The organism is Glutamicibacter sp. MOO4 (assembly GCF_056934395.1).
The window spans coordinates 3388118-3442694 of the sequence record NZ_CM167800.1; the positions used below are offsets into that span (position 1 = coordinate 3388118).

A 54577-nucleotide genomic window follows, 5' to 3' on the forward strand; every position below is an offset into this window, starting at 1 on the left:
CTGCCGCTGGAACGCTTTTCAAAGGTTTTAGAGATCAACGTGAACGGCACCTTCAACGTCATCCGCTTGGCTGCTGAAGCGATGGCGCATAGCGAAGCACTGACTGACGCTCAAGGAACCACCGAACGTGGAGTCATCGTTAATACCGCTTCAGTGGCAGCCTTTGATGGCCAGATTGGCCAGCCTGCCTACGCCGCTTCTAAGGGAGCGGTGGCCGCGATGACCTTGCCGCTAGCCCGTGAACTGGCCAGTCACCAGATTCGGGTTATGACCATTGCTCCGGGGATCTTCCACACGCCCATGATGGATTCTCTGCCGCAGGCTGCTCAAGACTCCTTGGGAGCTCAGGTGCCCCACCCTTCGCGATTGGGACGCCCAGAAGAATACGCCGCATTGGCGGAACACATCGTGGCTAATCCAATGCTTAACGGCGAAACCATCCGTCTTGATGGTGCTATCCGGATGGCTCCGCGCTAAAGCGCGATGTGGCGCGGCAGGTCCCATAAACCGTGGGCCTGCCACACTGCGTCCGGTGCTCCGCGTGGCTCATCCGAAACGATCGATTTTCGCGTCCGTATAAGGCACCTTCACCGGGCAGTTTTGCGGGCGGGGTATACGGGAATTCTAAGTTCTTGAGACTTCGGTGTTTTGAAATCGTCAGGAATCAGATCGGAGTCTGTCCCGTATGCCGACCGGCTTACGGGACGTTGACCCACCGCCGTCTCACGGACCCGGGTCCTACTGTTGAGAACAGATCAATGACGCCGCTATGGGGCGAGATTTTCTGCGGGCGGATCCCCTAGGCAATGAGCATTGGTGCGAAGGAGTTGTGATTGGATGGTGGGATGAATTCGACCTACCGTTTCTCTTCCGACGACGCCGATATCGATCGGGAAAAAGTGCATCACTGGCTCAGCGAGGAGAGCTACTGGGCAAAGGGAAGATCCCGCTCAACACAGGATCAGGCGATGAACGGATCCCGAAACTTTGGCGTCTACGAGACAAACTCGGGCAGGCAAGTCGCCTACGCGCGTGTAGTCACGGATGGGGTCACGTTTGCCTGGCTTTGCGATGTATTCGTGGCCCCTGAAGTCCGCGGGCAGGGAATCGGCGTTGCCCTTCTAGAAGGCGTTATTGAGGTATTCGAGCCACTGAACTTGAAACGAATGCTTCTATCAACGGGGGATGCCCACGGCCTCTACTCTAAGTTTGGGTTCGAGCCTCTTGATATCCCCTCGAAGTGGATGCAGAGACTAGCGGAACAAGTAGCCCGGTAAGGGTTCGGCCTACGGGCAGTCCCGGATGGTCACTTGACGATAACGACGTGGTTTAGTGGATTCATGCCGACGAATATCGAAATCAAAGCCCGCGTGGCCAGCCTCGAGACCCTGATTCCGGTTGTCGCGTCTTTGGCAGACGCAGGGCCAGAGCATGTTGCCCAGGACGATACCTTTTTCGTTTGCCCCAATGGCAGGCTCAAGCTCCGGGTCCTTGACGACCGACACGGTGTACTGATCTTCTACCGCAGGGCAGATCGGCTCGGTCCCAAAACATCCTTTTACATCCATTCGGAGACAGCCGACCCCGAGGGGTTGCGATCGGTCTTGGCCCTCGCCTACGGCGAGGCCGGACGGGTTCGGAAGCACCGAATGGTGTTTCAGATCGGTCAGGCCAGGGTGCACCTCGATCGCGTTGAAGGACTGGGCGAGTTCGTGGAACTGGAAGTGACCGTGGGCGACAAAATGGACTCTGAGGCAGCAATTTCGGAAGCACACCGGCTCGTTGAAGCATTCGGAATTGAGGAAAGCGCGCTCGTGACGGGTGCGTACCTGGACCTGCACGAAACCAAAATCAACTAGGCGCTGTAAGCGGCTCCTGAGAAAAACTCACGATCTGGGGAAATCCGTCCCAGTAGGGGTTCCGCCTACGGGCGTCGTCTCTCCGAGTAGGTTCCTAGGCGTCGAAGAATGGAAGTGCTTTTGCCAGACCGGTCACGACCAAATATGCGGGATCGGTCGGTACCCAATCTGAAAAATCGAGGCGCAGACGGTCGGAGACTACGGCTCGCCCGGCAAGAACATCCCGCGAGATACCATCGTGAAGATATCCGAGCTTACGCGAGACGCCTTGCGAACCAACGTTGTCATGGAATACCTCGGTCAGCGCCGCAACTGCTCCCAGTCCCTCAAAAGCAAGACTCAGCAAGGCTGTCCGGGCCTCAGTACCAATGCCTTGTCGGTGAAATTCAAGGCCAAGCCACGACTCGGTTTTTACTTCACGCAATACAGAAAAATTGCGTGCCTTTAGCGTGACCATGCCTACCGGCTGGTCTCCACGAAATACGCCCATTTCCAATGCCCAATCTTCCGCACACCACATGCCCCGGCGGCTCCAGTGCTGTTGCAACACGTGGAGTGCCCGCTCACGAGGAGGAAGATCTGTCCAAGGTGTCAAGAAGGGGTGCTCACCAGGTTCGTGCACGCCGCTGGCCGCAACCTGGGCGAGTACGGACAGCTCGTCATCGTTTGGAACGCGGAGTTCCAAATGTTTGGTTGAAAGCGTCAATTGGGCGAGAGGCCAGTAATCGTTGAGCATTTCGCAAGTATGGCACGGCAGGGTTCGCCGAATCACGTTGATGCGCGCGAGAACCCGCAAGCAGACTGCCGCCGCCGTCCCGTAGACCGTTCCTCTTGCGGGCTGACTACAATGTGCAGGAGTATTGAGGACTTCGGAAAGTGGCACCTTGTTAGTTTCTTGTTTCCTGGTCAAGCACGACCGTTTTCGACCACAAACAATTGTTCAGACCGCGCTGCACACAATTGTTGAGAACCAAGTTGTGATTCGATGCCAACTACCGCTTGCTCACCAGCGCTAGAGTCTACGTAGGGGCGTTCTATTTGCCCCTCATGAGTCTGCAGCAAGGTATTTGCTTACAATGTCGCCACGTGAGAGGAATTCAACTGATGAACGATTGGGTCATATTTCATCACGAGGACGATGCCAAAACATCGGTTGAATATGACTGGGCGTGGATTGACACGTTGATTGCTAGATTGGTCGAGCTGCAAGCAGTCGAGAAGAAGTCCTCACATACCGATGCTTTGGCTGGCTGCATTGAAGAGCTTGAACATGCTATTTCTTCAGCCCTGTCGCATGGAGTTTCCGTTCGTGCGATAGGTGTTCGTACAAATTTGAGTCAAAGCGACGTTGCCCGAATACGGGACACCGGACGTCTATACGAAAGATAGGAATGAAAATTCTTTTAGGCCTAATCCTGTTTCGCTTCCAGTAAGTCGGCTAGATGACCGGCGCTTCGGCCAACTGCTGAGCAGAGCTGAAACTACGGTCAATTCCGGTCAGTGGATCAGTAAAGGAAATGGTGTGCGCCAACAGCTGTAGCGGGCGCTGGTAATCATCCGGAGCCAAGTCCCACAAACGCGGATAAAAAGCATCATTGATAATTCCCAGACCCAATGAAGCTAGATGCACGCGCAACTGGTGGGTTTTGCCCGAATGCGGTTTGAGATCCATCAACGCAACTTCCACTCCTGCATGGTGACCTGCACTGCGGCCTACGGCTTCAACATCAATGAAGGTCTTTGCATTGGGTTCACCATCTTTGACGACGGATCGCAACTGTCCCTTGACCTTGGACATGCGGTTTTCGTAAACCATGGGCATCTGGCCAAGCAAGTTGTGCAGTTGCGCTTCGTCTTTGACCAGTGAATGTTCGCCGTTTGGCTGAAGCACTCGGCCGGTTTCCAGACCCGCTCCGGGCTGCAGTGCGACGACCGCTTTATAGCGTTTGCTGATTTCACGGCGTTCAAAAAGCATCTGATAGTCGCCGCGGGTTGCTGGGTTCACGGCAAAAAGAATGACGCCCGCGGTGGCACGGTCCAACCGGTGCATCGGAACAAGATCATCAATGCCGGTTTGGTTGCGCAAACGAACCAGAGCCGATTCTTGGATGAATCGTCCACCGGGAGTGGTAGGCAAAAAATGTGGCTTATCGACAACCAGCAAGTGTTCATCTTGGTGCAGGATCTTGGCTTCAAAAGGAATTGGCGTTTCTACCGGCAATGAGCGGTAGTACCAGATGAACTCGTGTTCATCCATGGTTGTTTGGCGGTCTAGAGGCACGCCGCCGAGTCCAACAATTTCTTGGTTATCAAAGCGTCGCAAGATGCCTTCAGGATCCACATGGCCAAAGCGTTCCAGCAGATAATCGGCCACGGTGGCCCACGCTCCGTCTTGCGGAAGCCGCAAACGGGTTGCATTAACGCCGTTACGAACGGGGAGCGGGGATTCCATAGCCATAAAGGCTATTCTTTCATCTCTTCAGTAGGGCTTCAGACCGCCGGTTGGCAATGTGGGCACCAGTAGCAATCTCGCTCGGAACCTTCTGAAGTTGATGGGATCTTGAGTAACGCGATAGGGGTGCCGCAGCGAAGGCATGGTTTTCCTGCACGGCCATAAACCCAGAGCGGTTCTCGGGTCCGTTCGGTGCCGGTGGTCACGCGACGAGTCCGGTCCTTATTTACCGTCAGCAGACGGTGGGCCATATGAACTACTGCCGGAAGGTCAGCAATCTGGCCGACTTGGGTCAGTGGGTGTAGACGTTTAAGAAACAAGATTTCGCAACGGTACACATTTCCCACACCGGCCATCAGCCGTTGATCCAGCAATGCTTGGCCAATACCTTGCTGTGGATGACTTTGCAGGTTTTCAACCGCCACCTGAGCGTCCCAATCCGCACCCAACAAATCGGGTCCCAAATGACCGATGAGTTCAGCCTCTTGTTCGGTAGGTACCAAGCGCACCTGAGCAATATCAAAGCCCACGGCCGTCACCGTAGATGTTTTGAGCACTACGCGTGCAGTGTGCGCTGGTTTCTTCCAACGCTCATTCGAGGCATACAGATCCCAGCGCCCTTCCATCAGAAGATGCGAGTGCAGGGTCAGTGGCTTGGCAGAGAATTCAGAAGACCCAGCGACTGGAGGATGCAGTCGCATCAACAGGTGTTTACCCGCTGGAACTACCTCATGCACAACATAGTCTTTGAGATCTCTTGTCGCCAAGGCCGGAACTCTAAAATCAGAAGACAGTAAGCTCTGCCCTGCCAGGGCTTGGTGGAGCCGTGCAGTGGCACGATAGACGGAATCACCTTCAGGCATGAGAGCTCTTCTTTCTGTTCAGGAATCAGCGCCGGAATCGAATGCCTTGCGGCGTCGAATAGAAACCTGCAGCCAATAGGGCGGCTCCCACCGGATGGTCGAGTATAGGTTGACCGTCCACGGTAGCGATGGCAATTTTCTCCACCTTGGCCGTGCGTAGGGCAGCCACCAGATGCATGGCAATGATGTTCCATGACTCTTCTGGAAGCTGGGCAAAAGTTAGCACCGTGCGGCCGCCGCGTTCCAGGTACAAACACAATTGACCATCCAACATCCCAACGATGGCACCGGCTTTGCGTCCAGGGCGGTGCCCGGTCTGCGTGGCTGGCCAGCCCAGCGCCGCACCATAAGGATTGGCCGGGTCTGTCGAAGCGAGCACCATGGCTACAGGCTGACGGCGAGGATCCTCGGAGAGCTGGTATCCACGCAAACGGTCAATGGTGGTTGAAGTGGAGAACTGGGCAGCACCCAGCTTTTCCACGAAGTAACCACGACGGGCATGCCCTGCTTCTTCCAACTTGGACAACACCCGGTACAGCTGACCGAAGCCGCCAGGTACTGCTTCGGCGGCGACCGAGCCGCGGGTAAGTACGCCATAGCGTTCCAGCATGATCTCTGCTGTCGCATGCGCTGAAATGGTGGGATCCGCTACCGGCTGGGGGAGCAAAGACCAACGCGCTGAACCGCGTGGACTACGCATCGGGGAGCCACCGTGATCCTGCGCAAGACGGTTCAGACCCGAGAGCCTGTTGAGCCGTGCGGCACGGGCGCGCGGTGCCGGTTTGGCGATCTTGTGTGCAGTACTTCCGCCGGCCAAGTAACCGCGAATCGGAGCCAAGGTGTCGGGTGAAATATATCCGGCCCAGAAAAGCCTCCAGCATGACTCAGCAATGTCTTGGGCACTGACCGGAGGCTTATCCGGATGGTGGATGCGGGCGGCGAGTTCCTCAGCAAAATAGGCGCCGGTTGATTCAAAGGCTTCAAGCACGCGCAGATCTATGGCCTGAAGGCTACTGACATCAGGCGTTGGCAAGGAGAGCGCTGCGTGTTCGGCAGTATGCAACGACAACCAGCCGTCTTTGCCACCGGCTGCACCTGCGCCACACACCAGAATATCTCCCGCGCTGCACAGTTCATCTAGCCACGAGCTTTGATAGCCGTTGAGTCGGGCAGGAAGAATGAAGGACTCCAGCGCGGAGGCGGGCACTTCAGCTCCAGCAAGTTGAGCGATGATTTCATAAAGGCCATCGGGGCCACTAAGAGTTGATCCAACCTGCTGCCAGGCGGGAAGGAACCGGGCATAGGTGTTTTGATCAACCGGCTCCACCTCAGCGCGCAGGGCAGCCAAAGACCTGGTGCGAATGGTGCGCAGCACTTGGACATCGCAGTATTCATCACCGCTGATGCCCTCGGGCACAATCTCCACCGGGCGGAAGGCGCCGACCGATAGTCTGCCGGCAGCCACCAGCTGGTCGAGTATTGGTCGCAACACCGCAACACCCAGTGAGAGTTCTGCAGCAATTTCGGTGAGCGTAAAAGGAACATGGGTGCGCGCGTAGCGTGAGATCAGATCTTGGATGGGGTCGGCCACCGGCTCCAAGAACGCCGCCGGAATCCCGGTGGGCAGCGGGGTGCCCAAGGCATCACGTAACTTGCCGGCATCTTCGATCGCGGCGTAGGCCAAGGACCCACTTTGACGCAGGGTGAAAGCACGGCGAGTGGCAACTAGGGCTTCGGCATGTTCCCTTGCGGTAGCCGGATCTATTGGTGCACTGTCCTCATTTGGATCTCGCAGTCGGGCGGCTAAGGCCTCGCTAGTCAGCGGTCCCAAGAGACGCAGCAGGTCGGCTGCGCCTTCCATTCCGGCTAAACGCCGGTTATCTGCTCGATACTGCAACTGTTCCTGCAAGCCGGTGATAACTCGAGGATCAAGGATTTCACGCACATCATTGCGGCCCAGCAATTCACCGAGCAACACCGGATCCAGACTCAGGGCTGCTGCACGGCGTTCAGCCAGTGGCGCATCAGATTCATAGAGGAATTGTGCAACATAACCAAAGAGCAAGGACTGGGCGAAGGGCGAAGGCAATTCGGTGGTGACTTCTACCAGCCTGATGGCGCGTGAAGAGACCTTGGAGAGAATCGAGGACAACGCCGGCAGATCATAAACATCATTCAGGCACTCGCGTACCGTTTCCAAGATGATTGGGAAGTCCGGGTAATTCCGGGCGACATCCAATAGTTGGCTGGCCCGCTGACGCTGCTGCCACAACGGGGTGCGCTTGCTCGGATTGATCCGCGGCAGCAGCAAAGCCCTGGCGGCACACTCACGGAAGCGCGAAGCAAACAACGCCGAATTTGCCACCTGCGAGGTGACCACGTCAATGATTTCATCTGCTTCAAAGGCAAAAAGATCTGCGCCCGGCGCCTGATCATCCATGGCCGGAATGCGCAGCACGATTCCATCGTCGGCAGCCATAGCCGAAGCATCCAGACCCCAACGTTCGCGCACCCGTGCACCGACCGCCAACGCCCACGGGGCGTGGACCGCTAGGCCAAAGGGAGAATGCAGGATGACCCGCCAGTCGCCAAGCTCATCATGGAACCGCTCGATCACAAAGTTCTGATGGTTGGGCACCTGACCGGTCGCCCGGCGCTGCTCACCCAAATAGTTCAGAAGATTATTGGCTGCGTAGTCATCCAACCCACCGGTACGCAAAACACCTGACGCTTCGCTTCGTTCGCTGGCCAGCAAACTCGTGGTGAATTCACCTAGCGCCGCACCAAGTTCCACCGGACGGCCCAGACCGTCACCGTGCCAGAAAGGCAGTTTGCCGGGTTGGCCAAAGGCTGGGGTGACCAGCACTCGGTCATGGGTAATGTCTTCAATGCGCCAGCTGGTCGCACCGAGCGCAAAGACGTCACCCACCCGCGACTCGTAGACCATTTCTTCATCCAGCTCACCCACACGCTTGGGAGCCTTGTCATCTTCGGCCCCGGCTAGGAAGACACCAAAAAGTCCACGGTCTGGGATGGTGCCACCGGAAATCACGGCCAAGCGTTGCGCTCCAGGGCGCGCTACCAATGTGCCGGCATCTCGGTCCCAAATCAGCCGTGGCTTCAGGGTGGCAAATTCATCTGAGGGGTATTTGCCCGAGAGCATGTCCAAGGTGGCCAGATAGGCGCTGCGTGGGAGCTGTTGGTAGGGAGCGGAGCGGCGTACGGTCTCGAACCACTTCTCAACTTCCAAGTCGTCCATGGCCACTGCGGCCAGAGTCTGCTGGGCCAACACATCCAGCGGGTTGGCCGGGATAACCATTTTTTCGATTGCTCCCTGGCACATGCGTGTGACCACCAGTGCGGTGGAGAGTAGGTCCGCGCGGTGCTTAGGGAAAAAGATGCCTTGAGAGACAGAACCGACTTGGTGTCCGGCACGGCCCACACGTTGCAGACCAGAGGAGACGGAGTTGGGGGACTCGACCTGGATGACCAGATCCACCAGGCCCATGTCGATACCGAGTTCCAGCGAGCTGGTGGCCACCACCGCGCGCAGCTTGCCCAGCTTCAGATCCTCTTCAATCTGGGCGCGCGCATCCTTGGACACCGAGCCGTGATGGGCGCGGGCCAGCAAGGGTGCTTCGGGATGGGCGGCAGCGGTAGAACCGGCTTGAGCCATCAAAACTGCTGGGGACGAGGTGGACGTATCCTCTGCGCTGAATCCCTCACGCTCAGCGTAGATGTCGTTGAGTCGTCCGGTCAGGCGCTCGGCCAACCGGCGGGAGTTGGCGAAGATAATCGTGGAGTGGTTTTCCAGCACCAGATCCACCAACTGATTTTCCACGTGTGGCCAGATGCTTGCCGATGCTGTGGGGGACGAGCTAGGCCCTAAATCGTGAGCGCCGGCAGCCGAAGGCAAATCGGTCATGTCTTCCACCGGGACGCGTACGGCCAGTTTCCACTTTTTGGTGGATGGTGGGCGCACAATATTCACCGGTGCGGAGCCTGCCAAGAACCGGGCAACCTCTTCGGGTGGTTCCACTGTGGCCGAGAGTCCGATGCGTTGCGCCGGAGTCGGCAGTAACGCATCAAGGCGTTCCAAAGACAGCGACAAGTGGGTCCCACGCTTGGTATTGGCGATGGCGTGGACTTCATCGATGATGACGGTGTGTACCTCAGCCAAGGTTTTACGCGCTTGGCTGGTGAGCATCAGGTAGAGCGACTCGGGGGTGGTGATCAGGATTTCGGGTGGATCCTTGAGCAGCTTGCGCCGGTCATTGGCCGGGGTATCGCCCGAGCGTACGCCCACCGAAACCGAAGGCTGGGTTAGACCCATCTCGTGTGCGGTGGCGCGGATGCCAGCTAGTGGGGAGCGCAGGTTGCGCTCAACGTCTACGCCGAGGGCTTTCAACGGCGAAATGTAGAGGACCTTGGTGCCGTTGCCTGCAGGGTGATCAGCATCGGATTCCAGTCCCGGTAGCGCGGGACTATCCAGTTCTGCGTGGTGCAGTCGGTCTAATGCCCAGAGGAACGCGGCCAGGGTTTTACCTGAACCTGTTGGTGCAATGACCAGGGTGTGTTTCCCATCGGAGATGGATTCCCAAGCACCACTTTGCGCGACCGTGGGCGCAGTGAAGACGTCGGTGAACCACTTGCGGGTGGCCGCACCAAACCGGGAAAGCACATCACTCATGGAATCGATACTACGTTCTACCCACGACAGTTCGAGAACGGCATCTTTGAATCACTGTGCTGTCTTGGCGTCTCGGGTCCTCGCCGTTGGTTACGGTGCATCGTTCAGAGGCATTGGTGGACCCGAGCCATAACATTGGATAGTGCGCTAAGCATTGGTACGGAAGTTCAAACCTGCTCCGGTTCATGACCAGATGATCTCGTCCAAGCTCATCCGTTCTCGGCTGGTTCCCGAAGAGGCTAGTTCACCAGCAGCGTGGGTGGCAGTGCCGAATGCGGTTATCGAAGTAACCTCCCAGTGGTGCGGAATAACGAAGTCAGAAGTGACGCCATCTCGGTCGAATGCCCTGAACTGGTGCGCTGCTAGTCCCATAGCTAGGCCCTGGAATGTCATATGCGCGACGGCTTGCCCGAGATCGTAGCGAGCGAACTCTGAATACTCCCAATCCGCTGTGCCTTCAACGAGGGTGTGAGCAAGATTCACCACCAATAGCGAAGCGGCTGGCGCCCAGAGCGATGAGCTTCGAGCTAGACGCCGCACGATTCTCTGATGATTCGCATCGCCTCGTCGTGCAACGATAAATTTCCATGGCTGCGAGTTGCCCGCCGACGGTGCGTGCCTAGCTGCATCTAGTAGCGCGTGGACCTCTGCAGTTGTGAGCGTGAGGGTGGAGTTGAATCGAACCGGACTGTACCGTCCAGCCAGCGCAGGATGAATTATTGTAGGTTCATCTGGGACGTGGCATTGAGTCATGCCTTTTATTCTCTAACAGTGCTGTGCAAGCACCCTAAAACCATTGCGTCATTTACCCACAGTAATTTCTTGAAGCGCAGCGGCGTGGCCAACATATGCTCGACGCCCTGACGTAGTTAGTGAAACTCGCATGTGGCTGCGGCCCAGTTTGGTGAAGCGTTCAACTTGAACGTAACCTGCATCGCTGAGCTGTTTGAGGTGTTTGCTGAGTACCGAGTCTGTAACGCCGAGGATCTGTTTGAGGTGCGTGAATACTGCCCAGTCGACCGGGGCCAGGCTCGCGCAGATCCGTAAACGAAGCGGCGCGTGGATCAGCTCATCAAACCGAGCGCTGCTAGTGGACTTGGTCATTGCCGTCCTCGATACGCGCCTTGTTGTAGGCCGATTGCATCTTGGTCACCAAAAACATGCCGCTGACGAAAGTGACAAGAATTTTCGCGAGAACTTCTGAGAGATGTGTGGCTTCCCAGAACCTGAGGCAATTGATCAGCAGGATGCAGAGAAAGAAATACCCTGCGTAAGCGCCTGTCAGAAGGCTGGGACTGTTGAGCAACGATCGTGGTTTGGCCCGACGGCGTTGAGCCAAGACATACCAAAGGATCAACGGAAGATAGAGCATCGCTAACCAATAGGCTTGTGGCGGAAAAGCCTGGAACAACGTGAAGATGACAGCCGAGACCGCGACGACGGTGGTGAGTAATCCACGGGGATTACCAGAAGCTCTAACCATCTGTTGTGAATCTTGCTCGACCGATTGAAGAAGCTTGACCGCGCGATCCTGTTCCATTTGATCCTTTGACGAAGGCATGGCACTCCCTTTCCGTTACGGAAAGTCTTATCTTTCCATATTGGAAAGTCAACGTGTTGACTTACACGTGGTGGTATTTTCCACCGGCCAAGATGTCCTGCGCGCGGTAGAGTTGCTCGGTCAGAATCAGGCGCACCAGCTGGTGAGGGAAAACCAGCTTGGATAGGGACCAGGTGAAGTCGGCGCGGGCGTGCACCGTTGGATCCACTCCGTAGGCTCCACCGATGATGATCACGACGTTGCGCGAAGAATCGATAGGGGAGCGCAGCGTGTTTGCCAGTGCTGGAGAGTTGACATTCTTGCCGCGCTCGTCGAGTAGCACCACAAAGTCGCGGTCATCAATTTTTGCCAAGATGCGTGCGGACTCTTCGGTGCGCGCCGCATCGTTTTCGCGAGACGAGTGGTTGAGCAACTGCCAAGTGAGGTTAAAAGGTTTTTTTAGTCGTTTTTCGTAGCGGGAAATTCCTTCGTCTACCCACGACTCATGTTTCTTGCCAACTGCCAGCACCTTGATTGTCATGCTTCTATTGTTCCGCATTCGTCGGTTGAATGCTTTGTTAGGGTGCACCGATACGATAGAGGGTATGAGAACACCCAGACCACTTCCGCAAGGCCAGCGACCCAGCGGCATGCAGGTGCTCTGGATGATTTTTGGCATCGTCGTTGCCATCTTCTACTTCACCCGACGTGTGCTGGTGTCCCTGCACGCCGGCGGGTGGGCCACAGACCTAGACGCGCCGACTTACCAATGGATATTGGATAATCAGTCGCCCGTCCTTTTTGCGATCTCTGATTTTTTGTATTTCTGGGGATCAACGCCGGGCATGAGCATCATCATGGTGCTCATTACCGGGCTGCTGAGCTGGAAAACACGAAGTTTCTGGCCGTTTATTTCCGTGGCGGTGACCGCAGCGGTATCCGTCGGGCTGACCATCTTGCTCAAGGCGAGCCTGCAAGTACATCGCCCGGAAGGTATTCCTAACGGGCCGACGCCGCCACTGTCCTATTCATTCCCCAGCGGCCATACTCTTAATGCCGCCGCGCTGATTGGCATCTCTAGCTACTTAGCAATCATTTACGGGCTGCGCCGCTATGCCTATCTCATCTGCATCGTGGCCACATTGTTTGTTCTGGCCATGGGAGCATCACGTATCTACATCGGACACCATTGGGTCTCCGATGTACTGGTGGGCTTGCTCATTGGAATCGCGTGGGCCGCGGTTGTAGCGATCCTGCATTACTTCTTTGTGCCGTGGCGCAATCTGCCTAGCTCAGCACGCGGATCGGTGAACCGTTAGCCCAAGCGCGGATATCTTCAACTGCGTCACGGTAGAACATTGAGAATTGTTCGATAGTTACGTAGCCAATATGCGGGGTCGCAATCACACCGCGTGTGCTCAACAACCGATCCTTGGCTGGCAAAGGCTCGGTGTCGAAAACATCGAGCGCTGCCAAATAGAGAAGTTCGTTTTCAAGAGCCGAAATGAGCGCATCGGTCTGCACAATTCGGCTTCGTGAAGTATTGACCAAAATAGATTCCGGACGCATCCACGCCAATTGTTTTGCCCCGATGACGCCAGTGCTGCGTTCGGAGAGCTTGAGATGAACGGTCACGATGTCGCTGGTGGCAAAGAGCTCTGCCTCAGAGACTAACTCCACGCCCACCTCTGTGGCCCGGGCTTTGGTGAGATTCTGGCTGTAGGCAACAACCCTCATGCCGAAGGCCAAGCCGACCTTTGCCACCTTGGATCCCAAGTTGCCCAGTCCGTACACGCCGAGGGTTTTTCCCGCCAGCCCCATGCCGAAACTTGTCTGCCATGGTGTGGCTTCAGCGCGGGGAGATTCTGAAGAAAACAGCTCCACGTCCAGTCGGCGGGTTGCGGCCAAGATCAGTGCCCAGGTATGTTCCACGGCATCGGTAGGGACATAGCCAGTATGCGAAACCACGACGCCGTGCGCGGCAGCGGCTTCCAGATCGATGGCCCCGTTGCGCCGGCCGGTGGTGACCAACAATTTCAACTGCGGGAGCAGTGCAAACCTTGATGCCGGGAAGGGGGTGCGCTCACGCATGGCCACGATGACATCAAAGTTCTTAAGTGCCTCACAGACGACGGCGTCATCGTGCGAGATGTGTTCGGTAAATACTGTCAGCTCAGCGTTGAGCTCGGTCGTCAGTGCCTCAAAATTTGCGAGGTCAGTAGCGACGTTCTGATAGTCATCCAAAATGGCAATGCGCATGAGCTCATCCTATGCGCGAGGTGGTCTTGCCGTCTTGTTTCTGCCGCACAGTGAACTTGCTACTTTGTAATAAACATCTGGTGTTCGTGGCCTCAAATGCACCACAAATCTGTGAGTTCATGAGAGCAGATCTGGCGCGTATTTCTGTGGCGGTCAGGATTCAATTCACAACACTCAGGTCTATGCTGTAACGAAGTTGGTGACATAAAATTGAAGGTAAGTTTCAAAGGGAACAAGCTTGAGAAACTATGCACCGATGAAATCCAGATGCATAAAAGACGACCCGACCTTAAGAAGAAACTGCGATTGCGCTTCAAAGCATTGGAAGCTTCAGACACACTGGCCAACCTTGTGCAGCGGGATCCAGGTGGGAGATGGCACCCACTTCAAGGCGAACGCGCGGGCACTTGGGCGTCAGAGCTCAGCGGAAATTGGAGACTAATCATCCAACCAATTCCCAATGAGCCTAATGCCCGCGAAGTCACAGTTTTAGAAATAACCGACTACCACTGAGAGGAGTCGACATGACCACCACCAATTACGCCGTTGCACCAGGTGAATATCTGGAGGAATGGATTGATGATCAGGGCTTCTCGCAGCAGAAAGTCGCAGATTTGCTGGGCTGTAGCCGCAAGCAGGTCAATGAGATCATCAATGGACATGCTCCCATCACCAGCGAAACGGCACTGCGTCTGGAACGTGTAGTGGGGATCGCGGCGACGACGTGGTTAAAGTACGAAGTGATGTATCGAAGCGATCTTGCCCGAATCGTTGATGAAGAAAATCTGGCACACTTTGCCGAGCAAATTGCACCCACCGCGGCGAGCTATCTGCGCAGCATCGGTGCCACAACAGCAAGCATGAAAAATCCGGGCAAACTTGTCTCAGATTTTCTTTCGTTTCATCGTTGTGGGACGTGGAAGGCCTATGACCAACAACATGCGAAGTCGCTGATCGGTGAATACGGTTTGGCGACGCTCAAGGATTCTGCGGCTCAGCTCGATCAGACTTCGTTGACTACCTGGTTGCGTGCCGCAGAACTGACGCAGGACTACGAGCGCGGGCGCAACTACAAGTATGAAGCGCGCAAATTGCGGGCCGTTATTCCTGAACTTCGAAAGCGTGCCGCCCAGCCAAATCCGGAAATGCTGAACGATATCGCGCGGATGCTCTCAGAAGTTGGCGTGGTTTTTATGGTCGTTGAGCCGCCCAAAAAGTTTCCGCTGTTGGGAGTAACTCGTTGGATCGACAAGCGGGTGCCGGTCATTCAGCAGACCGGGCGCTGGAGTAAAGACGGCTTTGTCATTTGGACGCTTTTCCACGAGATCGCTCATATCCTCAATGACCCGCGCGGCCAGATGCATCTTGAGTGCAGCACCGAGAAAAAACGAAGTAGTGCTGCCGAAAAATCGGCCAATGGTTTTGCGAAGCACGTTCTTCTTGGCACAGGAGGCCTGACACCGTTCCATGGCCTGACCCACGACAGACAAATAGCTGAGAAGGCACAGGAAATTGGAATTGCGCCCGGAGTCGCGGTTCATCAGATGCACCGACACCGAATGCTCGACTACAACCTCGGTAACTCGCTGTTCGTGAATCTAGAAGGAACCTTCAGCGCACAATAAATGGTGGCTGTCGGGCCTTAAGGTCACCTAGTTCCTATTAAGCCCGTGTTTCCTAGAATCTAGGGCTACTTTGAAATGACTCTCCGACATGTCGATGGCTCGTGTGGGTGTAGACGGATCAAATACTCGGAGCAATGAAAAACGAAAAAAGTCTGGGTCGAGGCCACGGAGCTCTACGTTGCCACCATGTCCATTAGCCGCATAGGCACTCCATCGTTGACGAATGTTGTCCACGCCATCTGCCTTACCCACGTAGTGTCGGCCATCCCTAGTATCAGTGATGAGATAAATTCCAATCACCGATGAGAGGGCTGTTCTCCACGATGAATACCGATGTTCGCGCATGATTGCTTGAAGCTGCGGGTAATCAAGCACAAGGCTGTCAAAGCCCGGAAAAGGTATAGGCCGAGAATCGGCGATCTCTACGACAGGATAATGGCTTGCTGTTGGACCGTTGAGGCGCCAAGTACGCGGAGAACGCCATCCGATGACAAGCCTATTCGTAAGATCGGAAAGATCGTCGGTCACTTCTAGATTGAACCGTCGAGAGGAACCATCGTTCGAAACTTCGCCATGATTTCGAACTACAGCCCAAAACCTTGCTCGGTCTCCGCCCTCCTTGACGAATACCACCCAGATGGAGGGAGGTATAGCGGGAAAAATTCGAGGGTTCGCAGACTGTTGCGCAGTGTACTCTAGGATCTCTTGATCAGTAGAATCCGCATGAATACCCTGCATTTCAGAGTCTTCGCGTTTCCCGACGAAGGCGTGCCGGATAACTTGAATTTGAGCGGGGTCAATCTCCGCACTGCGAAAAATGGAATCCAGGGTAAGAGCCATAGCCGATACTTTATCCAATGTGCATCATCCGCCCGGCATAGGAGGACTTGAACAAGGCTTGCACAGAAATAATAAGTAGGGCGCAGCCCTCATGTTGCTCTTGCGCATAAAAATGGTGGCTGGCGCCCATAGCGCAAGCCACCATTCACAAACTGAAAACTAGTCGGTGACTTCGAATTCGAGCTTGTCGGTGAAGGAACGACCATGAACGTCGGTGGCCGTTACCTGAGCGGTGTGTGATCCGGTTTTCAGATCATCGGGTAGTTCAAGACGCCACAGGTGGCTGGTCTTCTCAGGCAGTCCACCACCGTGGACAAACTGCTCGGCGATAGCCACTGGGTCAGAATACTTGGCTCCAGTGAGCGCGGTTTCGCCGGTGAGCGATTGAGTACGAGTCGACTTGACCGGGTCTTCGCCATCGATGGAAACCTTCACCGTGGAACCGGTGCTGCCCATCCAGACGTTGGTGGTCAGCCAAGTGTCATTAGCCAAACCAGCACGGCTGACCGTCAGTGGGTTCTTCAAAGCCGGTATTGTGCCGTACTTCTTGTCCACATTCTCCTCGTACCAGTCACGGTACGCAGGAGTGTTCAGGCCTACGGCCATCTGGTTGCTGTCATCGCCACCAGTAGGGGTGAAGCGCTCGGTGATCTTGGTGTTCTTGATGTCCAGGGTCAATACGCCTGGCGGGGTACCATCCTGCTGTAGGGAAGTCGGGTAACCGGTTTCGGTGACTCGTCCGCCGTACCATTGGCCGGCAACAGCAGGAACGGTGAGGTGGGTAAATGGCAAGCCATCTTGACCGACTTCATCAATCCAACCCTTCATCAAATCCCCTTCGCGAAGGTTTTCCGACATGTGGGTGTGACCACCCAAGGAGACCACTTCGCGACCCTTGAGGATCTTGTAGATTTCCTTGACCTCCTTGGTGGTGTGCTCATCATTGAAGAAGAATTCCAACAATGGGCTGTGACCGGCCAGGACGATGGCCTTATTCTTTGGCACCTTTGCGATGTCTGCGCGCAACCATTCAAGTTGCTGCTCACCTAGCTGGTAGGTGTAGTCGCTTCGCTTAGCGGGAAGTTTGGTTGGGTACTCGATGGTGTTCAGCGCAACCACGTGGGTCTTGCCGGTGTCATAGGAGTAGTACTCAGGGCCGAACTGAGCGCGGTAGGTATCAAACTCGTGCACGCCGTCCACGGAATCAAAGTCGATGTCGTGGTTGCCTGGAAGGAAACGGGCCGGGCCGTTGAGCATGGAAGTCAGCTCGCGGGTCTGGGCGAACAGGGAAAGATCGTTGCCAACGAGGTCACCGATGAACAGCACGCCACAGCCGGTGTAGTCGGTACGGGCAGCAAGGTCAGCAAAGGCGCCCTTGCGAGCGTACTCAACTTCCTTCTGGTTGTAGGTCTGCACGTCGGCGCCAATGGCGCAGCTCTGCTCAGGTGATTGAGTTGCGGTGCTGCGGGTCAGTGGGAAGTTCACGGCCTCTGGCAGTCCGCCGGTGGGAGCGATGCCACCGTACTTCAGCTTGGGGGAGCCTTCTGGCAAGTGAATGTAGGAGAACTGTGCGACGTTATCTTCATCGACAGGAACCTGGAAGCCACGAGGCTGGGTGACGAAGGCTGTCATGTTTTCAAAAGCCGGCAGTTCGTAGCGACCCTGACCGTCGGTGGTGACAACGTCGCGACCGTTGGACACGGTGACTTTGGGCAGGCCTGGCTCGTTGGCGTCCTGTTTGGAGTTCTTGTTGCTGTCCTCGAAAACGACGCCTTCGAGACTCTTATCTTTGGCTGCTGACTTTTCGTCTTCTGCGCGGACTACCTGAACTGAACCTCGGTAGGCTGAGGACTTCCAGTCTGCGGTTGCTTTAGCTGCCGGTTCTGGGTCGGGTGCTGAATTGGCGGCGGTGAGACCTGCCGATGCTGCGAGGACAACGAGTGCGCCTGCAGTAGCTCGTAGTGGGGTAATTTGATTGGTTTTGCCGGGTCGAGCGAAAAATTTCACGTACGTTCCTCCGGGGTGGTGACAATCTGCCGGCCCCTTGGCCGACCTTTGTCAACGCTGTCAATCTAAGGTGAATAACAGCCCCCGCTCAGGTAATGACGAATAATCGATCCCGTTAATACTTATGCGCTGTCTTGGGCGTATTTAGCTCTCCATGACCAGAGTAAGCAGTAGTGGCCACACGAATTTTCGGAAATTCTAGCGTCGGGAACTGACGTCCTGGTGAAGATGCCAAACGTTTAGCCACTGCGAAGTTCGGGGGAGATAGACGTGGAGTCTGGGTGTTAACGCTCCGTCACGCCGGAGGAGGCAGGAGCCAAAATCTGATCCAATAAATGCATGAGCACTCAAGCAAAAAATGAATTGGCGGGCGCAACGGAAATTGTGTTGCAACTGCGCTGGTCTGATCAGGATGCATTGGGACATGTAAACAACGCCCGCATTGTCACGCTGATGGAAGAGGCCCGCATCCGCTGGACCCGAGAAGACGGGAAGACCGGCCGGTTCGAATTTGGAACGGTTGTGGCCTCCATTCAGATCGACTACAAACGGCCACTGTATTACCAGCCTGAAATGGTCATCCGCATGGGGATCAGTCGGGTGGGCAACAAGTCCTTCACCGTGCGAGGAATCGGTTATCAGGACGACCAGCCGGTCTTTGATTCAACAACCGTTATGGTTCCGCTCGCCGCTGACGGAGTGTCCTCACGGGTTCTCACTGATCAGGAACGTAGCTGGCTGGAGGCGTCGTTAATACCGGCCGCTGCCGCACGAACACGGAACTGAACGAATCTCCTAGCTCAAGTTGGCGAGCTGGCCGTCATGCGAGCAGTAAGAGCAGTCCTTACTGCGCTGCGTATTCGTCCAGAACCTTCTTGCCGATCTTGAAGGCAACATTGGCGGCAGGCACAGAGCAGTAGATGGCGCACTGAAGGAAGACTTCCTTGATTTCCTCGGGCGTCATTCCATTGCGCAGTGCCGCGTGCACATGCATTTCTAGTTCCTCCCAGTAGCCACCGGCAATCATTGCGGTCAGGGTGATGGCGCTACGGGTGGTGCGCGGCAAACCGTCGCGCGTCCAGATGGTTCCCCACGCATAGCGGGTAATCATTTCCTGAAATTCGTCGGTGAATTCGTTCGAATTATTGGTGGAGCGGTCAACGTGCTCGTTACCGAGTACTTCGCGGCGCACGCTCATGCCTGCATCGTAAGTGTCGCCGGGCAGGCGCTGTGAGTCGGTCATCGTAGTCCTGTCCTTTCTTAGTTGGAGAGGAAAAAATCGGCCAGCAATGTTGCTGTTTCTTCTGGTGCTTCGGCAGGAGCCAAATGGCCTGCGGATTCCACAATGGCAGAGTGGCCCTTAGGTGCAGACTCGGCGATGAACTGCGCGTCGGCCGGTGGGCACACCTGATCTTGTGCGCCGTTGATAGCCAGGATCGGATCCGTGGTGGCCTGCAACTGTTCGCGCACATCAAAGTCGGCCAAGGCGCCACAAACGTGGGCATAGGCGAAGCGGTCCGCGTCCTGCAGGCTGTGCAGCAGGCTGGCTGAAATTTCTGGTTGCTTGTCGATGAACCCGGGCGCGAACCAGCGTTGGGCAGAACCTGCGAGCATGGTCGGGGTACCGGCTTTTGCCACGAGTTCTGCGCGCTCGGTCCAGCCTTCAGGCGTACCAATTTTGGCAGCCGAGCAGATCGAGGCCAAAGCATTGAAGAAGCCAGGATGATCCACGGCTAACTGCAACGCGGTGGCACCGCCAACCGAAACTCCGGCGTAAAACAGTTTGGTGTTCTCGGCGATAACCCCATCAGTTCGTAACGCTTCAACCATGGTGGTGACGCCGGTGGCCAGCTCGGCCAACGTGAACTCTTGCGTTGATGGCTTGCTGACGCCGTGCCCGGGAAGATCCCACGCGATGACCTGGAAATGTTCTTTAAGATAGGGCAAGGCCGGACCCCACAACGGCAGGGCCGCGGTGCCCAGCGAAGGGCCAGTAATGAGGGTAGGTAGCTGAGCATCGGTATGAAGTAGCGACGGAGTTAGTTCTGGGACTGCCATAGTTCCTTCCGTGCCGAGTAGTCGGCTAATACAGTTTCGGTGAAACGATCCGCGGCACCAAGGTAACCGGCAGGATCAAAAAGTTCGTTCAACTTGGTATCGCTGAAGTCTTCCGCGGGAATTTCTGAACGCAAAAGTTCGTGCAAAGGCCGTTCTTCACGCAGGCTGCGACGCACCAAGTCCTGGATGGCAGGCTTGCCTCCGTCAACCATTTGAGACAACACGGTAGCCAAGCGTTCGGACAGCACCGCATCTCCACCCAGCGCGAGGTTGCGATTGATGGCTGGAAGATTCACGCTCAAGCCATTGGCCAGGAATGATGCATGGAATGCTGCTCCCGCGGCCAGCCGGGTCAGTTCGCGTAGCGCGCTCCATTCAGCATGCCAACCACCGTCAGGGCGTTCATCCACCGCGGTACCAGCAGCGGTGAAAAGCGTTGAGAGTAATCCAGGGGAGCTGAAAGCAGCATTGCGCAGCAACACCGAACGCACCGGGTTTTGTTTCTGCGGCATGGCCGAGGAACCACCCTTGCCTGCTTCACGTGGTTCGGATAGCTCGCCGATTTCCGGGCGCGAAGAGGTGAGTACATCGGCGCCAAAGGTACCCAGTGCCGCGATGGTCGCACCCAGAGCAGAGCCGATCTGAAGGATGGGCATGCGGTTGGTGTGCCATGGTGCGCCGGGATCCTTCAGCCCTAAACGGTCTGCGAGCTGAGAACTAAGCTGCCCGGTGCTCACCGAGGCATCGCCATGGACTTCAAGGAATTGTTCCAAGGAAGCTAGGGTCCCTACCGCGCCGCCCCACTGCAGTCGTAGCTGCTGCGAAGCATCATCAAGCTGCTTCTCGGCATCCAGCACGGCCGAGAGCCAGCTGGCTGCTTTCCAACCGAAAGTTGTTGGCAGTGCATGCTGGGTCAGAGACCGGGCAATGCACACCGTTTCTCGGTGGGCCCGGGCGAGGCCTACTAGTCCGTCGGCAGTACTGCGCAAGTCGCTCAGGGTCTGGCCGATAGTTTTGGACAGGACCAGCATCAGTGCGGTGTCGATAATGTCTTGGCTGGTGGCCCCGCGGTGTAATGCGGTGCTCGCGGACTTGGGTGCACCATCAACAGCGAGCTGTTCTCGCATCATGCCCAATAGTGGGATCAGCGCATTGGCACCATCGGGAGTTTTTGAAGCTAAGACCGTGAGGTCATAGCGCTGAATGCCAGCCACCGTGTTAACCGCCCGCGAATCGTCGGTACTGCACAAGCCGGCATCGGACTGAACTTGCACCCAAGCAGCCTCAACATCAAGCATGGCTTGGATAAAAGCCACGTCGTTGGACAGCGAAGCTGCCGCGGTACCGGCCCAGGTTGGAGCTAGCACGCCGTAGTCTGCGCCATCCATCAAGTCCCTCGATTCTTCACTGTTTTAGTTTGTCTCTCGCTCTAGAACTGTAGTCCTAGACGCCTAGCTTTCGCGCGGGTAGGAAAGGAACACGGTTTCATCCTCACCCTGCAAACGAACATCAAAGCGCAGTGATCCATCCTCTTCGCGGGTAGCAATCAACGTCTTGCGCTCTGCCTCAGGTAACGAAGCCAGCAGTGGATCATTGGCCAGCGCCTCGGTATCCTCGGGCAGGTAGATCCGAGTGAATAGCCGGTTGAGTAAACCGCGGGCGAAGACCGTAAGCATGATGAACGGTGCCTTGCCCTCTTCGGTGGCGCCCGGGTTCAGCGTGGTGAAGTTGTAGCCACCGACGTTATCTACCGCTACTCGGCCCCAACCGGTGAAGGTGTAACCATCACGAACCAGCGAGCCTTCGCGCGAGACCACCTGGCCCTGCTCATCGGCCTGCCAAATTTCTAGCAGCGCGTCGGGAATGACCTCTCCCTTGCCGTCATAGACCACGCCGTGTAGTCGCACCGAGTTGGGGTGCGCCTGGTTGACCAGCTCATTGTCCTTCTCATAGGGCAGCGCGTAACCGTAGAACGGGCCGATGGTCTGTCCTGGAGTGGGGGTGAGCTTCAATTCTGGAGCTTGCGACATTAGTGATCCGCCTCTTCTTCTTCCATCCAGGTGCGGTTGGACCCGGTCAGTACGATGTCCCAGTTGTAGCCGGTGGCCCATTCGTGGCTGGTGACCGAATGATCATAGGTAGCGACCAGCCGGTCGCGTGCGTCTTGATCAGTGATCGACTGATAGATCGGATCCAGTGCAAACAGCGGATCACCCGGGAAGTACATCTGGGTAATCATCCGCTGGGTGAAGTCGGTACCGAACAGCGAGAAGTGGATATGCGCCGGACGCCACGCGTTGTGGTGGTTCTTCCACGGGTACGGTGCCGGCTTGATGGTGGTGAAGGAGTACTCGCCGTTGGCTCCTGAGATGGCGCGGCCGACCCCGGTGAAGTTCGGATCAATCGGAGCTGGATGCTGATCGCGCTTGTGCACATAACGACCGGCGGCGTTGGCCTGCCAGATTTCCACCAGCTGACCGACCACCGGGCGGCCGTCGCCATCAAGTACTCGGCCAGAAACCACGATGCGCTCGCCGATCGGTTCACCGTTGTGTTGGATGGTTAAGTCTGATTCCAGGGCGTGGACGTCACGCTGGCCGAAGGCCGGGGAGTACAGTTCGATGGTTTCCGGATCTGCGTGGTGCAGATTTTTGGTGGGGTGACGCAATAGTGAGGAGCGGTAGGAGGCAAAGTCCACTCGGGGCTGGGTTTCTGCCTTTTTGCCGGCCAGCAGTTGCTGGCGGTAGTCCTCATGCGTGCTGGAGATTTCGGCGCTGATCTCTTCCTGCGTGGCCGTGGTGGCTGCTGGATCCAGTGTCTTGCTGTTGGCGCTCATGGTGGCTCCTTTCTGAAAATTTGTGTGGGTGCGGTGTTATGCGTGGGGCCAGCCGGTGTAGGACTCGGCGAGATACTGCTGGCCGAAGCGTGAGGAGGTGACGGTTTCCAATTCACCGAGGGCACGCTTGGCCATGAACGGGTCGCCGCCCACCGGGGTGTGCAGCATGGAAGTCATCCAGTAGGAGAAGTTCTGTGCTTTCCAGACTCGTTTGAGTGCCAAGTTCGAGTACCCGTCCAACAGCTTGTCGCTGCCGGTGGAGAAGAATGAATCCAGCGCTTCGAAGAGTACTTTGACGTCGGCGAAGGCCAAGTTCAGGCCCTTGGCCCCGGTGGGTGGGACGGTGTGTCCGGCATCGCCGATCAGGAACATCCGTCAATGCGAGAGTGGTTCGCGGACAAAGGAGCGGAAGCCCAAAACGGTCTTATCAAAGATGGGTCCGGTTTGTAGCTGGAAGTTATCCGGTCCGTCCACGCGCTTTTGCAGCTCGGCCCAGATGCGGTCATCGCTCCACGCGTTGACGTCCTCGTTGGGATCACATTGGAAGTACATGCGCTGTACAGTTTCGCTGCGCTGGGAGATCAGCGCAAAGCCGTGCGGCGAGTTTGCGTAGATCAGTTCCGCTGCGGACTTTGGGGCCTCGGTGAGGATTCCAAACCAAGCGAAGGGGTAGGAGACTTTAAAATCCTTGGCGAGCTTTTGTGGCATCTGGCGTCGGGCGAAAGAGCGGGAGCCGTCGGCCCCAACGATTACATCGGCGTGCACCTCGAAGAGCTCACCTTGCGCATCGGTGAAGCGGAACTTCGGGGTGGAGGTCTCCATGTCCAGGATCTCGGTGACTTCGCACGAGTACCGCACATCTCCTCGATCGCGCTTACGAGCTGCGGCCAAATCCACGAACACCTCGTTCTGCGCGTACAAGGTCACGGTGGCATCAACTAGGTCACGGAAGTCTAGGGGATGGGATTCGCCGTTGAAGCGTAGGTCGATTCCTGCGTGCTCGTCACCTTCGGTGAGTACTCGACCATTGACCCCGGACTCGGTGAGCATGGTGACTGCTTGGGCTTCGAGGATGCCAGCACGGTGGGTGTTGCGGATCGTCTCGTGATCGCGCATTTCCACCACGACGTTCTCGATGCCCGAGGTAGCCAGCAGGTGCGAGAGCATCAGCCCGGCGGGACCGCCGCCGATGATGCCAACCTTGGTCTTCAGGATGCGTGGCGCCTTTGCCATGGTTCCTACCTGTCAGTGCCGGGAAATGGGTCTTGCACAATGATGCTTGCGTCACAGGTGTGAATTCAGTTCGCTTCTCATTGAATGAGAAAAGTGCATCAGGTACTTCAACTGACCCAGTCCTCGTCCTAGGCGGTTCCACCTAGCTGCAGTGCTCTAGAAATTCCTCGCGCCGCCGTGCGTAGTGCCAGCCCGGCCGATTGCACCGCACGAGTCTGGCGGGGGAGCACCACGGAAATGACCGCGACTTGGTAGCCAGCATCATCAAGAATTGGCGCGGCAACGCCGGTAGTTTCCGGATCGATGAAGCCATCAAATGAGGCATAGCCGGTACGGCGAATCTCAGCCATCTTCGCCCGGAAATCTGGATGGGAAGCGGTCATGACGGCATCGTGACGGGACAGATAATCACCGATGATTTCCGGGCGGGAGAACGCGAGAAGAGCCATTCCCATGGAAGTGCGTTGAACCGGCATGCGGCCGGCCACGTTTGCCTGATTAACTACCGAGCCGGGCCGCGAAAGACGCTCAATGATCAGCACTTCGTCCTGGTGCAACACCGAGAGTTGAGTGTTCTGCCCAAGAAGCTGGTTGATGTCTTCCATGAAGGGAAGAGCCGCCGTACGCAGGTCTTGAGTGGTGGCGCTACGGTTGGCCAGCTCCCATAATCGCAAGCCCAAGCGAACCTGCCCGGACGCATCGCGGCTGAGCAGATCATGGGCCACCATTGAGTCCAGCAGTCGATACATGCTCGCTTGGGGGATATCTGCCCGGCGCGCCAAAACGCTCACGCTGAGCGATTGGTTGTTCGCGTCAAAGGAATCCAAGATCCGCACCAAGCGGTCCAACATTGAATCCCCACTAGGAGAATTGGCCATGGAACAACTCTAACTACGCTGTGGCTTTGGAATTTGAGCAATGACCAACACGGCGAGCAGTGCGGCGCCACCGTAAAGGAAAAATGCTCCCGGGTATGCGGTGCCAGCAGCCACCATCAGGCCGGTGATGTATGGGCCAATGATGGCGCCAAAACGGCCGATGCCCGAGGCTAGTCCAATGCCTGTGGCCACCAGGTTGCGCGGGTATACGTGCCCTGCGTAGGCATACATCAGGCACTGGGCGGAGAAAACAAAAACGCCGGTGACAAAGAGGACTGCGGTCAAAAGAACTTGGCTTCCAAAAGGTACTGCCAACAGAAGCAACAGTGCTGCCGAGGCGGCAAACCAGATCAGCGAGACAAGTTTGATGCCCTTGCTATCAGCTGCGTAGGCGCTAATAAACAGCCCTGCGATGGCGCCCAAATTCAATACAAAGAGCATGGTCAGCGAATCGGCCACCGGGTAACCAGCAGCTCCCATGATCTTAGGAAGCCAAGCGTTGAGACCGTAGACCAATACCAGACCCATAAATGCGGCAATCCAAAGGCCGATTGAGGTGCGCAGGTATTTCGGTTTGAGTACATCGGAAATTGAGGTGCGCTCACTACTGGCGATCACTTCGCTTTCGGGAAGCTTGAACCACAGCAGCGCCAGCAGGGCCAGGCCCAGTCCGCCGCCGAGGAAATACAGTACCGACCAGTGCACCCCGGCGGCCTTGCCTGCCAGCGATGCCAGCACTGCACCCAGGTGGTAGCCAACCATCGGCAGATTATTGGCCAGTGCGCGCCGCCCTACCGGGGCATTTTCCTGCATCAACGCCAAGGCCACAGGCATGCAACCACCAAGTCCTAGGCCTGCAATAAAGCGGAAGGTGCCCATCAAGAAGGCGCTAGGCAGGAACGGGAAGAGCAAGGTGAAGATCGAAAAGACGAGGACTGCAATCAGCAGTGGGCGACGTCGTCCAAAGCGGTCGGCCAGCCGTCCCATTGTTGCGGCTCCGACACCGACGCCAATCAGTGAGAAGGTGTTGACCCAGTTCATTTGGCTCACGCTGAACCCGCCGACATTTGGGTCGGTCAACACTGGAATGGTAGCGCCTAGGGCAACAATGTCGTAGCCCTCGAAGACCACGATGAAGAAGCAGAGTGCGGCGATCCAGCCGCCGAGTTTGAGTTTTTGAGTGTCACCTTGTGTTGAAGACATGAGTCGCCCCTTTGAGATCTCTGTTGGCATCGCCAGTGATGCGTGTCACGGCGATGTGATCGTAGCACCACTTTCGTAGAGCGCACCAATGTTCAAGAAGTGAACAAATCAAAAGGTTCCCTTGATTAGATTCTCGGCGGCTAGTAAAGTTCATCTCACGAACTTAAGTTCACACAGTGAACATCTTTCAGCAATGGAGCAGTGAGACTATGCAGCAGGCCTACCTGTACGACGCAATTCGCACCCCTTTTGGCAAGATTGGTGGCGCGCTATCTAGCCACCGCCCGGATGATCTGGCCGCGCATGTGGTGCGCGAACTTGTTGCACGTTCGCCAAAGCTTGATGTGAACACCATCGATGAATCCATCTTTGGTAATGCCAACGGAGCCGGCGAAGAAAACCGAAACGTAGCCCGCATGGCAACGTTGCTCGCCGGTCTGCCAACCTCACTGCCCGGCACCACCATGAACCGCTTGTGTGGTTCCTCGTTGGATGCCTCGATTGCCGCTTCACGTCAAGTCGCCACCTCGGACGCGGACCTTATCTTGGTTGGCGGAGTTGAGTCGATGAGCCGTGCCCCGTGGGTACTGCCAAAAACCGAGCGTCCCTTCCCGATGAACAACTTAGAGCTGGTCAACACCACCCTTGGCTGGCGTCTGGTTAACCCAGCCATGCCGGGCGAATGGACCGTCTCACTCGGTGAGGCCACCGAACAGCTGCGCGAAAAGCACAACATTTCGCGTGAAGATCAGGATGAATTTTCCGCTCTTTCGCACCAGCAGGCTGCGGCCGCTTGGGACGCCGGAAAGTATGACAATCTAGTTGTTTCCGTACCGCCAGCCAATAAGCGTGGCACCGAAGTAACCCGCGATGAAACCATCCGCGCTGACTCCACCGCCCAGAGCCTTTCGCAGCTTCGCACAGTATTTCGTACCGGAGAGAACGCCACGGTCACCGCAGGCAACGCCTCACCGATGAACGATGGCGCTTCGGCGGCCTTTATCGGTTCCGAAAAGGGTGGTGCGTTGTTGGGCCAAGATCCCATCGCGCGCATCGTCTCCAATGGCGCTACCGCTTTGGAGCCGCAATTCTTCGGCTTTGCCCCGGTGGAAGCGGCCAACAAGGCGCTGAATAAAGCAGGCCTGAAGTGGTCTGATATTGCAGCGGTGGAACTGAACGAAGCCTTCGCCGCACAGTCCCTTGCTTGCATCCGTGCCTGGGATATCGACCCTACAATTCTCAACGCTTGGGGAGGGGCTATCGCTATCGGTCACCCACTGGGCGCTTCGGGACTGCGGATCCTGGGCACACTGGCCCGACGCCTGCAGGAATCCGGCGAACGTTATGGACTGGCTGCCATCTGCATCGGCGTAGGCCAAGGTCTTGCCGTGGTCATCGAAAACGTCAACGCCACCAAATAGCTTCGAGAGGAAATCATCATGGCACCACGTATTGCCAGCACCGCGGCGGACGCCGTCGCAGAAATCAGTGACGGCTCCACCATCTTGATTGGCGGATTCGGCAATGCCGGACAGCCCATGGAGCTCATTGATGCGCTCATGGATTGTGGCGCCACCGATCTGACGGTGGTCAACAATAATGCCGGCCAAGCCGATGCTGGTCTGGCCCTGTTGATCAAGGAACGCCGCGTCAAAAAGATCATCTGCTCCTTCCCTCGCCAGTCCGACTCGTGGCATTTTGACCAGGCTTACCGCGCCGGGGAGATTGAACTGGAACTTGTTCCGCAGGGCAATTTGGCCGAACGCATTCGCGCCGCGGGAGCCGGCATCGGCGGCTTCTTCACCCCTACCGGCTATGGCACGTTGCTCGCTGAAGGCAAGGAAAGTCGGATTATCGACGGCAAAGGTTATGTCTTAGAAACGCCCATCCATGCCGACTTCGCCCTGATCAAGGCGCTGAAGTCCGACACCTTCGGCAATCTGGTGTACCGCAAAACCGCGCGAAACTTTGGGCCGATTATGGCCACCGCGGCCAAGGCCGCGATTGTGCAGGTTGATGAAGTGGTGGAGATTGGAAGCATCGATCCGGAGCACGTGATCACCCCGGGGATCTATGTTGACACCGTGGTAGCTCTTGGAGGAGAAAAAGAATGACGAATGTGCGCACCACCGAAGCAAAGTTGACCCGCGATGAAATGGCGCAGCTGGTAGCCCGCGACATTCCTGCCGGAGCCTTTGTGAATTTGGGTATTGGCCAACCGACCAACGTTTCCAACTTCCTTACGGTGCAGCAGGGCGTCACCCTGCACACCGAAAATGGCATGCTCGGCATGGGCCCAGAAGCCACCGGTGAAGACATTGATGAGGATTTGATCAATGCCGGCAAGATCCCGGTCACCGAACTAGCTGGTGCAGCCTACTTCCACCATGCTGACTCTTTCGCGATGATGCGTGGAGGGCACCTGGATGTTTGTGTACTTGGCGCCTTCCAGATCTCGCAGGCTGGCGACTTGGCCAACTGGCACACCGGCGCCGAAGGCGCGATTCCCGCAGTTGGCGGCGCCATGGACCTGGCCATCGGAGCCAAAGCGACGTGGGTGATGATGAGCCTGTTCACCAAGGCAGGTGAATCAAAGCTGGTGGAAACCCTGAGCTACCCGGTCACCGGGCTGGGTTGTGTTTCGCGGATCTACACCGAGGTTGCGATCTTCGAACTGCGCGATGGCAAGGTCTTTGTGCGCTCGACTCACGGCATCAGCTTCGATGAATTGCAGGCCAAGGTCCCAGTTGAGCTGACCTGGGCCTAGAGACACAGTAGATTAGTGGGGTGCCTTCCATCTGGTGGAGGGCACCCCATCAGAGTTTTTACGCATGCAAGGAGTATGGTGAGCGAGCAGGCAACACCTTCAACGTCGGTCCAGTCCCTGGCCCGCGGTTTGGCCGTCATCAGCTGCTTTGACGCGGAGCATATGTCGATGACTCTCTCCGAGGTCGCCGCACGCACCGAACTTTCACGGGCTACCGCCCGACGCTTTTTGCTCACCTTGCAAGAGCTGGGCTTTGTGCGTTCAGACGGCAAGCATTTTGAACTGACCTCCAAGGTTCTGCAGCTGGGTTATGCCTATCTGTCCAGCGCCACCCTGCCGCAGCTGATCGAACCAGTGCTTGAAGATCTCTCCGCGCAAGTGCATGAATCAGCCTCTGCCTCGGTACTTGATGGCACCGACATTGTTTATGTTGCCCGCGTGCACACCCGCTCGATTATGCGTGTTGGCATTTCTGTCGGTACCCGATTCCCTGCGGTCAACACCTCCATGGGTCGAGTGCTGTTGGCCTTTGGACCCGATGAGCTTCGCGAAGAAGTTTTGGCGCAGGGCTTTGAATCTCGCACTGGCATGGGCCTGAAAACGCCGGCAGCCCTGCGCAAGGAACTAGAAAAGATCCGTACGCAGGGCTACGCGGTAGTTGATCAGGAACTGGAGATTGGATTGCGCTCGGTAGCGGTACCAATCTTCAATGCAGACTCCACCGTGGCGGCGGCGATGAACGTGTCTATGAGCGTGCATCCGGCCAGCGAGCAGAGCGCTCAAGCAGCAGCCCAAGCGATCTTGCCTCGATTACTTCAGGCTGCCCAGCAGGTGCGCGAAGCCTTAGCCACTAGCCGATAGTTAGATGGTGCACGACGGTCGGTAGGCCGGATTGGCTGGCCCATCGGTGCTCAGTGCGTTGGGCACCAATCGATGCATTACCGGGTCATGGTTGATCGTCAGGTGACCGGAGAGATCTAATGGACACTTTTCTTGTATGAGAACATTGGTGACCTTCTGATCTGGACCGTCGAGGAACTGCGAACCGTACGGCGTGACAATTTCGTCGTACTTGGTGGTGATCACCGTGTAGTCCGGACCATTGACGGTGTCACCGATGGAGTTGAGCTCGGGCAAGAACTCACTTCCGGCCACCTGATCAATACACGCGTCGCAGGCGACAGCTCCAACAACACCGATCAGCTTCATACCGGTGCTCGACGGCGCGATGACTCCTTGGGTGCCATGGTTTGAAGGTGAAACGGCAACAAGGTCGTTGACGTACTTGGCTCCGCCCATGTACCAGCGAGGCATCATTCCGCCTTGGCTGTGCCCCACGATATCTACTTTCTGGGTTCCGGCGGCCGCACGCACCCGATCCACAAAATCACTGAGCTGTGCTGCGGATTCGCGGATATCACCGGTGCCCGATAGCCCACCTTCAAGCCCATAGTTCAAGGCGTAAACGCAGTACCCCTGGCGTTTGAGGGTTGGTGAAAGGGTGAGCCAGTTGTCGGCCATGGTTTCAAAAGTTCCGTGAACTAGAACCACTGGGGTGGGATGTTTTGCGCTTGGCACGCAGCTCCAGTTGTTGGCCCCGATGGGGCTGACATTCAGTGAAGCGGTGCTGGTGCTCTGAGCTTGAGCGGTATTTCCTGAACTTGGTGCGATGGCTGGTGCTGCGAGTGTAGCCGCGGCAAAGCATAGCGCAGCCAGGCCGGAGAGAATGCGTCGTTGAATGATGTCCTTCGGTGGCAGTGATGGAATACCACCCGTTACTTCCGAGTAGCATGTGACCATGATCACAATACTTTTACCGATTGTCTAGGGTTAGTGGTCGCTTACTTGGTTGATGACGTTGCATGTCGACGCGGGATAAGAGTGGACTCGTGTGCGCTGACAAGCTCGTTTGATTCAGTAGTGGATCTACCTTTAAAAAAGTAGTTGTAGCTTCAACTAAATACGTTATGCTGTTTTTGGAAGACTTTTCAAAGATCAGATGAGGTACCGCGAGCATGGCTCAACAGCTAAATGACGTACGCTCCACGCAATGGAGCGAGAGCCCTGAATCGGGTGCGGTGCTGCTCTTTTTGCACGGGTTCGGCTCTAATGAGCATGATCTGAGCACCCTCGCGGAACCACTTGGGCTGTCTCTGCCGTGGGCTTCGCTGCGTGCGCCTCTGGAATTGGGGTATGGCGGGGCTGCGTGGTTCGAGATCGTTACCCCTGGGGTTCCTGATGCGGCGCCGGTCGAAGCTGCGACCGAGCTGATCTGGGCATGGGTTGAGGAAAATCTTGCCCCTGAAATCAAGATCATCCCCATCGGATTCTCGCAGGGCGGGTTGATGGCAAGTCAGCTATTGCGAACCCGCCCTGAACGCGTGGTGGCTACAACAATCCTTGGTGGTTTTGTACTCGGCGCTACCCAACCCGGAGACGCGTCCCTTGCTAGGCAGCGTCCGGCCGTTTTCTGGGGCCGAGGCCAGCAGGATCAAGTCATTGCCCCGGTAGCTATCCAGCGGACCAGTGAATTCTTGCCTCAATATTCCACATTGACCGAACGTATCTATCCGGGTCTAGCCCATGGAATTAATGCGGACGAACTGTTGGATGTTCGCTCGCACGTGGCCAGCCAACTGGACGCTGCAGAATAAAAAAATCGCCACTAGCTCACCTTTCGGTGAGGCTAGTGGCGACTCGGAATTAGTAGGCGAACTAGGCGGCCACGGTCCGTTCTACTTCTTCAATCTTTGCGTTCTCGTTAGCTAGACGCGTCTTATGCGCGCTCCAGATGTGAGTCGCGACCATCAAGGCTGCGCCGGGAATTAGCCAAATGATCAAGCGCAGGATATCCATGCCGATTCCTTGTCCTGGGAAGTAGACCATGGTCTGAACGGCATGTAGCCACCCGGCGCCATTCCAGAAGGTGTTCAGTGCGCCGAAGAATCCTGGCTGCATGGCTGGCTGGAAGATGCCACCGGAGCTGGTGAAGTTCAAGGCCACAAAGCACATGGTCAAGATCGGTGTGGTCCAGTGGCGAAGCATTGGGTGTAATCCCATGCCGAGCATGATGATCGAGACGGCGTAGACCCACGATGTTAGCCAAATGGCGGCGTAGTGATTATTGATGACGTGGTAGATCGGACCGGAAACAACCACGGCGATGGTCGAGATAACTGCTGCTGCTAGTGCTGCCAAAGCAAAGCGAACTGATAGTTTGACCTTGCCCATGAACCCGGCCAGTGGCACGGCGCTGGCGTAACCACCAATGCTCAGTGCGACGAGTAAGAAGAATAGACCCTGTCCACTAGTGTCGTTTTCTCCGGTAGGAACCACATCGGCAACGTGGAATGGCTGCCCCTGCTTATAGGCCACGTTCATGAAGACTTTTTGTGCGACGTTCACCGACGTTTCTGAAGCGGCGCTCGAAACGTAAAGCGTGGCCGAATCCTTGGTTGATTCGTAAGCGGCTACGATTTCACGATTCTCCACCAACTGCTGTGCGGACTGGTTGTCCTGGACGGTGCGCACATTCAGTGCTCCATCCGATTCATCTTGCAAAGTCTGCGCAAAAACCTTGGTGGCTGCAGAATCTCCAACCACTGCCACCTGCACATTGTGCGGGGTGGGCTGATGGAAAGCTCCGAGGTAGAACAAACCCATGATGGCGCACAAGAAGAACGGAATCAGCATGGTTCGCGCCAGCTTTCCCCATCCCTTCGGTGCAGGCTTAGGGGGCGTAAGTTTGTGCGGCGTGGAGTCGGAATGCTTGGCAGCGGGGGTACTGGGGGCGGTGGTGTCGGTGGCAGTCATATGTTTTAAGGATACCGCTTGTGTTGCATTGTGCAACATAAAATCTTGAGTTCTCCGCCACGTACTAGACTCGGGGTTATGGGCAGGAAAGAACGGGAAACAGACATCGAGTCCGTCTACCATCACATGCAGATGATCACTCGACGAGCAAACTCACGCTCACGGCAACTTGCTGAGCCCTTGAGCACGGTGGAGCATTCGTTGTTACGGTTCATCGCCGATACGCCGGGGTCTCGGGCCACCGATATCGCCGAAGCGTTCTCACTGAATCGTTCAACGGTCTCGCGCCAAGTCGGTACGCTGCTCGATTTGGGCTACGCGGCTTACGACGATTCAGAAGCCGGACGAGGCCGCATTCTGGAGCTCACCAAATTAGGTCAAGAACGACTAGATGCTTCGGCTGCCGTACATCGAGCCGCGGTCATTGAGCGGTTGGAAGGCTGGAGCGCGGAACAAATTAGCGACTTCGCCGCAGCGCTTGAGCGCTACAACGAGGCAGATTCACAGTAGTCTAAGCAACCTTCACAAACCGTGGCCCACTGTAGCCGTCGCGGTCCACGGTCTCTTCGAACATTTCCAGCGGACGGGCCCAGAAGCTGTAGTCATCGTAGAGCTTGCGGTAGAAGACCAGTGGTTCCTCGGTTTCGCTGTGTTTGCCCACGGCCAGCACCTCGTAGCGTTGTCCTTTAAAGTGTTGGTAGATTCCAGCTTCGACGCTCATATTTCAGTCTTTCTGATCAAAGTAAGTAGTGTTTTTAGCGCGGTCCGTGGCCGGTGCCGCCACTGCGCTGAGTGAGCAAATGTTCCAGGACGGTATCCAGCACGGCCAATCCGTCTTTGACCCCGCCGGTGGAACCGGGCAGGGTGATCACAAAAGTCTTGCCGGCAAAGCCGGCCACCCCACGAGTGATAATCGACAGCGGAGTTGAAGCCTCACCACGACGTCGGATGGCCTCAATAATCCCCGGAAGTCGCACATCCAAAAGTGGTTCGACCATCTCGGGGGACCGATCATCGGGGGAGACCCCGGTGCCACCGGTAACGATCACTACCGAGGTGCCGGCGGCGAGCTGTTCTTGAACGGCATCGTGCACCGGTTGCCCATCGGCTACGACCAAGGGGTCTACCACTTGGAACTCGCGCTCACGCAGCCACCGGCGGATCAGCGGGCCGGTTTTATCCACGGCAGTTCCCGCAGCAGCGCTGGTCGAGGCAACCACCACCGCGGCCTGACGGTTAGTCTTCACGAACCCAGTCGCCACTTTTGCCACCGGACTTTGCCAAGACCTTCACGGAGCGAACCTCGGCGTGCTTATCTACGGCCTTGACCATGTCGTATAGGGTCAATGCGGCTACGCTGGCCGCCGTCAACGCTTCCATCTCCACCCCGGTGACGCCCTTGGTGGTTACCTGCGCGATAACACGCACCGCGGCATCCTGGGCCTCGAAGTCAATGGACACCTTGGAAATCGGCAACGGGTGGCACAGCGGAATCAGTTCCCAGGTGCGCTTGGCCGCCATGATGCCCGCAACCCGAGCAGTGCCTAAGGCCTCACCCTTAGGAAGATTGCCGGTCATCAGCATCGGAACCACGTCTTCGCGGGTGACAAAGATGGCCTCTGCGGTAGCAACACGCTTGGTGACAGCCTTGTCGCTGACATCAACCATGTGGGCGCTGCCGTCTTCACGCAGGTGAGTAAGTTTTTCAGACATTCATGCTCCAAGTTTCAATTTGCTGCCCAGCAGTCAGTTGGCTGACGCCGACCGGGATATGTACCAGCGCATCGGCGCGGGCCAGGTCGTGGACCAGATGCGAGCCCGGATCCAGGATTTCCACTTGGCCCTCGCGGATCACCGCCCGGCGTACCTGATGTTTATGCTCGGGTGAGCTGACATTGGCGGCCAGCGGGTAATGCTGCGATACCGGCTCGGGCAAAACGTTGAACTTGCGCAACAACGGAGCCAAGAACAATTCAACCGATAACAGCGCACTAACCGGGTTACCGGGGAAGCACAGCACCGCTGCCTGAGGCAGTTGGGCGAAACCTTGCGGGCCACCAGGCTGGATGGCCACATGGTGGAAGGAACCACCCAATGGCGAAAGAGCTTGGCGGACCACCTCATAGGCTCCGGCACTGATGCCGCCCACCGTCAGAATTAGATCTACCTGTTCTTGCAGCGCATCAATAGCCAGTGCAAAGCCTTGAGGATCATCAGGTAGTTGCAGTGTGCGGACCTGCACCTGATAGCGGCGCAACCAAGCAACGAGCATGGGGGAGTTGGAGTCCGGGATCTGACCTTCGGAGCGCTGATCATCGCTGAGTTCGTCCCCCGTGGTGCACACCGCCACCTTTAGGTCACGGCGTACACAAACTTCCCGCAGTCCACTGGAAACCAGCGCGGCAATCATGGTGGGGGTCAGCCGGGTTCCGGCTTTGGCTACCAACGCGCCGGCTTCCAGATCAACACCGACAGGGCGGATGAAGCGCCCCGGTTCACTGGGTGCGGTGAAAGTGGCCTGCCCGCTCGGGGCCCCTTGATTCGCTCGAACCAACTCAGGGAATGTTCCTGTGACGCTCTCTTCTACCGGGATCACGGTATCGGCGCCGAGCGGGATCATCGCACCGGTCATCACCGGGCTGACGGTACCTTCGGCCAAAGTGATTTGCTGATCGCCAGCGGCAGCGGTGAATCCGAGCGGCAAAGTCACCGGGGATGAAGATGTTGCAGTGGCCAGGTCCGCGCTACGTGCAGCGTATCCATCCATCTGCGAATTGGTGAACGCAGGGATAGGTAACTGGGCGTACAGATCCTCGCTAAGGATCCGATCAGCAGCCTCGGGGCTATCAGTGGGCAGCACTTCGCTATCTAAGGAAGCAAAGACCGGGGACAGCACGGCAACAAGTTCGGCTTGATGGTTTTCTAAGGTGCAGGTCATCGGTTATCCGCCAGCAAATGGTGGCAGAACATCCACCGTAAGATTTTCGGCTGAACCAAGCTCGCCGGCATCGCGGCGCACCACTCCATTGATCAGGAAACTTCCGGCACGCAAAACCTGTGCCATTTCTGTCCCGTAGGAATTGATCAGTTCGCTACGCAGCGTCGCGAGCGTTTCGGGGCGTTCCCAGCTCTCCTGCTCGCAGCCCGCTACTGCCGCCGCGGCAGCGAAGTAGCGTATCGTAATCTTCGACATGACTTCATGCTATCGCGCCACAGCGATAAGGAGCACGATGAAAAGTGAACGCGACTTTCCCGCGCTTGTAGCCCCCGGGCCAGCACTGCGCGAAGAACAGGCTGCACGAGCCGCGCGCCAACTAACCCTGCCCGGATTTGATGACACCGCGCAGCGCAGACTGGCTGCCGCCCGGGTGCTGGTCATCGGCGCCGGAGGACTAGGCAGCGCCAGCGTCCCTTATCTAGTCGGAGCAGGCGTAGGCACCATCGGCATCGTTGATGATGACGTCGTGGAGCTATCTAACCTGCATCGCCAAGTCACCCACACCACCGCCAATATCGGGCTGGCCAAAACCACTTCACTGGCTCAAGCTGCCACAGCGCTGGACCCAAATGTGGAAATCATCGAGCATAATCTGCGCTTGGATTCATCCAATGCGTTAGAGATCTTTGCGAATTATGACTTGGTTATCGACGGAAGTGACAACTTCCCGACCCGCTACCTGACCAATGACGCGGCCCAACTCACCGGGATTCCATTGATCTGGGGCTCCATCCTGCAACACCACGGACAAGTCTCCGTGGCTTGGCACGAACACGGCCCCGGCTACCGTGACCTGTTCCCGGTGCCACCGGCCCCGGGCACCGTGCCCGACTGCGCCGCCGGGGGAGTGCTACCGGGATTGTGCGGAACCGTCGGCTCGCTGTTAGCCACCGAAGCGATGAAGTTGATCGCCGGAATCGGCACCCCGCTGGTGGGCAAGGTGCTGATCTATGATGCGCTGGCCGCCAACACCCGAACCCTCGAATTCTCCCGGGACCCGCAAGGCACTGAAGTCACCGAGCTGATCGACTACGTGCTCTTCTGCTCTGGTTCACTACCCGAAGCCCAGAGCATCAGCGCCCAAGCGCTCGCCGAATTGCTAGCCGGAACGGACGCTCCGGTGTTGTTGGACGTACGCAATGATGACGAACGCGCGCAGCAGCACATTGCCGGTTCCTTGCATCTACCCCTGCCGGAATTGGAAGCCGCGATTGAATCGGGCGCAGCTCTAGATCAGATCCCAGAGCAGGTGACGGTCTACTGCGCTCGTGGTCCGCGTTCGCAACGCGCAGCATCCTTGCTCGCCGGTCAAGGCATCACAACGAATTACCTTGAAGGCGGGCTTCCCGCACTGGCTGAGGTGGCCCCGCAGCTGCTGGCCGAACCCGCACCTACCGAAGGAGCCCGCTCGTGAGCTACGCGCTGATCACCGAAGAACCCATCGACGAGGCCGCAGTCCGCGATGCCGTGCAGTCCGATACCGCCGGAGCGGTAGTGCTCTTCCACGGAATCATTCGCAACCACGACGGCGGCCAATCAGTGAACTCTTTGGACTACTCGCACCATCCGCAGGCACAGGACTTCCTTGAGAAGATCATCGCCGAGGAAGAAGAACGCACCGGTCTGAAGCTCTCGGCAGTGCACCGCGTAGGTCCGCTGAAGATTGGTGATGCAGCGTTGGTCGCTGCCTCGGCGGCCGCGCACCGCAAGGAAGCATTCGATGCGATTGAGAACCTCGTGGAACGCATCAAGGCCGAGGTCCCAATCTGGAAGAAGCAGCACTTCACTTCCGGCAGTTCAGAATGGGTTGGGCTGTAGACGAAGTATTGCTTGAATCCTTGGAACAGCAGTCTTGGAGACTCTTTCAGTCCGTTAACAAGACGCGCCTCAGGCACAATCCGCTAATCTTTCAGCATGACCTTGCACCCCGAAACCATCGCGACTATTCGAGACTCTTGGGCATCGATACTCGGCATTTCGGCCGAAGCACTGGAGCGGGGCGAGAATCGCGTTTATCGCGAAAAGAACGATAGCGCCGTACTCATGTTCGTTTCGTTGTTCGGCACAGGGATCTTGGTTGGCCCTTCATGGGCGATTGAAGCCGGACGAAATTTACCCGATTCAGATCTGGTCAATCACGCGAAACTTCTAGAACTCAGTGCTCCCTATGGAGGAAAACCTCTAGGGGAAGCGAAGTTGTACTACAGCGATACGGCCCCAATATTGCCTACCCCCAATGCAAAGGTGAGCCGTCTGCGAGAGCACGCCATTGATCTCGAAAAAGCCTGCCCATCCAAAGACATCGCAGAAGTCGGCTTGAGCGAGATGGAAAATACCTTCATCATGATTAGCGAATCTGAGAATGAGTCGGCGCCTATGGCAGGTGCTGGCTACGACGTGTGGGAAGAAAAACTGGCCCACCTCGGCGCGCTCGTCGCACCTGCCAATCGGCAAAGTGGACTCGGTTCTCAGACAGTTGCCATCGCTCAACAGCATGCACTCGACGCTGGCCTGATTCCTCAGTGGCGTGTGCACGTCGACAACGCAGCGTCCATCCGAACAGCTATGCGCGCCGGATTTGAGTATGCAGGGACCCAAACCACTGTAATTCTCAAGAGCTAGCGCGCAGCGCACATGGTTAGCTGGCGGTGCGCTTAAAGGCAATAGCTGCCAGTGCTGCGGCCTGATCTCCGAGTAACTGGTCATCAAAAATGACGCGCGGCGAGTGATTCCACTCCGTTTCCTTGGCCGTCATTTCAGACGGTGAGGTGAGCAGTCCGATAAACGTGCCTGGAACTTCATCGAGCACAAAAGCGAAATCCTCAGAACCCATCATTGGTGAAGGCATCACCGCTACGCGCTGTTCGCCGTAGATTTCGCGCATCGTTTCCAGCGCAGCGTCGGTCTCAGCCGGGTCGTTCACAGTCACCGGGTACAACGTTTCAAAGCTCACATCCGCGGTGAGCTCATGGGCTGCTGCCACGCCTTGGATGACTCGTGGCAACCCTTCTTCTAGGACTGCAAGGGATTCGTGGGACATGGTGCGGATGGTGGCCGCCAACTCGACACTTTCCGGGATGACATTGATTGCGCCGTCGCCGGTGTTCATGCGGGTAATCGAGAGGACCACCGGGTCGAAAGCGTTAAACCGTCGAGTGACAAAACTCTGCAAGGCCAGGACAAGCTCTGCTGCAGCGGGAACTGGATCCAGGGTCTGATGTGGTTGTGAGCCGTGCCCGCCGCGTCCGAGCAATTTCACTGTCAGTTGGTTTGAGCCAGCAGCTACCGGACCGCCGCGAGTTGCGAAGAGCCCGCGTGGACCGGGGCCCACATGGATGGCGTAGGCGGCAACCGGAGGTTCTCCGGCTACCGAGAGTAGTCCCTCTTCGAGCATGATCTTGGCGCCACCGTGGCCTTCTTCTCCTGGCTGGAACATGAAGATGACTGAGCCATGAAGTTCACTTTTCCGGGCCGACAATAATTTGGCTGCACCAACAAGTCCCGCGGTATGCAGATCGTGGCCGCAGGCGTGCATGTTGCCATTGGTGGATGCAAAGTCCAGATTGGACTCTTCGACGATCGGCAATGCGTCCATGTCGCCACGAAGCAGAACGCTCGGACCGGGCAGCTCTCCTCGAAGCACGGCGGTGACCGAGCTGGTGCGTGTGCCGGTGGTGATTTCCAGCGGTAGCCCTTCGAGGGCGTCGAGTACCTTTTGCTGGGTTCGAGGCAGAGTCAGTCCCAGCTCGGGGTCCGCATGCAATGCGCGGCGCAGTTCGACAAGTTCAGGAAGGATCGTTTGCGCGTCAGAGGTAAAGTCGGCAGGGGTCATGAGGCAGCCTTTCATGGGAAGTGTTCGGCGCGATTGCAAAGGCCATCGGAAGGGCTTCGTGATGATACATATGGCCGTGCTGATGGTTAAATCTTTAAGTATTCTCTAGTGAGAGCTTTAATCTGAATGATTTGAATGTGATCAGCACGCCAGCGACTATACTCCCCGGGATTGCCTCGCGAGCACTTCTCAAGGCTGTTTTTGTTGCATCTCACAACTTTCGCAATCAGGAGCTGAGATTCTCCGTCCACGAATCGAGGAGCGTGCGCAGTTCTGCTGGCTGGATGTCGCTGACTTTGGCCTGGCTCATGGCGAGTCCAAATGCGGCCCAGTTCAGATTCATATTCTCGGTTCGCACCAAACAGTTGTTGGCATCGATTGCTTCAATCTGGAACCAGCGGCCGATCAGTGGCTCCAACTTTTTAGCGCTGGCATGGATGCGTGCGCTGACATCTTGCGGTCCAGTCCCGCGCAAGCCTGCACGGACAAACCCCGCCGCATCACCACCTGGCGCCGCGCGGGGCGCAAAGCGCAAGGCTCTGGGTGAAGCGTTCTGTGCGCGGTCTACGCGGAAACTGCGCCGATCATCGCGGTCCAGATCAAAGGCCACCAGATAGTAGCGGTTGCCCACGTTCACCAGTTGGGCCGGCTCTACCCTGCGTGAACTCTTTGCTCCTTTGGCATCTTTGTAATCAAAAGCGATTCGTTCATGGTCGCGGCAAGCCTGGGCAAAAGCCACCAGTACTTCAGGATTTACCGGATCCGGTGCGGAGTACTGCGAATTCAGTGGCACGGTGCTCGCAGTCAGTGCCTGCGCGCGCTTGCGTAACCTGGCTGGAAGCACGGGCACAATTTTTCCCATCGCCCGCAAGGCCGCCTCGGCCAGTGTGGAAGATCCGCCGTGCACGCTGGACTGCAGGGAGACCACCAGTGCTACTGCTTCCTCATCATCGAGTACTAGGGGAGGCATGGCGGTGCCGGAAGCCAACTGATAGCCACCGCCCACGCCACGATCGGCCTGCACCGGATACCCCAGATCGCGCAGTCGGTCGATGTCTCGGCGAACGGTGCGCAGGCTGACGTCTAGGCGTTCGGCTAGCTCGTCTCCGGACCAATAACGATGGGTCTGCAGCAGTGAGAGCAAACGAAAAAATCTGGTGCTGGTACTCATGGAATAAGCCTGCCTTGATTTAGGACAGAACTGGCACTTTTCACTTCTACTGTGGTTATTACCAGCTGGAAATACCGGCTGCAGCTTATGCCAGGAGGCAATCATGAGCACCATGGCCATTACCAACACCACCCTGAATGGCGAACGCGCCGACCTATTCCAGGCACTGGCTAACGCACGGCATTTCCTGCGTTTCACTGTGCAGGGTTTGAGCGACGAGCAGGCTGCACAGCGCACTACCGTCAGTGAATTGACCCTTGGTGGTTTGATCAAACATGTCAGTGCCGTGGAAGGGCAGTGGCAAGAATTCATGGTCAAAGGCCGGGCTGCGATGGCTTGGGATGGCGCAGACTTCAGCGATATGCCTCCCGAAGCGCTTGAAATGTTCCTCAACGAATTCCGTATGCAACCCGGCGAAACCTTGGAAGCGCTTCTGGAGAACTATGCGCAGATTGCTTCTCGGACCGACGCGCTGCTTGCCCAGATAGATCTAGACACCGTGCACGAGTTGCCTGCCGCTCCGTGGTTTGTTGACTCCCAGTGGTCGGTTCGCCGAACGCTGTTGCACATCATCGCCGAAACTACCCAGCATTCGGGACATGCGGACATCATTCGTGAATCGCTGGACGGGCAGAAATCGATGGGCTAGCCCCCTATGTAGGACATCTCGATGCGCTTGCGGTTTCCCGGGGTCAGTGCAGCACGCAACTCAGAATAATTATCATCGCGCTTACGCCAGTGGCCGGTCAGTGCTTTAGCCAAGTCCTCGTCGCTGATCCCTTCCCTCATCAGCTTGCGCAGGTCATAGCCGGAACCAGCAAATAAGCAGGTGTAGAGCTGTCCCTCGGCGGAAACTCGTGAGCGTGAGCAGTTGCCACAGAACGCATTGGTCACACTGGAGATCACGCCTATTTCACCGGCACCATCGGCGTAGCGCCAGCGGTTGGCGGTTTCTCCCGGTTCGGTTTTGGTCACCGGTTCCAGCGCCCAGCGCTCGTTGATCATTGAGACCACCTCAGCTGAGGGAAGAACCTCATCAACCTTCCAGCCGTTGGTGGTGCCCACATCCATATACTCAATGAAGCGCAGGATGGCCCCGGTGCCACGGAAATGCTCAGCTAGGGTCAGGATTTCATCGTCGTTGACCCCGCGTTTGACGACCGTATTAATTTTCACCGGACCTAAACCAACCTGGCGGGCCACCTCGATTGCTTCCAGCACACGGGCGACAGGGAAGTTCACGTCGTTGATGGCTTTAAATTTGGCATCATCAAGTGAATCCAGCGAGATGGTCACACGGTTCAGTCCGGCATCTTTCAGCGACTGCGCCATCTTGGGCAGCGCCGAACCATTAGTGGTCATCGCCAAATCCACTGGTGCACCTTCAGGGGTGCGTAACTTTGCGAGCATCGAGACCAGCTCGGTGATGCCACGGCGCAACAAGGGTTCGCCACCGGTCAGCCGAAGCTTGGTGACGCCAAGGGTTACGCTCACGCGTGCCAAGCGTTCAATCTCTTCAAAGCTGAGTAATTCCGACCGCTCGCGGAAGGCGAAGTCGCGACCGAAAATTTCCTTGGGCATGCAGTACACACAACGGAAATTGCAGCGGTCGGTCACCGAGATCCGCAAATCATGCAGGGGCCGCCCACGGGCGTCGGTGATATCCCCTGCCGGTAAAACTGTCATAACTACCAGCGTAACTGCCGCGGACTAACGGTGGAAGATCGGCGGGTAAAACAGCAAATCAACACGTAAAATAACGTATTTGAACGGACCGCGGTTGTAGCATGGGCACAAAGCTTAAGTACTGGAGAATTCATGCGTGTAACCTGGCCGCTGGCTGCCCGATGTGTGCTGGCAGGCACCGCTGCCGCCCTGCTCCTCTCCGGTTGCAGCAGTGATAAACCAGCTGATCAGCAAAGCATCACCATCTCTGCAGCAGCATCACTGCACGGTGCCTTCGATGAAATCGCCGAAGAATTTCGCAGCGAACATCCCGAAGTAAAGATCAACGGCATCAACTATGACGGCTCCTCAACTTTGGCCACACAAATTGTTGAAGGTGCGGACGTAGACGTGTTTGCTTCGGCTGACGAACGTAATATGGACGAGGTAACCGAAGCAGGATTTGGCCACGAACCAGTGATTTTTGCCAGCAATACCCTGGTGATCGCGGTGCCAAAAGATAACCCCGCCAACATCAAGTCGCTGTCCGATTTGGCCGGAGCCAGCACCGTACTGTGCGCCTCGCAGGTGCCGTGCGGTAACGCCTCACAGCAGTTGCTGACAAAGGCCGGGGTGAAGGTTAAGCCGGTCAGCGAAGAACAAAATGTCACCGCGGTGGTGCAGAAGGTAGCTGCCGGCGAAGCTGACGCAGGGCTGGTGTACGCCACCGACGTGGAGGATGAACCCGATCTGGCCGCTATCGTGCCCGAACGGGCCGATGAAGTGGTCAACAGTTACCCGATCGCCACCCTGGACGATAATCCGGCCGCCCAAGAGTTCCTCGACTTTGTCACCGGCGAGCGCGGCCAGCAGATCCTGACCGACTACGGATTTGGTAGTGGGGCTGCGCAGGGCAATGGCTAGCGACACTGGGCTGCGCGTCCCGGCTTTCACCCTCGCCCCGGCGGTGCTGGGGGTAGCCCTACTGATCTTGCCGCTGTTGGCCTTGCTGGGTCGGGCCAGCTGGTCCACCCTGCTTGCCGATGCCACCAGCGAACAAGCCCTGTCGGCCCTCTGGCTTTCGGTGCGCACCGGGGTGGCGGCCACCGCGTTGTGCGTTGTGCTCGGGGTGCCGCTGGCCCTAGTGATCGCCCGCAGCAGCCCGAAGATCGCGCAACTACTACGTGCACTAATCGCCGTACCCTTGGTGCTGCCACCGATGGTCGGTGGGGTGGCGCTGCTTTTCCTTTTTGGTCGCACCAGCCCGATCGGGCAACTGATCGATTCACTCTGGGGGATCACCCTGCCCTTTTCCACCGCTGCCGTGGTGATCGCGCAAAGCTTTGTGGCGCTGCCCTTCCTGGTGCTCTCGGTGGAGGGGTCGCTGCGCTCGGTGGGCACCGGGTACGAACAGGCCGCTGCAACTCTGGGCGCCGGGCGCTGGATGGTGCTCACCCGTATCACCCTGCCGTTGGCCGCCCCCGGGCTGGTGGCCGGGGTGATCTTGTGCTTCGCGCGGGCCATCGGCGAATTTGGGGCCACCGCGCTGTTTGCCGGCAATGCTCCCGGGGTCACCCAGACCATGCCGCTGGCGATCTACACCGCGTTTAATGGGGCCGGCGCCGGACGGGATACCGCCGTGGCGCTGTCCCTGTTGTTGCTGGGAACCGCGGTGCTGGTGCTGTTGTGTGTTCGCGCTTGGCGTCCGGGGGCCATCAAATGAGACTGCTTGTTGATCTGCAGGTGCCACGCGCCGGCTTTGACGTTCAGGCAAAATTCCAGGTGCGTTCGGGCAGTACGCTGGCGATCATGGGGCCCAGCGGGGCTGGCAAGTCCACCATCGTGAACGCCATCGCCGGAACCGAGAAAATTGCGGGCGGGCGGATCGAACTTGATGGCACCATTTTGGCCGATGCGCGCCGGCACCTAGCCCCGCACCTGCGCGGGGTGGGGCTGCTGGGTCAAGCCCCGCACCTGTTCCCGCATCTGGACGCGGTCAAAAATATTGCCTTTGGGGCCCACGCCTCGGGGTTGGGTAAAACTGCGGCGCTGGCTAGCGCCCACGAATGGCTGGCTCGGCTGGGACTAGAAGAACTAGCTGCTGCGCGCCCGACTGCCCTCTCCGGCGGGCAACGCCAACGCATCGCCCTGGCCCGAGCGTTGGCCGCCCGGCCCAAGCTGTTACTGATCGATGAACCCTTTGCCTCACTGGATGTTGAGGCCGCCATGGATATGCGCGCACTGGTGCGCGAAGAGCTCACGCGCACAAATACCAGCGCCATTGTCATCTCGCATTCGGCCGCCGACACCTTGGCGCTGGCCGATCAACTTCTGGTTATGGAACGCGGCCAGATCATTGACTCGGGAAGTGTGTCTGAAGTTTTTGCCAACCCGGTCAACCGGTTTATGCGCGCGGTGGTGGCCACCCTTCCCGCCAACCCACCAGGAGAACAGCGATGAAACGCCAGCCCGAAGAAGCTATCAGCGTGGCCGAACACAGCGCCCGGCTGTTAAGCCTGGTTCAGCCATTGGCACCACAAACCCTGCCGGTGGGCCCGGTACTGCACGGCGCGGTTCTGGCCAGCGACGTATTGGCCAGCCACCCGCTGCCCCTGTGGGATAACTCGGCGATGGATGGCTTTGCGGTGCGTAGCGCCGACACCGCGATTCTTACTTCAGGCAGCCCGGCCACCCTACAAGTCATCGGCGAAGTTCCCGCCGGAAGCAGCTGGGACCCGCAGCTGTTGCCCGGTCAGTGTGTGAAGATCATGACCGGCGCTCCCTTGCCCACGGCTGCCGACGCGGTGGCGCGCATCGAGGACACCAGTGCCGCGGTGGCCGGCTGGGATGTGTCCAGCGTGCGGATCAACGTGCCGGTGCCTAAAGGCAAAGATGTGCGTCAACGAGGTGAAGACCGCAGCACCGGCGAGCTGATCGCCCGCGCCGGAGATGAGCTCGGCGCAGCCCGACTTTCGGCCTTGGCCGCCGCAGGGGCGAGCGAACTGTTGGTGCGCACCATGCCCAAGGTGGCCGTGTTGGTCACCGGCGCCGAGCTACGCCCGCCGGGCCAAACACTGTCCCGCGGACAGATCCCGGAAACCAATTCGCTGCTGATTGCCGGGTTGCTCGCCGAGTCTGGCATTACTGCGGCCACGATCGTGCACTGTGTTGATGACCCGCAGACCGTGCGCGCGAAGCTTAATGAGCTGGCGCCCACCCACGACGCGATCCTGAGCACCGGAGGGGTCGGCCCCGGCGACTATGACGTGATGCGCAAGGTGTTGGCCGACGAGCCCGGCGTGTACGCCACCCGCGTGCGCGTACGCCCAGGCCAGCCGCAGTGTGCCGGACGTTTGGCTAAAGGCGCGATGATGTTCGCGCTGCCCGGCAACCCGGTGAGCGCAGCGGTCAGCTTCGAACTTTTTGTCCGCCCTGCCCTGCGTGCCATGCAAGGCCACAGCGTATTGCAGCGTCCCCGGCTCAAGGCAGTCGCCGCACTTGGGTGGAGGGCCGCCGGCAACCGCTTGCAGGTTTTGCCCATCGTCTTTGAGCATGGCGAGCAGCTGCGCTGCGCCCCGGCGGTTGCGGCCGGTCGCATCTCCCACTCGGTCGGTGGGTTCGGCTCCGCCCAGGGATACGCGCTGATTCCGGCCGGCGTTGAAGAGATCCACCCGGGCGATACCGTTGATGTACTGCGGACCGGGCTATGACGGACGACTTTGACGTGCTTGTGCTGGCCGGCGGGCGCGGCACCCGGCTGGGCGGAGCGAATAAGCCCGAACTGCTTGTTCACTCCCAGCGCTTGGTGGATCGGGTCATTCTTGCCGCCCGTCGTGCCACAGTCGGCCGCGTGGTGGTGATCGGCGATCAGGTCACCGGCGCCTTAGCCGACGTGGTGTTGCGCGAAGACCCGCCCTTTGCTGGCCCCTTAGCGGCCATCGCCGCCGGAATCCCTGAGGTGAGTAGCGGGTGGTGCATGATCCTGGCCTGCGACCTGCAGCATCCCGATGCGGTCATTTCTGCCCTGAGCGACCACGTGGATCAGTGCGCCGCCGATGGGCTGGTGCTTCGTGATGCTCAAGGCTACGTGCAGTGGCTCGCCGGGTACTATCGCACCGCCGCCGTCGCTGAAGCTTGCGAAAAACTGGCCGGGCAGTTGGTTAATGCCCCGGTGCGCAAAGCGCTCGGCGCACTAGATTTGGCTGAACTACCGGTGGATGATGAAACCACCGATGACATCGATACCCCGCAGGCGCTGGAACGCGCCCGCCGCAACACAAAGGAATGACATGGCTGTACACCTGCCTCCCGAAGCGCTCAACGAATGGTTAGAAGCTGCGACCAAAGAGTTGGGACTCGACGCCACCGGCGTTGACATTGCCACGGTCTTGGATGTTGCCAAGCACGTTGCCCACGAGGTTGCCCGCCCGGCGGCTCCGTTGAGTACCTTCTTGCTCGGTGTTGCCTTGGGCAGCAGTAAGGGCGATCTTTCCGGCCTTGCCCAGCAGTTGGTTTCTCGTGCCCACCAATGGTCCGACGAGCATCCGGAAGATGACGCCTAATACGAACCAGTGTTCGAATTTTTCGCTTCAAAGTTCTGATTTCTTGTTGTGGAAAAGCCTGTAATCCCGGTTATTTTCGGCATATAATGAATATATGTTCGAAGACAAAGAAGTGTTCAGCACTAATGTCGAAGACGGAATTCCTGAGGGATCCAGCTTCGGTAGAACACCATGTCTCACGCCAGAAGAGCTGTCGTTAGTCAACATGGCTCTGCGCAACGATGACCCAACTTTTTCGGTGATCGCTCTTGAGAAAGTTGAATCTCAAATTTCATTCCTCGGTTCGGTTCAGGCTCGTCTTGCAGCCCATATGGATGAAGGCAACGAGACATCGCCGGGCAAACCGGCCACGGCAAAACAGCGCGGAACAGCAAGCCAGATAGCCTTGGCACGCAAGCGCTCACCTCATGCCTCCCTGGCTTACGTTCGTCGCATGCGCTTTTTGATCTCGGACATGCCCTACCTGTTTTCCCGGTATCAGCTTGGAGACTTTGGCGAGAAGCTGATCATGTCAATCTTGAGCCCGCTAGAAGACGTCAGCCGGTCAGAGCGACAGGAGTTTGACCGGTTTTTTGCCGACAATCCTTCAATGTTTGATTCAGCTTCTACTCATGAGGCCCATGACATTGCGCAAAAGACCGTGGATCAGATCCGCGGGGAAGAGCGCGATGAAGAAATTGAACGCAAGGCGAAGCATCGTGGTGTTGCCTTCTTCAAAGGCAAAGACTGCATCAACATGAACGTGAAGTTGCCCATCGAGGTCGGTGTAGCAATTGAAGATGCCCTTGAGCATGAAGCCCAGAAGGCTAAAAAAGGCGGAGATCCGCGCACCATCAAACAGCTGAAGGTCGACATTCTGGTATCCAAGCTCGCCGGCCATCCCGCCGACATGCCTCTGCCCATCAAGCTCCACGTCAATCTTGTGATGACGGATATGGCTTTGCTGATGGACGGAAAAGATCCGGCGTCAGTTTCTGGATACGGCAGTGTTCCGGCCAAATATGCGGCCCGACTCTTTGATAGCTATAACGAGTTGGATGACCACACTCCAACTTCGGAACTTGATCAGCTACGCAGGCGGATCAGGGCATTTCCATCCATCCGGCGGCTCTACGTTTTGCCTAAAGGTCAAGATTTGGTCGCCATGGACTCCAAGGAACGCCTCTTCAAGGGTTCACTGCGTAAGCTGCTGGAACTCAGAGATCCTTACTGTCGGACTCCCTATTGCAACAACAAGCCTAGACAAGCAGATCACGTTGAGCAGCATTGCAAAGGTGGAAAAACCTGCTCCATCAACGGTTGCATGAAGTGCGGTTACTGCAATCTAGCCAAGGAAGCTCCCGGATGGACCGAAAAAGTCATTCAGGAAACTCCACACAAGATCAAGATCAGTCCACCAGGAGCAGTCGAGTACGAATCTACTGCACCTCCACTGATCGGGTTGGCCAGACTGGAAAGCAAACTCACCGAAGTGATTGAAACTCGGAAAGTTGAAACGATTCCGAGTGATAGTCGTCAATTCATCATCCGGTTCCCGGATGCCTCCTAAGATCTTCACGCACTAGGCGTTCATTGGTGATGCCCTGCCCACGGTAGACTCGACAACTATGGCTATCGGCGCGACTATGCACACTTTTGACGTTCAACTTGCTGATGTAGATCGCGGGGTATACGAGGATCTTTCACTGCGCGTCGCGCAGCACCCCTCTGAGACCGATGCTTACATGATCACCCGAGTACTCACCTATTGCTTGGAGTACGAAGAAGGAATCACTTTCTCTGCTGGTGGCGTTTCAACTGGTGAAGAACCCGCAATTCTTGTCAAAGACCTCACGGGACTCATCACCGCCTGGATCGAGGTTGGCGCGCCAGATGCGCAGCGCTTGCACCTTGGAAGCAAGCGAGCAGACCGCACCGCAATTTACACTCACCGAGATCCAGCAAAGTTACTGGCATCTTGGCGAGGCAAGACGATCCACCAATCTTCTGAGATTCGGTTCCGATCTTTTGACCCCCAATTTGTTGATGAGGCAGTACGTTGCCTGACCCGTCGCAACACCATGTCGGTATCGGTCACTGAAGGCCAGATCTATTTCGAACTGAACGGAACAAATCTGGAAACCCAGATCAGCGAGCACATCATCGAGTAGTAAAGATTAATCTCCGATTCAACTGCTCTTGAATTGGAGGCCATCAGAGCGCGGAAGTATGGCCGGTGTTCATCAATGACACCGAAGGAAGTCCATCATGAAACTGCGCAGCATTACTTTGGGAACTGCAACGCTTTGCTTGGTTGCCTCACTGTCCGCACCAGCAATGGCCGCTGAAATCAAGTCTTCAGATTCTTCGCCGCTGGTAATCGGCCACCGCGGTGCTGCCGGTGTGGCACCGGAAAACACCTTGGAAGCCCTGAAAGCAGGAAGTCAGTCCGGAGCTGAATTTGTCGAAATTGATGTTCAGCTTTCCAAAGATGGGGTGCCGTTCATCTTCCACGACGGAACCCCAGCCCGCACCACAAATGTCGAAGAGGTTTTCCCGGATCGCGCCAACGATCCCATCACCTCGTTCACCTGGGACGAGCTCCAGCAGCTGGATGCCGGATCCTACTTCTCGGGCAAGTTTGTCGGGGCCAAGATTCCACACTTCGATGATGTTCCTAGCGTGCTGACCGGCGGCACCGGCGTCTTCATCGAGATCAAAGATCCTGCCTCATCGCCAGGCGTAGAGCAGGTTGTTGCCGATGCGCTGGCAAAAGACACCGAATGGAAGGCGCTGCTAGCTGCCAACAAGATCGAGGTACTGGGTTTTGACGCGGCATCCAACGAGCGTTTTGCGCAGCTGGCTCCGCAGGTGCCATTGCAGCAACTGACGGGAACTGTTCCTTCGGCACAAGAACTTGAGCACTACGCAACTTACGCTGATGCCTTCGGCACCAGCTACCGCACTCTGGACGCCGCTGGCGCGCAACGAGTTAAGGACGCAGGTCTGGACTTGGGTGTGTACACCGTTGACTCTGAGGAAGTTGTCGATGACGCTTTGGAACTGGGCGTTGAGCGAATTACCGGTGACTTCCCGGCACAGATCGATCGTCACCTGAATGGCAAGAAAGTTTTCCCAGCCAATAACGGTGTGCTGATTTCTGATGCGTTGAACGATGCTCCAGGAAGTGACGTGACTCCTGAAAACGGCGAGTACGTTGTAGTGGAAAATACCGGTCAGCGGACCGTCGATGTCAGTGGCTACCTGATCCGCGATGCGGCTAACAACAAGCTGCAGATTGGCGATGGCTACGTATTGGAGCCAGGGCAGAAGCTGCGCGTGTACTCCGGTCCAGGTACCAACAGTGACGAAGCGTTCTACGTTGATGGTCCCGGTGTGCTGAACAATGGGGGAGACTCGTTGGCTCTGTGGGATGCCAAGGGCAAGCTCACTGATTTGTTCTCCAACTAGCTTGCAATAGCTTTTTGGGCAAAGCAAAACCCCGTAGATTCAATGAATCTACGGGGTTTTCTTGGCGGTGACGGTGGGATTTGAACCCACGGTACGGGGTTACCGTACACAACATTTCGAGTGTTGCACCTTCGGCCGCTCGGACACGTCACCAGACCTGATAACTCTATACCGAACCAAAGGTGAATACAAAAACGGAGGCCAGATATTCGCGCTGAAGTGGCTCGAAACACACCTGGCTGATGTTTTAGCTTCGTTTGCTCCGGAAGAATTCGCGCAGAAGCTCTGCACATTCTTGTTCTTTGACTCGTGAATAGACTTCGACCCAGTGGTTCAGTCGTGGTTCGCGAACGATGTCGAAGACCGAACCGCAGGCGCCGGCCTTTTCATCCCAAGCGCCAAAAACAAGTTTGGGGATTCGAGCCAGGACAATTGCTCCGGCACACATGGCACAAGGTTCTAGGGTGACCACCAAGATGCAGTCGGTTAGTCGCCAACCATCGTCGTCGCCGCGTTCTTCCAAGGCCCGGACCGCTTCACGAATGGCCACCACTTCGGCATGCGCCGTGGGGTCTTTGACCGCTTCGCGTTGGTTGCGTCCGGTGGCCAGAACTTGACCTTCGGGGGAGAGGATCACTGCGCCGATGGGGACATCGTCTGTGGCTAGCGCGGCGCGTGCCTCACCCAGAGCAAGGTCCATCCAAGCATCGTATTCGTGCACCATAGTGCTTTTACTTTACGTGCTAGCGCGTGATTCCTGTTTCTTTGGGCACATCATTATCCTTTAAGTGCGGAAAATCGGGGATTTCTATCGATTCAACTATGACGGTGCTGATAGATTTCTACTTATGCGCGTACAGGTAGTCGACCACCCGCTGGTGGCACACAAGGTTTCAGTTCTTCGAGATAAGAACACCCCATCTCCGATCTTCCGTCAGCTCACTGACGAACTGGTCACCCTGCTGGCCTACGAGGCAACCCGCGAGGTGACGACCGAAAGCATTCAGGTTGAAACCCCAGTTGCTACCACTATCGGTACTGCAATTGCCAAGCCGACCCCATTGGTTGTTCCGATCTTGCGCGCCGGTCTGGGCATGCTCGAAGGCATGACTCGTCTGGTGCCAACCGCAGAGGTTGGCTTCTTAGGCATGGCTCGCAACGAGGAAACCCTGGACATCATCACCTACGCTGGCCGCGTTCCAAACAACCTGACTGGCCGTCAGGTATTTGTTCTGGATCCAATGTTGGCTACCGGCGGCACCCTGGCTGAAGCGATCAAGTTCATCTTCGATCGTGGCGCCGAATCGGTGACTTGCATCTGCCTGATCGCTGCCCCTGAGGGCGTGGCCCGTTTGGAAGAAATCCACGGTGGCGACAACCGCGTGCACATTGTGCTTGCTTCGTTGGACGAGAAGCTGAACGAAAAGTCCTACATCATTCCTGGCCTTGGTGATGCCGGTGACCGCCTGTACGGTGTCACCCCACCGATCGTCTAAGTAGTTTTCAGCAGTAGCCCACAGGCCACGGTCACTAGACCGTGGCCTGTGGTGTTTGCTCGTCCGACTCGTCGACGTCGGCTAGCGGCAGTCGTACTTCGAACACGGTATTGCCCGGTTCAGAGGTGACCGAGATGCTGCCACCGTGCGCCTCGACGATGCTCTTGGCAATCGGCAAACCTAGACCGGTGGTGCCGTCCGAACCCGAGCGTGCGGTGTCTGCCCGGGTGAAACGTTCAAAGACCCGAGGCAAGAACTCCGGTGCAATACCTTCACCGGTGTCATGCACCTCAAGCACTGCCTCGTCGGTCTCGTCATCCTGATCTACCGTCACCGTTACGGTATTGCCTGCCGAGGTGTGTTTACGTGCATTGGCCAAGAGGTTGGTGATCACGCGGCGTAATGACGTGGAGTCGGCAAAGACGATGGTCTGCTCGGCCAGGGATTCGAATTCCCACTGGTGATCGCTGGCGGTCAGTTTAAAATCTTCGGTGATGTCTGCGGTCAGCGTGCTCAAATCTAGGTTGCTGCGCTTAAACGAATTTTCTTCGTCCAAACGAGCCAACAGCAAGAGATTCTCCACCAGCGATCCCATTCGGCTGCTTTGCTGCAACACCCGGTCAACGGAGCGTTGTCCGTCGGGGGAGAAATGCTCGGTGGCGGATAGCAGCTCGGTGTAACCGCGAATTGAGGACAGCGGGGTACGTAACTCGTGCGAGGCATCGGCAACAAACTGTCGCATCTGGGCCTGAGACTTTTCGCGTGCGGTCAGGGCCGTGGAAACGTTGCTGATCATCGCGTTCAGTGCGTTGCCAACGTTGCCCACCTCGGTTCCTGGCACAGCATCCTCAACCGGTACACGTTGGGTCAAGGCCACCTTGCCCGAATCTAGATCCTCGGCGGCCACCGACTCGGCGACTGAAGCAACACGTTTAAGCGAGGCCAGTGAGCGGGAGATAAGCCACGAGCCAGCCAGTCCGGCACCAGCAATCAAGATCAGTGCAATAAACAGGGTCAGCCAAGCCATGCCACGCAGCGCCATATCCGTGCTGTGCAACGGCAGACCGACGATCAGGATCCCATTGGACCCGGAGTCTTTGACCGCGACCAGGTAGTAGTCGCCAACGGTTAGGTGGGCACGTACGGGATGGAATTTTCCGTCTCCGTGGGTATCGCTGAGTTCTAGGTCCACCATCGGAATCGCGTCTTCTTGGCTCAGCTGCTGCAACTCACCGGTGCGTTCGTCGAGCACACCACCGTTGAAGACGTACTTGTCCACAAAGCGAGCGGTCAGCGTACCGGCGGACTGTCCCGGAGCGTCCAGACGTGAGTTCACCGCTGGTGCGCCTTGGGAGTAGTTCAGCGCCCGCTCGGTGGTCAATCGCAGTTGGCTATTGAGCTGGTCCATCAACGTCTGGCGCATGCCGGCGTTATAGAGCACACCCAAAAGTACCGAGACAGCCGTGAGTGAAGTGAGCAGGATCAGCAGCAGTTTGCGCTGCAGGGAGTGTGGCGAACCTACGTTGGTGCTGGGGGAGAAACGACTCATGCCGCCGGCTTCAGGACGTAGCCCACGCCACGTACGGTGTGGATCATTGGCTCTGCGTCAACGTCGATCTTCTTGCGCAGGTAGGAGATGTAGAGCTCGACAATATTTGCCTGCCCGTCAAAGTCATAGTGCCAGACGTTGTCCAAGATCTGGGACTTGGAAACCACGCGACGGGCGTTGCTCATCAGGTAGCTGAGCAGATCAAACTCGGTGGCGGTCAAGGAGATTTCGCGTCCCGCGCGGGAGACATCGTGCGAGTCCATGTTCAGCACCAGATCGCCGACCACTAGTTCAGCGGAGTCCGCTGCCGCGGCGCCCGAGCGCTCAACCAAACGGTGCAGTCGGATCAGTACTTCTTCGAGGCTGAACGGCTTGGCGACGTAGTCGTCGGCTCCGGCGCCTAGGCCCTCGATGCGGTCTTCGACGGCATCCTTAGCTGTGAGGAACAGGACGGGGATTTCAGGGAAATGGGTGCGGACCTTGCGAAGTACTTCTGGGCCGTCAAAACCTGGCAGCATCCAGTCCAAAACCAGTACGTCGGGGGCCAGGGAGCGGGCGGTGGCTACGGCTTCTGGGCCGTCGTGAGCCATGGTGGCTTCCCAACCAAGCATGCGGGTACCCATGGAGACCAGTTCGGCCAGCGATGGTTCATCGTCTACAACAAGGACTTTGATGGCAGTGCCATCAGGGTGGGTGAGGCGGGGCAGCTGCGAAGGTGAAAACCGAGAATCATTCATGTTTAACAGCGTCTCCTATTGCCTTGGGGTAAGAATATGTTTTTACTGTGCGCCAGCTATGACTGTATGTCGAGTTTATGCAGGATTTTTGCTAACGGGAGGTACTTAATTTGGTCAAGGGTAGTGATCGACGAATGATTGAAGTGTGGACTGCGTGTTGTCGTGAATGAATATTCACGCCCCTGAATAGGGTA

Annotated in this window: 59 protein-coding genes, 1 tRNA gene and 1 pseudogene (1 of these 61 only partly in view); 28 read left to right on the top strand and 33 right to left on the bottom strand. The window is 57.2% G+C overall.

Translation table 11 applies throughout. From position 1 onward, the window contains the following. The 3 genes from AC1Z3F_RS15840 to AC1Z3F_RS15850 all read left to right on the top strand — a co-directional run. Positions 1–477, top strand: the 3' portion of a protein-coding gene (locus AC1Z3F_RS15840; RefSeq protein WP_131090485.1) for an SDR family NAD(P)-dependent oxidoreductase. The gene continues 300 nt to the left of window position 1, outside the view; 477 of the gene's 777 nt are visible here — the last part of the coding sequence; the start codon falls outside the window, past its left edge; it ends in the stop codon at positions 475–477. Between the two features lie 368 nt (positions 478–845). Continuing rightward, positions 846–1277 (top strand): GNAT family N-acetyltransferase, encoded by a 432-nt coding sequence (locus AC1Z3F_RS15845; protein WP_131090484.1) that lies wholly within the window; start codon positions 846–848, stop codon positions 1275–1277. Between the two features lie 63 nt (positions 1278–1340). Further along, positions 1341–1859 carry a class IV adenylate cyclase gene (locus AC1Z3F_RS15850; RefSeq protein ID WP_131090483.1) on the top strand — a complete coding sequence of 173 codons (519 nt, stop codon included), beginning with the start codon at positions 1341–1343 and terminating at the stop codon, positions 1857–1859. 94 nt (positions 1860–1953) lie between these two features. Here the strand turns inward: AC1Z3F_RS15850 and AC1Z3F_RS15855 are convergent, their stop codons facing one another. Continuing rightward, a complete protein-coding gene (locus AC1Z3F_RS15855) occupies positions 1954–2595 on the bottom strand; it encodes a GNAT family N-acetyltransferase (RefSeq protein WP_131090482.1) in 642 nt (213 codons plus the stop codon). Between the two features lie 368 nt (positions 2596–2963). On the opposite strand from AC1Z3F_RS15855, the gene AC1Z3F_RS15860 reads away from it, so the two are divergent. Further along, positions 2964–3248 (top strand): hypothetical protein, encoded by a 285-nt coding sequence (locus tag AC1Z3F_RS15860; RefSeq protein ID WP_131090481.1) that lies wholly within the window; start codon positions 2964–2966, stop codon positions 3246–3248. A 49-nt stretch (positions 3249–3297) separates the two neighbouring features. Here the strand turns inward: AC1Z3F_RS15860 and AC1Z3F_RS15865 are convergent, their stop codons facing one another. The 7 genes from AC1Z3F_RS15865 to rlmH all read right to left on the bottom strand — a co-directional run bounded on the left by AC1Z3F_RS15865 (position 3298) and on the right by rlmH (position 11945). After that, positions 3298–4311 (bottom strand): pseudouridine synthase, encoded by a 1014-nt coding sequence (locus tag AC1Z3F_RS15865; RefSeq protein ID WP_131090680.1) that lies wholly within the window; start codon positions 4309–4311, stop codon positions 3298–3300. A 38-nt stretch (positions 4312–4349) separates the two neighbouring features. Beyond that, positions 4350–5174 (bottom strand): DNA-formamidopyrimidine glycosylase family protein, encoded by an 825-nt coding sequence (locus tag AC1Z3F_RS15870; protein ID WP_131090480.1) that lies wholly within the window; start codon positions 5172–5174, stop codon positions 4350–4352. 25 nt (positions 5175–5199) lie between these two features. Beyond that, entirely contained in the window at positions 5200–9864 is a 4665-nt protein-coding gene (locus AC1Z3F_RS15875) for an ATP-dependent helicase (protein ID WP_483566208.1), read from the bottom strand. 183 nt (positions 9865–10047) lie between these two features. Further along, positions 10048–10617: a nitroreductase family protein gene (locus AC1Z3F_RS15880; protein ID WP_483566209.1), complete on the bottom strand. Its 570-nt coding sequence runs from the start codon at positions 10615–10617 to the stop codon at positions 10048–10050. A gap of 48 nt (positions 10618–10665) precedes the next feature. Beyond that, positions 10666–10968 carry a transcriptional regulator gene (locus AC1Z3F_RS15885; RefSeq protein WP_483566210.1) on the bottom strand — a complete coding sequence of 101 codons (303 nt, stop codon included), beginning with the start codon at positions 10966–10968 and terminating at the stop codon, positions 10666–10668. Further along, positions 10952–11404, bottom strand: coding sequence for a hypothetical protein (locus tag AC1Z3F_RS15890; RefSeq protein ID WP_483566211.1), 453 nt, complete (start codon positions 11402–11404; stop codon positions 10952–10954). The genes AC1Z3F_RS15885 and AC1Z3F_RS15890 overlap by 17 nt, the downstream gene beginning before the upstream one ends. A gap of 82 nt (positions 11405–11486) precedes the next feature. Beyond that, complete coding sequence (gene rlmH, locus AC1Z3F_RS15895) at positions 11487–11945, bottom strand: 23S rRNA (pseudouridine(1915)-N(3))-methyltransferase RlmH (protein ID WP_483566212.1); 459 nt, start codon at positions 11943–11945, stop codon at positions 11487–11489. Between the two features lie 64 nt (positions 11946–12009). On the opposite strand from rlmH, the gene AC1Z3F_RS15900 reads away from it, so the two are divergent. Further along, positions 12010–12723, top strand: a complete 714-nt coding sequence (locus AC1Z3F_RS15900) for a phosphatase PAP2 family protein (RefSeq protein WP_165477391.1) — start codon at positions 12010–12012, stop codon at positions 12721–12723. On the opposite strand, the gene AC1Z3F_RS15905 is transcribed toward AC1Z3F_RS15900, so the two are convergent. Beyond that, on the bottom strand, positions 12692–13663 hold the full coding sequence (locus AC1Z3F_RS15905) for a D-2-hydroxyacid dehydrogenase family protein (RefSeq protein ID WP_131090474.1): 972 nt from the start codon (positions 13661–13663) through the stop codon (positions 12692–12694). The two genes, AC1Z3F_RS15900 and AC1Z3F_RS15905, sit on opposite strands and share 32 nt — an antisense overlap. A gap of 210 nt (positions 13664–13873) precedes the next feature. On the opposite strand from AC1Z3F_RS15905, the gene AC1Z3F_RS15910 reads away from it, so the two are divergent. Together AC1Z3F_RS15910 and AC1Z3F_RS15915 are read left to right on the top strand one after the other, a co-directional pair. Beyond that, on the top strand, positions 13874–14176 hold the full coding sequence (locus tag AC1Z3F_RS15910) for a type II toxin-antitoxin system RelE/ParE family toxin (RefSeq protein ID WP_131090473.1): 303 nt from the start codon (positions 13874–13876) through the stop codon (positions 14174–14176). Between the two features lie 11 nt (positions 14177–14187). Next, positions 14188–15288: a HigA family addiction module antitoxin gene (locus AC1Z3F_RS15915; RefSeq protein WP_262198523.1), complete on the top strand. Its 1101-nt coding sequence runs from the start codon at positions 14188–14190 to the stop codon at positions 15286–15288. Between the two features lie 27 nt (positions 15289–15315). On the opposite strand, the gene AC1Z3F_RS15920 is transcribed toward AC1Z3F_RS15915, so the two are convergent. Further along, positions 15316–16128 carry a GIY-YIG nuclease family protein gene (locus AC1Z3F_RS15920; RefSeq protein ID WP_483566213.1) on the bottom strand — a complete coding sequence of 271 codons (813 nt, stop codon included), beginning with the start codon at positions 16126–16128 and terminating at the stop codon, positions 15316–15318. 159 nt (positions 16129–16287) lie between these two features. Continuing rightward, on the bottom strand, positions 16288–18135 hold the full coding sequence (locus AC1Z3F_RS15925) for a calcineurin-like phosphoesterase C-terminal domain-containing protein (RefSeq protein WP_483566214.1): 1848 nt from the start codon (positions 18133–18135) through the stop codon (positions 16288–16290). A 339-nt stretch (positions 18136–18474) separates the two neighbouring features. On the opposite strand from AC1Z3F_RS15925, the gene AC1Z3F_RS15930 reads away from it, so the two are divergent. Next, entirely contained in the window at positions 18475–18921 is a 447-nt protein-coding gene (locus AC1Z3F_RS15930; RefSeq protein ID WP_131090469.1) for an acyl-CoA thioesterase, read from the top strand. A gap of 58 nt (positions 18922–18979) precedes the next feature. Here AC1Z3F_RS15930 and pcaC read toward each other — a convergent pair whose 3' ends face one another. The 8 genes and pseudogenes from pcaC to AC1Z3F_RS15970 form a co-directional block, all read right to left on the bottom strand. Further along, positions 18980–19378 (bottom strand): 4-carboxymuconolactone decarboxylase, encoded by a 399-nt coding sequence (gene pcaC / locus AC1Z3F_RS15935; protein WP_131090468.1) that lies wholly within the window; start codon positions 19376–19378, stop codon positions 18980–18982. Positions 19379–19395: 17 nt separating this feature from the next. Continuing rightward, positions 19396–20193 carry an alpha/beta fold hydrolase gene (locus tag AC1Z3F_RS15940; protein WP_131090467.1) on the bottom strand — a complete coding sequence of 266 codons (798 nt, stop codon included), beginning with the start codon at positions 20191–20193 and terminating at the stop codon, positions 19396–19398. Next, a complete protein-coding gene (locus tag AC1Z3F_RS15945) occupies positions 20175–21581 on the bottom strand; it encodes a lyase family protein (RefSeq protein ID WP_131090466.1) in 1407 nt (468 codons plus the stop codon). The genes AC1Z3F_RS15940 and AC1Z3F_RS15945 overlap by 19 nt, the downstream gene beginning before the upstream one ends. A gap of 63 nt (positions 21582–21644) precedes the next feature. Beyond that, entirely contained in the window at positions 21645–22223 is a 579-nt protein-coding gene (gene pcaG / locus AC1Z3F_RS15950; RefSeq protein ID WP_483566215.1) for a protocatechuate 3,4-dioxygenase subunit alpha, read from the bottom strand. After that, positions 22223–23029, bottom strand: coding sequence for a protocatechuate 3,4-dioxygenase subunit beta (gene pcaH / locus AC1Z3F_RS15955; RefSeq protein WP_131090464.1), 807 nt, complete (start codon positions 23027–23029; stop codon positions 22223–22225). Before pcaH ends, pcaG begins: the two co-directional genes overlap by 1 nt. A 36-nt stretch (positions 23030–23065) precedes the next feature. Further along, a pseudogene (locus AC1Z3F_RS15960) lies at positions 23066–24262 on the bottom strand (4-hydroxybenzoate 3-monooxygenase). A 128-nt stretch (positions 24263–24390) separates the two neighbouring features. Further along, positions 24391–25140 carry an IclR family transcriptional regulator gene (locus AC1Z3F_RS15965; protein ID WP_131090462.1) on the bottom strand — a complete coding sequence of 250 codons (750 nt, stop codon included), beginning with the start codon at positions 25138–25140 and terminating at the stop codon, positions 24391–24393. 9 nt (positions 25141–25149) lie between these two features. Continuing rightward, on the bottom strand, positions 25150–26343 hold the full coding sequence (locus AC1Z3F_RS15970) for an MFS transporter (protein WP_131090461.1): 1194 nt from the start codon (positions 26341–26343) through the stop codon (positions 25150–25152). 209 nt (positions 26344–26552) lie between these two features. Between AC1Z3F_RS15970 and AC1Z3F_RS15975 the strand changes: the two genes are divergently transcribed. From AC1Z3F_RS15975 to AC1Z3F_RS15990, 4 genes are all read left to right on the top strand, one after another. Continuing rightward, a complete protein-coding gene (locus AC1Z3F_RS15975; protein ID WP_131090460.1) occupies positions 26553–27764 on the top strand; it encodes a thiolase family protein in 1212 nt (403 codons plus the stop codon). Positions 27765–27782: 18 nt separating this feature from the next. Then, on the top strand, positions 27783–28457 hold the full coding sequence (locus AC1Z3F_RS15980) for a 3-oxoacid CoA-transferase subunit A (RefSeq protein ID WP_131090459.1): 675 nt from the start codon (positions 27783–27785) through the stop codon (positions 28455–28457). After that, positions 28454–29110: a 3-oxoacid CoA-transferase subunit B gene (locus AC1Z3F_RS15985; RefSeq protein WP_131090458.1), complete on the top strand. Its 657-nt coding sequence runs from the start codon at positions 28454–28456 to the stop codon at positions 29108–29110. The genes AC1Z3F_RS15980 and AC1Z3F_RS15985 overlap by 4 nt, the downstream gene beginning before the upstream one ends. A gap of 75 nt (positions 29111–29185) precedes the next feature. Then, on the top strand, positions 29186–29971 hold the full coding sequence (locus AC1Z3F_RS15990; RefSeq protein ID WP_131090457.1) for an IclR family transcriptional regulator domain-containing protein: 786 nt from the start codon (positions 29186–29188) through the stop codon (positions 29969–29971). Here the strand turns inward: AC1Z3F_RS15990 and AC1Z3F_RS15995 are convergent, their stop codons facing one another. Continuing rightward, positions 29972–30910, bottom strand: a complete 939-nt coding sequence (locus tag AC1Z3F_RS15995) for an esterase/lipase family protein (RefSeq protein WP_165477390.1) — start codon at positions 30908–30910, stop codon at positions 29972–29974. Positions 30911–31125: 215 nt separating this feature from the next. On the opposite strand from AC1Z3F_RS15995, the gene AC1Z3F_RS16000 reads away from it, so the two are divergent. After that, positions 31126–31764, top strand: a complete 639-nt coding sequence (locus tag AC1Z3F_RS16000) for an alpha/beta hydrolase (RefSeq protein ID WP_131090456.1) — start codon at positions 31126–31128, stop codon at positions 31762–31764. Between the two features lie 61 nt (positions 31765–31825). Here AC1Z3F_RS16000 and AC1Z3F_RS16005 read toward each other — a convergent pair whose 3' ends face one another. After that, positions 31826–32923 carry an ABC transporter permease gene (locus tag AC1Z3F_RS16005; RefSeq protein ID WP_131090455.1) on the bottom strand — a complete coding sequence of 366 codons (1098 nt, stop codon included), beginning with the start codon at positions 32921–32923 and terminating at the stop codon, positions 31826–31828. Between the two features lie 78 nt (positions 32924–33001). Between AC1Z3F_RS16005 and AC1Z3F_RS16010 the strand changes: the two genes are divergently transcribed. Beyond that, entirely contained in the window at positions 33002–33433 is a 432-nt protein-coding gene (locus AC1Z3F_RS16010; RefSeq protein WP_131090454.1) for a MarR family winged helix-turn-helix transcriptional regulator, read from the top strand. A gap of 1 nt (position 33434) precedes the next feature. Here AC1Z3F_RS16010 and AC1Z3F_RS16015 read toward each other — a convergent pair whose 3' ends face one another. The 5 genes from AC1Z3F_RS16015 to AC1Z3F_RS16035 are packed head-to-tail and all read right to left on the bottom strand — an operon-like array spanning position 33435 to position 36116. Then, complete coding sequence (locus AC1Z3F_RS16015; RefSeq protein ID WP_131090453.1) at positions 33435–33644, bottom strand: DUF1653 domain-containing protein; 210 nt, start codon at positions 33642–33644, stop codon at positions 33435–33437. A 34-nt stretch (positions 33645–33678) separates the two neighbouring features. Next, positions 33679–34170 carry a MogA/MoaB family molybdenum cofactor biosynthesis protein gene (locus AC1Z3F_RS16020; protein ID WP_444612685.1) on the bottom strand — a complete coding sequence of 164 codons (492 nt, stop codon included), beginning with the start codon at positions 34168–34170 and terminating at the stop codon, positions 33679–33681. Further along, positions 34160–34636, bottom strand: a complete 477-nt coding sequence (moaC, locus tag AC1Z3F_RS16025) for a cyclic pyranopterin monophosphate synthase MoaC (protein WP_131090451.1) — start codon at positions 34634–34636, stop codon at positions 34160–34162. Before moaC ends, AC1Z3F_RS16020 begins: the two co-directional genes overlap by 11 nt. Then, positions 34629–35861, bottom strand: a complete 1233-nt coding sequence (locus AC1Z3F_RS16030) for a molybdopterin molybdotransferase MoeA (RefSeq protein ID WP_483566216.1) — start codon at positions 35859–35861, stop codon at positions 34629–34631. Before AC1Z3F_RS16030 ends, moaC begins: the two co-directional genes overlap by 8 nt. A 3-nt stretch (positions 35862–35864) precedes the next feature. Next, a complete protein-coding gene (locus tag AC1Z3F_RS16035) occupies positions 35865–36116 on the bottom strand; it encodes a MoaD/ThiS family protein (RefSeq protein WP_262198507.1) in 252 nt (83 codons plus the stop codon). 37 nt (positions 36117–36153) lie between these two features. Here AC1Z3F_RS16035 and AC1Z3F_RS16040 point away from each other — a divergent pair, with 37 nt between their 5' ends. The 3 genes from AC1Z3F_RS16040 to AC1Z3F_RS16050 all read left to right on the top strand — a co-directional run bounded on the left by AC1Z3F_RS16040 (position 36154) and on the right by AC1Z3F_RS16050 (position 38543). Next, a complete protein-coding gene (locus AC1Z3F_RS16040; RefSeq protein ID WP_483566217.1) occupies positions 36154–37335 on the top strand; it encodes a ThiF family adenylyltransferase in 1182 nt (393 codons plus the stop codon). Next, positions 37332–37739, top strand: coding sequence for a molybdenum cofactor biosynthesis protein MoaE (locus AC1Z3F_RS16045; RefSeq protein ID WP_022875540.1), 408 nt, complete (start codon positions 37332–37334; stop codon positions 37737–37739). Before AC1Z3F_RS16040 ends, AC1Z3F_RS16045 begins: the two co-directional genes overlap by 4 nt. Before the next feature lie 96 nt (positions 37740–37835). Beyond that, the gene (locus tag AC1Z3F_RS16050; protein ID WP_262198504.1) at positions 37836–38543 is read left to right on the top strand and encodes a GNAT family N-acetyltransferase; all 708 of its coding nucleotides are present in this window, start codon (positions 37836–37838) and stop codon (positions 38541–38543) included. Positions 38544–38559: 16 nt separating this feature from the next. Here the strand turns inward: AC1Z3F_RS16050 and AC1Z3F_RS16055 are convergent, their stop codons facing one another. Together AC1Z3F_RS16055 and AC1Z3F_RS16060 are read right to left on the bottom strand one after the other, a co-directional pair. Next, the gene (locus AC1Z3F_RS16055) at positions 38560–39753 is read right to left on the bottom strand and encodes a M20 metallopeptidase family protein (RefSeq protein ID WP_483566218.1); all 1194 of its coding nucleotides are present in this window, start codon (positions 39751–39753) and stop codon (positions 38560–38562) included. A gap of 226 nt (positions 39754–39979) precedes the next feature. After that, positions 39980–40924, bottom strand: a complete 945-nt coding sequence (locus tag AC1Z3F_RS16060) for a helix-turn-helix transcriptional regulator (protein WP_483566219.1) — start codon at positions 40922–40924, stop codon at positions 39980–39982. A gap of 103 nt (positions 40925–41027) precedes the next feature. Between AC1Z3F_RS16060 and AC1Z3F_RS16065 the strand changes: the two genes are divergently transcribed. Continuing rightward, a complete protein-coding gene (locus AC1Z3F_RS16065) occupies positions 41028–41573 on the top strand; it encodes a DinB family protein (protein ID WP_165477389.1) in 546 nt (181 codons plus the stop codon). Here AC1Z3F_RS16065 and moaA read toward each other — a convergent pair. Next, entirely contained in the window at positions 41570–42610 is a 1041-nt protein-coding gene (moaA, locus tag AC1Z3F_RS16070) for a GTP 3',8-cyclase MoaA (protein WP_444612693.1), read from the bottom strand. The two genes, AC1Z3F_RS16065 and moaA, sit on opposite strands and share 4 nt — an antisense overlap. Positions 42611–42742: 132 nt before the next feature. Between moaA and modA the strand changes: the two genes are divergently transcribed. From modA to AC1Z3F_RS16115, 9 genes are all read left to right on the top strand, one after another. Continuing rightward, entirely contained in the window at positions 42743–43513 is a 771-nt protein-coding gene (modA, locus tag AC1Z3F_RS16075) for a molybdate ABC transporter substrate-binding protein (RefSeq protein WP_262198497.1), read from the top strand. Further along, positions 43506–44312 carry an ABC transporter permease gene (locus AC1Z3F_RS16080; protein ID WP_444612694.1) on the top strand — a complete coding sequence of 269 codons (807 nt, stop codon included), beginning with the start codon at positions 43506–43508 and terminating at the stop codon, positions 44310–44312. Before modA ends, AC1Z3F_RS16080 begins: the two co-directional genes overlap by 8 nt. Further along, complete coding sequence (locus tag AC1Z3F_RS16085) at positions 44309–45049, top strand: ATP-binding cassette domain-containing protein (RefSeq protein ID WP_131090441.1); 741 nt, start codon at positions 44309–44311, stop codon at positions 45047–45049. The genes AC1Z3F_RS16080 and AC1Z3F_RS16085 overlap by 4 nt, the downstream gene beginning before the upstream one ends. After that, positions 45046–46299 carry a molybdopterin molybdotransferase MoeA gene (locus AC1Z3F_RS16090; protein WP_131090440.1) on the top strand — a complete coding sequence of 418 codons (1254 nt, stop codon included), beginning with the start codon at positions 45046–45048 and terminating at the stop codon, positions 46297–46299. Before AC1Z3F_RS16085 ends, AC1Z3F_RS16090 begins: the two co-directional genes overlap by 4 nt. Further along, a complete protein-coding gene (gene mobA, locus AC1Z3F_RS16095) occupies positions 46296–46877 on the top strand; it encodes a molybdenum cofactor guanylyltransferase (protein ID WP_131090439.1) in 582 nt (193 codons plus the stop codon). The genes AC1Z3F_RS16090 and mobA overlap by 4 nt, the downstream gene beginning before the upstream one ends. 1 nt (position 46878) lies before the next feature. Continuing rightward, entirely contained in the window at positions 46879–47151 is a 273-nt protein-coding gene (locus AC1Z3F_RS16100) for a DUF6457 domain-containing protein (RefSeq protein ID WP_131090438.1), read from the top strand. Between the two features lie 94 nt (positions 47152–47245). Next, a complete protein-coding gene (locus AC1Z3F_RS16105) occupies positions 47246–48700 on the top strand; it encodes a hypothetical protein (RefSeq protein ID WP_131090437.1) in 1455 nt (484 codons plus the stop codon). A gap of 58 nt (positions 48701–48758) precedes the next feature. Continuing rightward, positions 48759–49301: a YaeQ family protein gene (locus AC1Z3F_RS16110; RefSeq protein WP_131090436.1), complete on the top strand. Its 543-nt coding sequence runs from the start codon at positions 48759–48761 to the stop codon at positions 49299–49301. Positions 49302–49398: 97 nt separating this feature from the next. Next, a complete protein-coding gene (locus AC1Z3F_RS16115; RefSeq protein ID WP_483566220.1) occupies positions 49399–50601 on the top strand; it encodes a glycerophosphodiester phosphodiesterase family protein in 1203 nt (400 codons plus the stop codon). Positions 50602–50663: 62 nt separating this feature from the next. Here the strand turns inward: AC1Z3F_RS16115 and AC1Z3F_RS16120 are convergent. Both AC1Z3F_RS16120 and AC1Z3F_RS16125 read right to left on the bottom strand, forming a co-directional pair. After that, positions 50664–50754: transfer RNA gene (locus AC1Z3F_RS16120), tRNA-Ser, on the bottom strand. A gap of 94 nt (positions 50755–50848) precedes the next feature. Next, positions 50849–51325, bottom strand: coding sequence for a nucleoside deaminase (locus tag AC1Z3F_RS16125; protein WP_131090434.1), 477 nt, complete (start codon positions 51323–51325; stop codon positions 50849–50851). A gap of 124 nt (positions 51326–51449) precedes the next feature. Here AC1Z3F_RS16125 and upp point away from each other — a divergent pair, with 124 nt between their 5' ends. Then, a complete protein-coding gene (upp, locus tag AC1Z3F_RS16130) occupies positions 51450–52097 on the top strand; it encodes a uracil phosphoribosyltransferase (protein ID WP_483566221.1) in 648 nt (215 codons plus the stop codon). Between the two features lie 34 nt (positions 52098–52131). On the opposite strand, the gene AC1Z3F_RS16135 is transcribed toward upp, so the two are convergent. Both AC1Z3F_RS16135 and AC1Z3F_RS16140 read right to left on the bottom strand, forming a co-directional pair. Further along, positions 52132–53646, bottom strand: coding sequence for a sensor histidine kinase (locus AC1Z3F_RS16135; RefSeq protein ID WP_131090432.1), 1515 nt, complete (start codon positions 53644–53646; stop codon positions 52132–52134). Continuing rightward, positions 53643–54383: a response regulator transcription factor gene (locus AC1Z3F_RS16140; RefSeq protein WP_131090431.1), complete on the bottom strand. Its 741-nt coding sequence runs from the start codon at positions 54381–54383 to the stop codon at positions 53643–53645. Before AC1Z3F_RS16140 ends, AC1Z3F_RS16135 begins: the two co-directional genes overlap by 4 nt. Positions 54384–54577: the final 194 nt, after the last annotated feature.

Bases quoted from the DNA above. Each gene is read 5' to 3' on its own strand.
- AC1Z3F_RS15845 (WP_131090484.1), top strand. From the start codon at position 846: ATGAATTCGACCTACCGTTTCTCTTCCGACGACGCCGATATCGATCGG.
- AC1Z3F_RS15850 (WP_131090483.1), top strand. From the start codon at position 1,341: ATGCCGACGAATATCGAAATCAAAGCCCGCGTGGCCAGCCTCGAGACC.
- AC1Z3F_RS15855 (WP_131090482.1), bottom strand. From the start codon at position 2,595: ATGCTCAACGATTACTGGCCTCTCGCCCAATTGACGCTTTCAACCAAA.
- AC1Z3F_RS15860 (WP_131090481.1), top strand. From the start codon at position 2,964: ATGAACGATTGGGTCATATTTCATCACGAGGACGATGCCAAAACATCG.
- AC1Z3F_RS15865 (WP_131090680.1), bottom strand. From the start codon at position 4,311: ATGGAATCCCCGCTCCCCGTTCGTAACGGCGTTAATGCAACCCGTTTG.
- AC1Z3F_RS15870 (WP_131090480.1), bottom strand. From the start codon at position 5,174: ATGCCTGAAGGTGATTCCGTCTATCGTGCCACTGCACGGCTCCACCAA.
- AC1Z3F_RS15875 (WP_483566208.1), bottom strand. From the start codon at position 9,864: ATGAGTGATGTGCTTTCCCGGTTTGGTGCGGCCACCCGCAAGTGGTTC.
- AC1Z3F_RS15880 (WP_483566209.1), bottom strand. From the start codon at position 10,617: ATGACTCAATGCCACGTCCCAGATGAACCTACAATAATTCATCCTGCG.
- AC1Z3F_RS15885 (WP_483566210.1), bottom strand. From the start codon at position 10,968: ATGACCAAGTCCACTAGCAGCGCTCGGTTTGATGAGCTGATCCACGCG.
- AC1Z3F_RS15890 (WP_483566211.1), bottom strand. From the start codon at position 11,404: ATGGAACAGGATCGCGCGGTCAAGCTTCTTCAATCGGTCGAGCAAGAT.
- rlmH (WP_483566212.1), bottom strand. From the start codon at position 11,945: ATGACAATCAAGGTGCTGGCAGTTGGCAAGAAACATGAGTCGTGGGTA.
- AC1Z3F_RS15900 (WP_165477391.1), top strand. From the start codon at position 12,010: ATGAGAACACCCAGACCACTTCCGCAAGGCCAGCGACCCAGCGGCATG.
- AC1Z3F_RS15905 (WP_131090474.1), bottom strand. From the start codon at position 13,663: ATGCGCATTGCCATTTTGGATGACTATCAGAACGTCGCTACTGACCTC.
- AC1Z3F_RS15915 (WP_262198523.1), top strand. From the start codon at position 14,188: ATGACCACCACCAATTACGCCGTTGCACCAGGTGAATATCTGGAGGAA.
- AC1Z3F_RS15920 (WP_483566213.1), bottom strand. From the start codon at position 16,128: ATGGCTCTTACCCTGGATTCCATTTTTCGCAGTGCGGAGATTGACCCC.
- AC1Z3F_RS15930 (WP_131090469.1), top strand. From the start codon at position 18,475: ATGAGCACTCAAGCAAAAAATGAATTGGCGGGCGCAACGGAAATTGTG.
- pcaC (WP_131090468.1), bottom strand. From the start codon at position 19,378: ATGACCGACTCACAGCGCCTGCCCGGCGACACTTACGATGCAGGCATG.
- AC1Z3F_RS15940 (WP_131090467.1), bottom strand. From the start codon at position 20,193: ATGGCAGTCCCAGAACTAACTCCGTCGCTACTTCATACCGATGCTCAG.
- AC1Z3F_RS15945 (WP_131090466.1), bottom strand. From the start codon at position 21,581: ATGGATGGCGCAGACTACGGCGTGCTAGCTCCAACCTGGGCCGGTACC.
- pcaG (WP_483566215.1), bottom strand. From the start codon at position 22,223: ATGTCGCAAGCTCCAGAATTGAAGCTCACCCCCACTCCAGGACAGACC.
- pcaH (WP_131090464.1), bottom strand. From the start codon at position 23,029: ATGAGCGCCAACAGCAAGACACTGGATCCAGCAGCCACCACGGCCACG.
- AC1Z3F_RS15965 (WP_131090462.1), bottom strand. From the start codon at position 25,140: ATGGCCAATTCTCCTAGTGGGGATTCAATGTTGGACCGCTTGGTGCGG.
- AC1Z3F_RS15970 (WP_131090461.1), bottom strand. From the start codon at position 26,343: ATGTCTTCAACACAAGGTGACACTCAAAAACTCAAACTCGGCGGCTGG.
- AC1Z3F_RS15975 (WP_131090460.1), top strand. From the start codon at position 26,553: ATGCAGCAGGCCTACCTGTACGACGCAATTCGCACCCCTTTTGGCAAG.
- AC1Z3F_RS15980 (WP_131090459.1), top strand. From the start codon at position 27,783: ATGGCACCACGTATTGCCAGCACCGCGGCGGACGCCGTCGCAGAAATC.
- AC1Z3F_RS15985 (WP_131090458.1), top strand. From the start codon at position 28,454: ATGACGAATGTGCGCACCACCGAAGCAAAGTTGACCCGCGATGAAATG.
- AC1Z3F_RS15990 (WP_131090457.1), top strand. From the start codon at position 29,186: ATGGTGAGCGAGCAGGCAACACCTTCAACGTCGGTCCAGTCCCTGGCC.
- AC1Z3F_RS15995 (WP_165477390.1), bottom strand. From the start codon at position 30,910: ATGGTCACATGCTACTCGGAAGTAACGGGTGGTATTCCATCACTGCCA.
- AC1Z3F_RS16000 (WP_131090456.1), top strand. From the start codon at position 31,126: ATGGCTCAACAGCTAAATGACGTACGCTCCACGCAATGGAGCGAGAGC.
- AC1Z3F_RS16005 (WP_131090455.1), bottom strand. From the start codon at position 32,923: ATGACTGCCACCGACACCACCGCCCCCAGTACCCCCGCTGCCAAGCAT.
- AC1Z3F_RS16010 (WP_131090454.1), top strand. From the start codon at position 33,002: ATGGGCAGGAAAGAACGGGAAACAGACATCGAGTCCGTCTACCATCAC.
- AC1Z3F_RS16015 (WP_131090453.1), bottom strand. From the start codon at position 33,644: ATGAGCGTCGAAGCTGGAATCTACCAACACTTTAAAGGACAACGCTAC.
- moaC (WP_131090451.1), bottom strand. From the start codon at position 34,636: ATGTCTGAAAAACTTACTCACCTGCGTGAAGACGGCAGCGCCCACATG.
- AC1Z3F_RS16030 (WP_483566216.1), bottom strand. From the start codon at position 35,861: ATGACCTGCACCTTAGAAAACCATCAAGCCGAACTTGTTGCCGTGCTG.
- AC1Z3F_RS16035 (WP_262198507.1), bottom strand. From the start codon at position 36,116: ATGTCGAAGATTACGATACGCTACTTCGCTGCCGCGGCGGCAGTAGCG.
- AC1Z3F_RS16040 (WP_483566217.1), top strand. From the start codon at position 36,154: ATGAAAAGTGAACGCGACTTTCCCGCGCTTGTAGCCCCCGGGCCAGCA.
- AC1Z3F_RS16050 (WP_262198504.1), top strand. From the start codon at position 37,836: ATGACCTTGCACCCCGAAACCATCGCGACTATTCGAGACTCTTGGGCA.
- AC1Z3F_RS16055 (WP_483566218.1), bottom strand. From the start codon at position 39,753: ATGACCCCTGCCGACTTTACCTCTGACGCGCAAACGATCCTTCCTGAA.
- AC1Z3F_RS16060 (WP_483566219.1), bottom strand. From the start codon at position 40,924: ATGAGTACCAGCACCAGATTTTTTCGTTTGCTCTCACTGCTGCAGACC.
- AC1Z3F_RS16065 (WP_165477389.1), top strand. From the start codon at position 41,028: ATGAGCACCATGGCCATTACCAACACCACCCTGAATGGCGAACGCGCC.
- moaA (WP_444612693.1), bottom strand. From the start codon at position 42,610: ATGACAGTTTTACCGGCAGGGGATATCACCGACGCCCGTGGGCGGCCC.
- modA (WP_262198497.1), top strand. From the start codon at position 42,743: ATGCGTGTAACCTGGCCGCTGGCTGCCCGATGTGTGCTGGCAGGCACC.
- AC1Z3F_RS16080 (WP_444612694.1), top strand. From the start codon at position 43,506: ATGGCTAGCGACACTGGGCTGCGCGTCCCGGCTTTCACCCTCGCCCCG.
- AC1Z3F_RS16085 (WP_131090441.1), top strand. From the start codon at position 44,309: ATGAGACTGCTTGTTGATCTGCAGGTGCCACGCGCCGGCTTTGACGTT.
- AC1Z3F_RS16090 (WP_131090440.1), top strand. From the start codon at position 45,046: ATGAAACGCCAGCCCGAAGAAGCTATCAGCGTGGCCGAACACAGCGCC.
- mobA (WP_131090439.1), top strand. From the start codon at position 46,296: ATGACGGACGACTTTGACGTGCTTGTGCTGGCCGGCGGGCGCGGCACC.
- AC1Z3F_RS16100 (WP_131090438.1), top strand. From the start codon at position 46,879: ATGGCTGTACACCTGCCTCCCGAAGCGCTCAACGAATGGTTAGAAGCT.
- AC1Z3F_RS16105 (WP_131090437.1), top strand. From the start codon at position 47,246: ATGTTCGAAGACAAAGAAGTGTTCAGCACTAATGTCGAAGACGGAATT.
- AC1Z3F_RS16110 (WP_131090436.1), top strand. From the start codon at position 48,759: ATGGCTATCGGCGCGACTATGCACACTTTTGACGTTCAACTTGCTGAT.
- AC1Z3F_RS16115 (WP_483566220.1), top strand. From the start codon at position 49,399: ATGAAACTGCGCAGCATTACTTTGGGAACTGCAACGCTTTGCTTGGTT.
- AC1Z3F_RS16125 (WP_131090434.1), bottom strand. From the start codon at position 51,325: ATGGTGCACGAATACGATGCTTGGATGGACCTTGCTCTGGGTGAGGCA.
- upp (WP_483566221.1), top strand. From the start codon at position 51,450: ATGCGCGTACAGGTAGTCGACCACCCGCTGGTGGCACACAAGGTTTCA.
- AC1Z3F_RS16135 (WP_131090432.1), bottom strand. From the start codon at position 53,646: ATGAGTCGTTTCTCCCCCAGCACCAACGTAGGTTCGCCACACTCCCTG.
- AC1Z3F_RS16140 (WP_131090431.1), bottom strand. From the start codon at position 54,383: ATGAATGATTCTCGGTTTTCACCTTCGCAGCTGCCCCGCCTCACCCAC.